This is a genomic window from Pseudomonas sp. P4_C8 (genome assembly GCF_056401975.1).
The window spans coordinates 56,854-111,904 of the sequence record NZ_JBFUIH010000011.1; the positions used below are offsets into that span (position 1 = coordinate 56,854).

55 protein-coding genes and 2 pseudogenes (2 of these 57 running past the window's edge) are annotated in these 55,051 nt (G+C 58.4%); 21 read left to right on the forward strand and 36 right to left on the reverse strand.

Features of this window, described 5'->3' with window-relative positions; all coding sequences use genetic code 11:
- The 3 genes from AC1DWM_RS09280 to AC1DWM_RS09290 all read right to left on the reverse strand — a co-directional run.
- Window positions 1–1,032, reverse strand: the 5' portion of a protein-coding gene (locus AC1DWM_RS09280) for a proline--tRNA ligase (RefSeq protein WP_477795068.1). Its footprint begins 684 nt before the window's first position; the window shows 1,032 of its 1,716 coding nt (coding positions 1–1,032); its start codon is at window positions 1,030–1,032; its stop codon lies off the left edge, out of view.
- 106 nt (window positions 1,033–1,138) lie between these two features.
- Entirely contained in the window at window positions 1,139–2,722 is a 1,584-nt protein-coding gene (locus tag AC1DWM_RS09285; protein WP_223512293.1) for an AmpG family muropeptide MFS transporter, read from the reverse strand.
- 44 nt (window positions 2,723–2,766) lie between these two features.
- Window positions 2,767–3,120, reverse strand: coding sequence for an MGMT family protein (locus tag AC1DWM_RS09290; protein WP_223512291.1), 354 nt, complete (start codon window positions 3,118–3,120; stop codon window positions 2,767–2,769).
- Window positions 3,121–3,284: 164 nt separating this feature from the next.
- Between AC1DWM_RS09290 and AC1DWM_RS09295 the strand changes: the two genes are divergently transcribed.
- Entirely contained in the window at window positions 3,285–4,292 is a 1,008-nt protein-coding gene (locus tag AC1DWM_RS09295; RefSeq protein WP_477795069.1) for a DUF481 domain-containing protein, read from the forward strand.
- A 108-nt stretch (window positions 4,293–4,400) separates the two neighbouring features.
- Here the strand turns inward: AC1DWM_RS09295 and AC1DWM_RS09300 are convergent, their stop codons facing one another.
- Window positions 4,401–4,610 carry a cold-shock protein gene (locus AC1DWM_RS09300; protein WP_002554837.1) on the reverse strand — a complete coding sequence of 70 codons (210 nt, stop codon included), beginning with the start codon at window positions 4,608–4,610 and terminating at the stop codon, window positions 4,401–4,403.
- A 354-nt stretch (window positions 4,611–4,964) separates the two neighbouring features.
- On the opposite strand from AC1DWM_RS09300, the gene dcd reads away from it, so the two are divergent.
- Window positions 4,965–5,531 carry a dCTP deaminase gene (dcd, locus tag AC1DWM_RS09305; protein WP_007904652.1) on the forward strand — a complete coding sequence of 189 codons (567 nt, stop codon included), beginning with the start codon at window positions 4,965–4,967 and terminating at the stop codon, window positions 5,529–5,531.
- A 106-nt stretch (window positions 5,532–5,637) separates the two neighbouring features.
- Window positions 5,638–5,847, forward strand: a complete 210-nt coding sequence (locus AC1DWM_RS09310; RefSeq protein ID WP_223512287.1) for a hypothetical protein — start codon at window positions 5,638–5,640, stop codon at window positions 5,845–5,847.
- A 663-nt stretch (window positions 5,848–6,510) separates the two neighbouring features.
- On the opposite strand, the pseudogene AC1DWM_RS09315 reads toward AC1DWM_RS09310, so the two are convergent.
- Window positions 6,511–6,651 (reverse strand): annotated as a pseudogene (locus AC1DWM_RS09315) (histidine/lysine/arginine/ornithine ABC transporter ATP-binding protein); the annotation flags it as partial.
- A gap of 188 nt (window positions 6,652–6,839) precedes the next feature.
- Between AC1DWM_RS09315 and AC1DWM_RS09320 the strand changes: the two are divergent.
- Window positions 6,840–7,229, forward strand: a complete 390-nt coding sequence (locus AC1DWM_RS09320) for a hypothetical protein (protein WP_477795070.1) — start codon at window positions 6,840–6,842, stop codon at window positions 7,227–7,229.
- Window positions 7,230–7,283: 54 nt separating this feature from the next.
- Here AC1DWM_RS09320 and AC1DWM_RS09325 read toward each other — a convergent pair whose 3' ends face one another.
- From AC1DWM_RS09325 to AC1DWM_RS09355, 7 genes and pseudogenes are all read right to left on the reverse strand, one after another.
- A complete protein-coding gene (locus AC1DWM_RS09325; protein WP_477795071.1) occupies window positions 7,284–8,048 on the reverse strand; it encodes an ABC transporter ATP-binding protein in 765 nt (254 codons plus the stop codon).
- 13 nt (window positions 8,049–8,061) lie between these two features.
- Window positions 8,062–9,180, reverse strand: a complete 1,119-nt coding sequence (locus AC1DWM_RS09330; protein ID WP_477795072.1) for a succinylglutamate desuccinylase/aspartoacylase family protein — start codon at window positions 9,178–9,180, stop codon at window positions 8,062–8,064.
- Window positions 9,181–9,204: 24 nt separating this feature from the next.
- Entirely contained in the window at window positions 9,205–9,915 is a 711-nt protein-coding gene (locus AC1DWM_RS09335; RefSeq protein ID WP_223512284.1) for an ABC transporter permease, read from the reverse strand.
- Window positions 9,912–10,640, reverse strand: coding sequence for an ABC transporter permease (locus AC1DWM_RS09340; RefSeq protein ID WP_046029301.1), 729 nt, complete (start codon window positions 10,638–10,640; stop codon window positions 9,912–9,914). Before AC1DWM_RS09340 ends, AC1DWM_RS09335 begins: the two co-directional genes overlap by 4 nt.
- A gap of 56 nt (window positions 10,641–10,696) precedes the next feature.
- On the reverse strand, window positions 10,697–11,479 hold the full coding sequence (locus tag AC1DWM_RS09345) for a transporter substrate-binding domain-containing protein (RefSeq protein WP_223512283.1): 783 nt from the start codon (window positions 11,477–11,479) through the stop codon (window positions 10,697–10,699).
- Between the two features lie 312 nt (window positions 11,480–11,791).
- A pseudogene (locus AC1DWM_RS09350) lies at window positions 11,792–12,490 on the reverse strand (ATP dependent DNA ligase); the annotation flags it as partial.
- A 525-nt stretch (window positions 12,491–13,015) separates the two neighbouring features.
- Window positions 13,016–15,466, reverse strand: a complete 2,451-nt coding sequence (locus tag AC1DWM_RS09355; protein WP_477795073.1) for a penicillin acylase family protein — start codon at window positions 15,464–15,466, stop codon at window positions 13,016–13,018.
- Between the two features lie 216 nt (window positions 15,467–15,682).
- On the opposite strand from AC1DWM_RS09355, the gene AC1DWM_RS09360 reads away from it, so the two are divergent.
- The gene (locus AC1DWM_RS09360; RefSeq protein ID WP_223512278.1) at window positions 15,683–16,237 is read left to right on the forward strand and encodes a cysteine hydrolase family protein; all 555 of its coding nucleotides are present in this window, start codon (window positions 15,683–15,685) and stop codon (window positions 16,235–16,237) included.
- A gap of 115 nt (window positions 16,238–16,352) precedes the next feature.
- Here the strand turns inward: AC1DWM_RS09360 and AC1DWM_RS09365 are convergent, their stop codons facing one another.
- The 4 genes from AC1DWM_RS09365 to AC1DWM_RS09380 are packed head-to-tail and all read right to left on the reverse strand — an operon-like array spanning window position 16,353 to window position 18,071.
- Window positions 16,353–16,562: an SEC-C metal-binding domain-containing protein gene (locus AC1DWM_RS09365; protein WP_150780435.1), complete on the reverse strand. Its 210-nt coding sequence runs from the start codon at window positions 16,560–16,562 to the stop codon at window positions 16,353–16,355.
- A complete protein-coding gene (locus tag AC1DWM_RS09370) occupies window positions 16,559–17,053 on the reverse strand; it encodes an LEA/WHy family protein (RefSeq protein ID WP_477795074.1) in 495 nt (164 codons plus the stop codon). Before AC1DWM_RS09370 ends, AC1DWM_RS09365 begins: the two co-directional genes overlap by 4 nt.
- A 39-nt stretch (window positions 17,054–17,092) precedes the next feature.
- A complete protein-coding gene (locus AC1DWM_RS09375; RefSeq protein ID WP_223512276.1) occupies window positions 17,093–17,569 on the reverse strand; it encodes a YchJ family protein in 477 nt (158 codons plus the stop codon).
- Between the two features lie 4 nt (window positions 17,570–17,573).
- Window positions 17,574–18,071 carry a DUF6231 family protein gene (locus tag AC1DWM_RS09380; RefSeq protein WP_046029312.1) on the reverse strand — a complete coding sequence of 166 codons (498 nt, stop codon included), beginning with the start codon at window positions 18,069–18,071 and terminating at the stop codon, window positions 17,574–17,576.
- A 188-nt stretch (window positions 18,072–18,259) separates the two neighbouring features.
- On the opposite strand from AC1DWM_RS09380, the gene AC1DWM_RS09385 reads away from it, so the two are divergent.
- The 4 genes from AC1DWM_RS09385 (at window position 18,260) to AC1DWM_RS09400 (ending at window position 20,934) form a co-directional block, all read left to right on the forward strand.
- The gene (locus tag AC1DWM_RS09385) at window positions 18,260–18,949 is read left to right on the forward strand and encodes a PA1041 family peptidoglycan-binding anchor lipoprotein (protein ID WP_223512275.1); all 690 of its coding nucleotides are present in this window, start codon (window positions 18,260–18,262) and stop codon (window positions 18,947–18,949) included.
- An 89-nt stretch (window positions 18,950–19,038) separates the two neighbouring features.
- On the forward strand, window positions 19,039–19,758 hold the full coding sequence (locus AC1DWM_RS09390) for a PA1041 family peptidoglycan-binding anchor lipoprotein (RefSeq protein ID WP_223512274.1): 720 nt from the start codon (window positions 19,039–19,041) through the stop codon (window positions 19,756–19,758).
- A 146-nt stretch (window positions 19,759–19,904) separates the two neighbouring features.
- Complete coding sequence (locus tag AC1DWM_RS09395; protein ID WP_477795075.1) at window positions 19,905–20,183, forward strand: DUF1145 domain-containing protein; 279 nt, start codon at window positions 19,905–19,907, stop codon at window positions 20,181–20,183.
- Window positions 20,176–20,934 carry a collagen-like protein gene (locus tag AC1DWM_RS09400; RefSeq protein WP_223512272.1) on the forward strand — a complete coding sequence of 253 codons (759 nt, stop codon included), beginning with the start codon at window positions 20,176–20,178 and terminating at the stop codon, window positions 20,932–20,934. The genes AC1DWM_RS09395 and AC1DWM_RS09400 overlap by 8 nt, the downstream gene beginning before the upstream one ends.
- A 123-nt stretch (window positions 20,935–21,057) precedes the next feature.
- On the opposite strand, the gene AC1DWM_RS09405 is transcribed toward AC1DWM_RS09400, so the two are convergent.
- Window positions 21,058–21,522, reverse strand: a complete 465-nt coding sequence (locus AC1DWM_RS09405; protein WP_452625179.1) for a CopD family protein — start codon at window positions 21,520–21,522, stop codon at window positions 21,058–21,060.
- Window positions 21,523–21,889: 367 nt separating this feature from the next.
- Between AC1DWM_RS09405 and dinG the strand changes: the two genes are divergently transcribed.
- From dinG to pdxH, 5 genes are all read left to right on the forward strand, one after another.
- Window positions 21,890–24,034, forward strand: coding sequence for an ATP-dependent DNA helicase DinG (gene dinG / locus AC1DWM_RS09410; RefSeq protein WP_223512269.1), 2,145 nt, complete (start codon window positions 21,890–21,892; stop codon window positions 24,032–24,034).
- Window positions 24,035–24,129: 95 nt separating this feature from the next.
- The gene (locus AC1DWM_RS09415; RefSeq protein ID WP_477795076.1) at window positions 24,130–26,640 is read left to right on the forward strand and encodes a beta-galactosidase; all 2,511 of its coding nucleotides are present in this window, start codon (window positions 24,130–24,132) and stop codon (window positions 26,638–26,640) included.
- A gap of 252 nt (window positions 26,641–26,892) precedes the next feature.
- Window positions 26,893–28,038 (forward strand): serine hydrolase domain-containing protein, encoded by a 1,146-nt coding sequence (locus AC1DWM_RS09420; protein WP_223512365.1) that lies wholly within the window; start codon window positions 26,893–26,895, stop codon window positions 28,036–28,038.
- Window positions 28,039–28,151: 113 nt separating this feature from the next.
- Entirely contained in the window at window positions 28,152–29,144 is a 993-nt protein-coding gene (locus AC1DWM_RS09425) for an OmpA family protein (protein ID WP_223512265.1), read from the forward strand.
- A 24-nt stretch (window positions 29,145–29,168) separates the two neighbouring features.
- Complete coding sequence (pdxH, locus tag AC1DWM_RS09430; RefSeq protein ID WP_223512263.1) at window positions 29,169–29,816, forward strand: pyridoxamine 5'-phosphate oxidase; 648 nt, start codon at window positions 29,169–29,171, stop codon at window positions 29,814–29,816.
- A 5-nt stretch (window positions 29,817–29,821) separates the two neighbouring features.
- On the opposite strand, the gene AC1DWM_RS09435 is transcribed toward pdxH, so the two are convergent.
- Complete coding sequence (locus AC1DWM_RS09435; protein WP_223512261.1) at window positions 29,822–30,058, reverse strand: hypothetical protein; 237 nt, start codon at window positions 30,056–30,058, stop codon at window positions 29,822–29,824.
- A 165-nt stretch (window positions 30,059–30,223) separates the two neighbouring features.
- Between AC1DWM_RS09435 and AC1DWM_RS09440 the strand changes: the two genes are divergently transcribed.
- Window positions 30,224–30,688 carry an outer membrane lipoprotein gene (locus tag AC1DWM_RS09440; RefSeq protein WP_223512259.1) on the forward strand — a complete coding sequence of 155 codons (465 nt, stop codon included), beginning with the start codon at window positions 30,224–30,226 and terminating at the stop codon, window positions 30,686–30,688.
- Between the two features lie 87 nt (window positions 30,689–30,775).
- Here the strand turns inward: AC1DWM_RS09440 and AC1DWM_RS09445 are convergent, their stop codons facing one another.
- From AC1DWM_RS09445 to nhaA, 3 genes are all read right to left on the reverse strand, one after another.
- Window positions 30,776–31,024, reverse strand: a complete 249-nt coding sequence (locus AC1DWM_RS09445) for a pyocin S6 family toxin immunity protein (RefSeq protein ID WP_477795077.1) — start codon at window positions 31,022–31,024, stop codon at window positions 30,776–30,778.
- 15 nt (window positions 31,025–31,039) lie between these two features.
- A complete protein-coding gene (locus AC1DWM_RS09450) occupies window positions 31,040–32,212 on the reverse strand; it encodes an S-type pyocin domain-containing protein (protein ID WP_477795078.1) in 1,173 nt (390 codons plus the stop codon).
- Between the two features lie 120 nt (window positions 32,213–32,332).
- On the reverse strand, window positions 32,333–33,520 hold the full coding sequence (gene nhaA / locus AC1DWM_RS09455) for a Na+/H+ antiporter NhaA (protein ID WP_223512255.1): 1,188 nt from the start codon (window positions 33,518–33,520) through the stop codon (window positions 32,333–32,335).
- Between the two features lie 236 nt (window positions 33,521–33,756).
- Here nhaA and AC1DWM_RS09460 point away from each other — a divergent pair, with 236 nt between their 5' ends.
- Entirely contained in the window at window positions 33,757–34,854 is a 1,098-nt protein-coding gene (locus AC1DWM_RS09460) for a PLP-dependent cysteine synthase family protein (protein WP_452629042.1), read from the forward strand.
- Window positions 34,855–34,970: 116 nt separating this feature from the next.
- Here AC1DWM_RS09460 and AC1DWM_RS09465 read toward each other — a convergent pair whose 3' ends face one another.
- Complete coding sequence (locus tag AC1DWM_RS09465) at window positions 34,971–36,584, reverse strand: NAD(P)/FAD-dependent oxidoreductase (RefSeq protein WP_223512253.1); 1,614 nt, start codon at window positions 36,582–36,584, stop codon at window positions 34,971–34,973.
- 95 nt (window positions 36,585–36,679) lie between these two features.
- Window positions 36,680–37,333, reverse strand: a complete 654-nt coding sequence (locus AC1DWM_RS09470) for a COG3650 family protein (protein WP_223512251.1) — start codon at window positions 37,331–37,333, stop codon at window positions 36,680–36,682.
- A gap of 134 nt (window positions 37,334–37,467) precedes the next feature.
- Here AC1DWM_RS09470 and AC1DWM_RS09475 point away from each other — a divergent pair, with 134 nt between their 5' ends.
- The gene (locus tag AC1DWM_RS09475) at window positions 37,468–38,568 is read left to right on the forward strand and encodes an acyltransferase family protein (RefSeq protein ID WP_477795079.1); all 1,101 of its coding nucleotides are present in this window, start codon (window positions 37,468–37,470) and stop codon (window positions 38,566–38,568) included.
- A 21-nt stretch (window positions 38,569–38,589) separates the two neighbouring features.
- Here the strand turns inward: AC1DWM_RS09475 and AC1DWM_RS09480 are convergent, their stop codons facing one another.
- Window positions 38,590–39,189: a short chain dehydrogenase gene (locus AC1DWM_RS09480; RefSeq protein ID WP_223512247.1), complete on the reverse strand. Its 600-nt coding sequence runs from the start codon at window positions 39,187–39,189 to the stop codon at window positions 38,590–38,592.
- 104 nt (window positions 39,190–39,293) lie between these two features.
- Between AC1DWM_RS09480 and AC1DWM_RS09485 the strand changes: the two genes are divergently transcribed.
- Window positions 39,294–40,208, forward strand: a complete 915-nt coding sequence (locus AC1DWM_RS09485) for a LysR family transcriptional regulator (protein ID WP_223512245.1) — start codon at window positions 39,294–39,296, stop codon at window positions 40,206–40,208.
- A 156-nt stretch (window positions 40,209–40,364) separates the two neighbouring features.
- On the opposite strand, the gene AC1DWM_RS09490 is transcribed toward AC1DWM_RS09485, so the two are convergent.
- From AC1DWM_RS09490 to AC1DWM_RS09530, 9 genes are all read right to left on the reverse strand, one after another.
- Entirely contained in the window at window positions 40,365–40,847 is a 483-nt protein-coding gene (locus tag AC1DWM_RS09490) for a DoxX family protein (protein WP_477795080.1), read from the reverse strand.
- A complete protein-coding gene (locus AC1DWM_RS09495) occupies window positions 40,844–41,605 on the reverse strand; it encodes an HvfC/BufC family peptide modification chaperone (RefSeq protein ID WP_477795081.1) in 762 nt (253 codons plus the stop codon). Before AC1DWM_RS09495 ends, AC1DWM_RS09490 begins: the two co-directional genes overlap by 4 nt.
- Window positions 41,602–42,456 (reverse strand): MNIO family bufferin maturase, encoded by an 855-nt coding sequence (gene bufB / locus AC1DWM_RS09500; RefSeq protein WP_477795082.1) that lies wholly within the window; start codon window positions 42,454–42,456, stop codon window positions 41,602–41,604. The genes AC1DWM_RS09495 and bufB overlap by 4 nt, the downstream gene beginning before the upstream one ends.
- 25 nt (window positions 42,457–42,481) lie before the next feature.
- Window positions 42,482–42,784, reverse strand: coding sequence for a BufA1 family periplasmic bufferin-type metallophore (locus tag AC1DWM_RS09505; protein WP_223512238.1), 303 nt, complete (start codon window positions 42,782–42,784; stop codon window positions 42,482–42,484).
- 303 nt (window positions 42,785–43,087) lie between these two features.
- Entirely contained in the window at window positions 43,088–43,789 is a 702-nt protein-coding gene (locus AC1DWM_RS09510; protein WP_123433777.1) for an ABC transporter ATP-binding protein, read from the reverse strand.
- Complete coding sequence (gene livG / locus AC1DWM_RS09515) at window positions 43,790–44,557, reverse strand: high-affinity branched-chain amino acid ABC transporter ATP-binding protein LivG (protein WP_223512237.1); 768 nt, start codon at window positions 44,555–44,557, stop codon at window positions 43,790–43,792.
- Window positions 44,554–45,810, reverse strand: a complete 1,257-nt coding sequence (locus AC1DWM_RS09520; protein WP_223512236.1) for a high-affinity branched-chain amino acid ABC transporter permease LivM — start codon at window positions 45,808–45,810, stop codon at window positions 44,554–44,556. Before AC1DWM_RS09520 ends, livG begins: the two co-directional genes overlap by 4 nt.
- Window positions 45,807–46,730: a high-affinity branched-chain amino acid ABC transporter permease LivH gene (livH, locus tag AC1DWM_RS09525; RefSeq protein WP_477795083.1), complete on the reverse strand. Its 924-nt coding sequence runs from the start codon at window positions 46,728–46,730 to the stop codon at window positions 45,807–45,809. The genes AC1DWM_RS09520 and livH overlap by 4 nt, the downstream gene beginning before the upstream one ends.
- A 232-nt stretch (window positions 46,731–46,962) precedes the next feature.
- The gene (locus AC1DWM_RS09530; protein ID WP_477795084.1) at window positions 46,963–48,090 is read right to left on the reverse strand and encodes a branched-chain amino acid ABC transporter substrate-binding protein; all 1,128 of its coding nucleotides are present in this window, start codon (window positions 48,088–48,090) and stop codon (window positions 46,963–46,965) included.
- A 350-nt stretch (window positions 48,091–48,440) separates the two neighbouring features.
- Here AC1DWM_RS09530 and AC1DWM_RS09535 point away from each other — a divergent pair, with 350 nt between their 5' ends.
- Window positions 48,441–48,746 (forward strand): DUF2288 domain-containing protein, encoded by a 306-nt coding sequence (locus tag AC1DWM_RS09535; RefSeq protein WP_140666187.1) that lies wholly within the window; start codon window positions 48,441–48,443, stop codon window positions 48,744–48,746.
- Between the two features lie 320 nt (window positions 48,747–49,066).
- Here the strand turns inward: AC1DWM_RS09535 and AC1DWM_RS09540 are convergent, their stop codons facing one another.
- Window positions 49,067–51,262 carry a hypothetical protein gene (locus AC1DWM_RS09540; RefSeq protein ID WP_477795085.1) on the reverse strand — a complete coding sequence of 732 codons (2,196 nt, stop codon included), beginning with the start codon at window positions 51,260–51,262 and terminating at the stop codon, window positions 49,067–49,069.
- Between the two features lie 197 nt (window positions 51,263–51,459).
- Here AC1DWM_RS09540 and AC1DWM_RS09545 point away from each other — a divergent pair, with 197 nt between their 5' ends.
- On the forward strand, window positions 51,460–52,347 hold the full coding sequence (locus tag AC1DWM_RS09545) for an NAD(P)-dependent oxidoreductase (RefSeq protein WP_223512230.1): 888 nt from the start codon (window positions 51,460–51,462) through the stop codon (window positions 52,345–52,347).
- 3 nt (window positions 52,348–52,350) lie between these two features.
- Here the strand turns inward: AC1DWM_RS09545 and AC1DWM_RS09550 are convergent, their stop codons facing one another.
- Window positions 52,351–52,716, reverse strand: coding sequence for a YkgJ family cysteine cluster protein (locus tag AC1DWM_RS09550; protein ID WP_223512228.1), 366 nt, complete (start codon window positions 52,714–52,716; stop codon window positions 52,351–52,353).
- 291 nt (window positions 52,717–53,007) lie between these two features.
- On the opposite strand from AC1DWM_RS09550, the gene AC1DWM_RS09555 reads away from it, so the two are divergent.
- Entirely contained in the window at window positions 53,008–54,357 is a 1,350-nt protein-coding gene (locus AC1DWM_RS09555; RefSeq protein WP_223512226.1) for a spinster family MFS transporter, read from the forward strand.
- 552 nt (window positions 54,358–54,909) lie between these two features.
- On the opposite strand, the gene AC1DWM_RS09560 is transcribed toward AC1DWM_RS09555, so the two are convergent.
- Window positions 54,910–55,051 carry the final stretch of a lipid II-degrading bacteriocin gene (locus AC1DWM_RS09560; RefSeq protein ID WP_223512224.1) on the reverse strand. Its footprint extends 686 nt past the window's final position, so the window shows 142 of its 828 coding nt (coding positions 687–828); its start codon lies off the right edge, out of view; it ends in the stop codon at window positions 54,910–54,912.

The following is a 55,051-nucleotide window of genomic DNA, read 5'->3' on the forward strand; positions in this document are numbered from 1 at the left end:
CGGCAGTGGCAGGTTCAACGGGCCCAGAGAGCCGGCGCCGGCGCCAATGGCGTCGCGCAGTTCGCTTTCGGACGCCATGACCAGCGGGCTGGCAACGCCTGGCTGGTTGGCCGCCTTGATTTCGTTCAGTTCGTGGTCACCACGGATGATCAGGGCAATCAGCTTGCCTGGCTCTTCAGCGTGAACCACCAGGGTCTTGATGGTCTTTTCGATCGGCAGGTTGAAGCCTTCGACCAGTTGCGCAATGGTCTTGGCGTTCGGGGTGTCGACCAGGCACAGCTCTTCGGCAGGCAGCGCGCGCGAGGTTTCGCGTGGTACCGCTTCGGCTTTTTCGATGTTCGCCGCGTAGTCGGAGCCGTTGCTGAAGACGATGTCGTCTTCGCCGGATTCGGCCAGTACGTGGAACTCGTGGGAGCCGGCACCGCCGATGGAACCGTTGTCGGCTTCTACAGGGCGGAACTTCAGGCCCAGACGGGTGAACACGTTGCAGTAAGCCTGGTGCATGCGGTCGTAGGTGACTTGCAGCGAAGGCTGGTCAGCGTGGAACGAATAGGCGTCCTTCATGATGAATTCACGACCGCGCATCAAACCGAAGCGTGGGCGGATTTCATCGCGGAATTTGGTCTGGATCTGGTACAGGTTGATCGGCAGCTGTTTGTAGCTGCTCAACTCATTGCGCATCAGATCGGTGATCACTTCTTCGTGGGTCGGGCCCGCGCAGAAATCACGACCATGGCGATCCTTGAAGCGCAGCAATTCAGGGCCGTACTCTTCCCAACGACCGGATTCCTGCCACAGCTCAGCCGGTTGTGTGCTCGGCATCAACACTTCAAGAGAGCCTGCGGCGTTCATTTCTTCACGAACGACGGCTTCGACCTTGCGCATCACTCGCAAGCCCATCGGCAGCCAGGTGTAGAGGCCCGAGGCGAGTTTGCGGATCATGCCGGCGCGCAGCATCAGCTGATGGCTGATCACGACCGCGTCGGAAGGCGTTTCTTTCTGTGTGGCGAGCAAAAATTGACTGGTGCGCATGGTTGGCCGTTGTCGGTTGCTGATGACGGGAAATGACGGAGCATTGTACGGGCGAGATCCGCTGGCGTACAGGCATGCGGTCGGTGGTGTGGCAGGAGGGCGGGAATCACACCGCCCTTTGCGATGATTCCTGCGATTCTTCCACGATTTGGGGCGGAGCGGGCTCTGGCGTCGGTGTCGGACCTGCGCGACGGCTCTCCTGGAACCAGTGGAGGGCGATCAACAGCAGTGTCGGAACGCCGAGCAGGGCGGTGATCAAGAAGAAATTGTGATAGCCGAACTTCTCGACCATGACCCCCGAGTAGCCGCCGATCAGGCGTGGCAGCAGCAGCATGATCGAGCTGAGCAGGGCGTACTGGGTGGCGGAAAACTTGAGGTTGGTCAGGCTCGACAGGTAGGCGACGAACGCCGATGTCGCCAGGCCCGAGCTGAAGTTGTCCAGGGAAATGGTGAGGATCAGCATGTTCAGGTTGGCGCCCATGTCGGCGAGCATCAGGAACAGCAGGTTAGTGCCGGCCGACGCAATGCCGCCGATCAGCAGAATCGGCAGAATGCCGAAGCGCACAATCAGCAGGCCGCCCATGCCGGCGCCGACCAGGGTCATGATCAAGCCAAAGATTTTGCTGACGCTGGCGATTTGATCCTTGGTGAAACCCTGGTCAATGTAGAACACGTTGGCCATCACGCCCATGACCGTATCGGACATCCGGTACGTGGCGATCAGCCCCAGCAGCAGGAAGGCTTGCCAGCGGTAACGCAGAATGAAGTCGTTGACCGGCGTCAGCACCGGCGCCAGTCCGCGGCGGCCCATGCTCGACAGGCACAGGGCGGTCAGCGTGATGTAGAGGATCGCCCGCAGAAGCGCCCGGTCTTCGAGTACCAGGTCGAGCAGGCTCACGCCTTCGAACAGGACGCTGGCGAAGTCGGTGTAGTAGAGCTGAGTGAACATGGCGGGCACGGACACCAGCAACACGATCAGCACAAACACTGACGCCAGTTGATGCACAAAGCTGTAACGGCCGGCCTGAAGCTGTGTGCGCAGTGGCACGGGTGGTTCGCGCATGAACACCGAGGTGATCAATGCTGGAACCATCAGGGCGCCGAACAGCACGTAGGTACCCGCCCAGGCCGAATGCTGATAATTGAAACCGGTGGAGCCGAAGCCCTCGGCGAAGAACAGCGCGCCGGCAGTCGCAAGCAGCGCGGCGATCCGATAACCCGACATGTAGCTGGCGGCGAGTGCCGCCTGGCGACTGTCTTCGGCGATTTCCAGGCGATAGGCATCGACCGCAATGTCCTGCGTCGCCGAGGCGAAGGCGACCACCACCGCGATGGCGATCAGCCAGGACAAATGCTTTTGTGGGTCGCAAAAACCCATGCCTACCAGGCCGAGGATCACCAGCGCCTGCGATAGCACCAGCCACGAGCGTCGTCGCCCCAGCTTGCCGAGAAATGGCAGGCGCCATTGATCGAGCAGGGGGGACCAGACCCATTTAAAGGCGTAGGCCAAGCCAATGAGACTTGCATAACCAATGGTTTCGCGAGCTACACCTGCCTCGCGAAGCCAGACGGAAAGCGTCGAAAACACCAGCATGTAGGGCAGGCCGGCGGCGAAACCAAGCAGCAACAACACAAGCGTCGAGGGGCTGGCATAGGCGGCGAGCGCGGCGCGCCAGGTTTTACGGGGCATGGGCTGGAGTCTGCCTCAAGAATTACGGAAACAAAGCGCGCACTCTAACCGCTGTGCTCTACCGGGCGCCAGCCATGGCGCTGAATATCAACACGATTATTCTGGATGCTGACACCTTCCGAGCGCAATCGCGCGCGCTGCTCATCCCCCGAAGGGCTGCCCACAGGCAGGCTGATCCGACCGCCGGCACCGAGAACCCGATGCCAGGGCAGTTTGGTGTCGCCCGGCAATTGGCTCAACGTGCGTCCGACCCAGCGGGCAGCGCGACCGAGTCCGGCCAGCTCCGCGAGTTGACCATAGCTCACCACTTTGCCTTCAGGCACTTGGGCCAGGGTCAGGTAGAGCGCCGTGCGTCGGATTTGCGCCGCATTGTCGGATTCAGAGGTTGGTTCGGTCACGTCCGCAATTCCTGAAAAAAGGTCGCATTGCCGTTTGTAGAGTAAATCCCGGATCACTGTTTGAGAAATGAACTCAATAGAAATAGTCGAGTCAGTCCTTGCTAGGGTCTTATTCCAGAGGATAATGCCGACTTTTTATCGCAAACTTGAGTCTGTTTTTGCTTATGTTGTCCAGAACCCTGCTTTGCCTCGCAGTCCTGAGTGCTGCCACACCCTTGCTCGCCGATACCGTCTGGTTGAAGAACGGTGACAAGTTGAGCGGCAAGATCACGTTGTTCGATGGCGGCAAGTTGGTGATCCAGACGGAGTACGCCGGCGCGGTCCCGATCGACTGGAAACAGGTCAAAACCCTGGAAAGCGATCAGGAGTTGCTGGTCAAGCAGGATGCGTACACGGGCGAGAAGGCCAAGTCACTGCATGCTGCCGGCGACGGCAAGGTGACGCTGGAAAATGGCGAGGCTCCCAAGACGGTGGAACTGGCCAGTATTCAGCAGATTCTAAAGCCCAAGCCGGTGGTCGAAGATCTGGTGTGGAAGGGGAACATCGACGCAGCGCTGGATTACCAGCGGGCGGAAAACGATACAGATGACTACGGCATCAACTTCAAGACGACTGCGCGCCATGGTAAATGGCGGCACACAGCGGAAGGCGAGTACAACCGCGAATTCCAGGATGGCGTCGTTACGACTGACAACTGGCGGGCTGAATACTCGCTCGACCGCTTCTTGACCGAGAAATGGTTCTGGCAAGGCCGGGCAGTCTATAAGCGCGACAAAGTCGAAAACCTTTCCCGTCAGCGCACCTTGGGTACCGGTCCGGGTCACCAGTTCTGGGACGACGAATTGGGCGCATTCTCCCTGGGCTCGCTGGTCAATCGTACGGACTATGAGTTCACGGACGGCAACAAGGACAACTTCTATGCCCTGGCGATGACTTGGGATTACAACCGCTACCTGATTGGCAAGAAGGTGGAGTTCTTCACCAATGGTGAAGTGGCCAAGCCGTTGTCAGACGTGGCCAATTACGCACTCGATACTGAAATGGGCTTGCGCTACAAGGTGACCGAATGGGCGTCGCTGAACCTGAAGGCCGAGCGCGACGTCGTCAGCGGTACCGAAGACGCTGATTTGGACCAGACCCGCTACACCGCCGGGTTTGGCGTAGCCTGGTAAGGCATAAAAATCGCAGCCCTGGGCTGCGATTTTTTTTGCCCGCAAAACAGTCGGGCACAAAAAAGCCCCGCTTTTAAGGGCGGGGCTTTTTACTAAAGCAAGTACAAGTTAGATAACTTGAACTTCTTCAGCTTGCATGCCTTTCTGACCGCGGGTAGCGATGAAAGAAACCTGTTGGCCTTCTTTCAGGCTTTTGAAGCCGTCGGATTGGATAGCTTTGAAGTGAACGAACAGGTCGTCACCGGATTGTGGAGTGATGAAGCCGAAGCCTTTTTCATCGTTGAACCACTTAACGGTACCGGTTTGGCGATTAGACATGGTGTAACTCCTTGAACAAAGATAACTGCGACTCAGGAAGAACCCTGGCCGAGACTGAGTGCAAAGAGCAGGAAAAATTCTTGTAGATGGTTGGATCGAAATTCAACATATCGTGTAGAGATTCTCAGTGACACAAGCAGCACAGTGGCGCCACCTTAACCCTTTTTCCCGAACGTGCCAATGCTTCTTGCGAAGGTTTCTCTGAATTCAGGACTGACGGTCAATCGAATTTGGGGAAAGGCCCTGAATTCAGGGGGGATCCGCGAGAATTGCGCCCCAGACTTTGAACCCGGAGCGCGCGCCCGGTAAGATGCCGGACAGAATTTTTCCACCTCGCTATTCAGGACACCCGCCATGAGCATCAAATCGGACAAGTGGATTCGCCGCATGGCGCAAGAGCACGGCATGATCGAACCCTTCGTTGAGCGCCAGGTGCGTGGCAGCGACGATAGCCGTGTGATCTCCTATGGCGTGTCGAGCTACGGCTACGATGTACGTTGCACTAATCATTTCAAGGTGTTCACCAACATCAATTCGGCCATCGTCGACCCGAAAAACTTCGATGCCGGCAGTTTCGTCGACATCCACAGCGACGTGTGCATCATCCCGCCAAACTCTTTCGCCCTGGCCAGCACCGTCGAATACTTCCGTATTCCGCGCAATGTATTGACCATCTGTCTGGGTAAAAGCACTTACGCGCGCTGCGGCATTATCGTCAACGTCACGCCGCTCGAGCCTGAGTGGGAAGGTCACGTGACCCTGGAGTTTTCCAACACCACCAATCTGCCGGCGAAAATCTACGCCAACGAAGGCGTGGCACAGATGCTGTTCCTTGAGTCTGACGAAGAATGTGAAGTGTCTTACAAGGACCGTGGCGGCAAGTATCAGGGCCAGCGTGGCGTAACCCTGCCGCGCACCTGAGTCAGCCGTCTGACAAACCGTGGGAATTCCTGAGCGAGCGTACACTCTATGGAGTGTACGTTCCGATTCGCGCAAGGCGGGTCGGGCCATCGCCCAGGAGTGCTTTATGAAGATCGATCCGCGAATAAGTGCCGAACTGGCAAGGCTTGAGCCCAATCAGGTTGGCGTTTTGGCCTGGTCCTTGTTGGCACATCCGCCCGTCAACATGGCGGGGGGCATTCCCGGTCAACCAGACCCCGATACCCCGAACGAACAACCGACAGAACCTGGCGAACCCACCTTGCCGGATGAGCCGCCTCCGGCGCCTGTTGTCTGACGCAGAGTCGTGAAAGGCCGGTCAGCTGATGTCCTTGAAGACGTCAACTGACTAGCCATATCTGGTTATAGTCAATGATAAAGAGCTGCAGCTTTCGTCACGCTGGACGAGAGAGCTACCCCGTCGAAGCGCCTTTCATACTCGGAAATAACTGTGTTTGTCGTTGAAACCTATTGGCTGAACAGCCGTGGTTTTATCGCTGCGCTGTTAGCGCTGCGACTTTTTACCGGCAGTAAGCAGTTGTCCATGAATATGAAAAGGAAAATTCAGATGAAATCAATTCGTGCGGGGCATCTGCGCGCCGATATGATTACGGCGAGTGGCCCCCAGGCATTTCGAGCATCGCCAACGCTAGTTCGAGCAGCCTGGCCTGCACTGCCTCGACGCGAGTAATGGTCTGGACAAGGCATTTTACGTCTATCTGCCGCTGGGTATCGAGAGTGGCAAGTTTCATCTGGGGCTGAGTGAGCGCTCTCCCATGATCATTCATGTGACTGGCAGCTCGGAAGCGGAACTGTATCGAGGCTCGCTTGAGTTGACGGTGGGGCGAAGCACAGTTTGCCGGAAGTTTTTGTGGCTTGGACGCCTAAGGTATCGAGTGGAGAACGGCAGCTTCAGGCTTGAACATGAAGCGGGAATCTAATCCTGTAGGAGAGGGGTGTATTACTTCAGGTTGCCGCTGAGGAACTGTTTAAGACGCTCGCTCTTCGGGTTGCCCAGTACGTCATCCGGCGCGCCTTGTTCCACCAAGCCCTGATGCAGAAACAGAGTCTGACTCGAAACTTTGCGCGTGAAGCCCATTTTTTGGGTAAGTCTCTCAATGCATGGATGTAATAAGTCATCGGTGCCAATAACTGCTTTTCGTATTGTGTCAACTGTCAGGGTTGACAGTGTCGGGTCGATTGTTTGTGTGTTTATCTATGTTTGAGCTGGTGGGCAGAATTCACTGGTTACTTTGAAGTGCTAACCTGGTTTTCTAGAGGAATAAGAGTATGGGTAAGTTGATCGAAACGGCAGAGCACAAAGTTGGGATTTTTAAGGTCGATATTATTCAAGATAAGTGGGACCTTGACGGGGTGATGCATGACGTCAATCACGAAATCAAAAAGCAATTTGTTGCTGTAACTCACGCGCATGGTACTAGAATGAATGTGGGGATTCCATTAGAGCCAGTAGCAGGTGATCACGACATTGGTGATTTGTATACTGTGTCAGGTGTAAAAGATGGCCAGCTTTACAATATGCAAGAAGGTACCATGACAATTAGGTTAGATGATCGTTATGATATGTTTGGTTCTTTTAATGGGAGATTTAAGGTTGGCGACACTATTTATGATGTGAAGGGGCACGAATTTAGAGTTGATAAAGTACTTGATAAGTAAATGGGGATTTGAATAGCGGATCAGTCCATTGATCCGTTATTCAATACACATTGGTTATTTTAAATTGCCGCTTAGAAATTGCTTCAACCGCTCACTCTTCGGATTGCCCAGCACGTCTTGCGGCGCGCCTTCTTCTTCCACCAGCCCTTTGTGCAGGAACAGTACCTGGCTGGAGACTTTGCGGGCGAAGCTCATTTCGTGCGTCACCATGATCATGGTCCGGCCTTCTTCGGCCAGGCCCTGGATCACTCGCAATACTTCACCTACCAGTTCCGGGTCGAGCGCCGACGTCGGTTCGTCAAACAGCATGACTTCCGGTTCCATGGCCAGCGCCCGGGCAATGGCTACCCGCTGTTGCTGGCCACCGGACAGGAACGCCGGGTACTGATCGGCAACGCGCGGGGCCAGGCCGACCTTGTCCAGATAACGTCGGGCGCGGTCTTCGGCCTCTTCCTTGCTGCAACCCAACACCCGGCGCGGGGCCATGGTGATGTTTTCCAGCACGGTCATGTGGCTCCACAGGTTGAAATGCTGGAACACCATGGCCAGGCGGGTGCGGATCCGTTGCAGCTCATTGGCATCGGCCACGTGCATGCCGTGACGATCCTTGATCATGCGGATGTTCTGCCCGTCGAGGCTCATGGCGCCGTCGTTGGGTTGTTCAAGAAAGTTGATGCAGCGCAGGAACGTACTTTTGCCCGAGCCGCTGGCGCCGATCAGGCTGATGACGTCACCGGTGTTGGCCTTGAGCGAAACGCCTTTGAGGACTTCATGATCGCCATAGCTTTTATGCAGGCCTTCGATGGTCAGTTTGTACATGTGGCATGCATCCTCAAGGCGAAAGTAGGTAGCCGCTGCGATAGGCTTCGGCGCCCGCGACGTGCGCGATCACCATGCCGGCAGTGGCCATGCGTCGCAGCGAGCGGGCGTACATCAGCCCGGCGGCGGTGCAATGAACGGGGGTGACGCGATCATTGATCGGGTCAATGATTTCGGCGATCAGTTGCCCGGCTTCCAGGTACTCCCCCGGCAGCGCGGTGAACACCAGCAAGCCACCGACAGGAGTGGCTACAGGTTCCACTCCCGCCAGCGGCGTGGCCGGGTAGGGCAGCTCAGGCAGTGGCGCCGGTTCGCCGGCAATGGCACCGAAGTGAATCAGGTAATCGATCAGCGCCTGGCAATCGAGGCTGGCCAGCGGATGATTGACGTCACCCTGGCCGCGCAATTCGACCGTCACCGATAAACTGCCCAGCGGAAAGTCGAAGCGATCGCCGAAGCGCTCCCTCAACTGCCACCAGAGCAGGGTGAAACATTCATCGAACGATTGGCCGCCGGAATCGGTGGCCAGCAAGCTCGCCTCGGCACCGATGTATCGCGCCAAGGGCTCGACGTGCGACCAGGCTTCCGGTGTGGTGTAAAGGTGCGTGACGGCTTCGAAATCGCAATGCAGGTCCAGCACCATGTCCGCATCGCAGGCCAGGCGTTGCAGGGTCAGGCGCTGGGATTGCAGTTGGGTGCTGGCGGTTTGCTTGGCCAGGGCGTTGCGCAAACTGTCGCGGATCAGCCCGAGGTTACGCTGTGGATCGTCACCGAGTTGGCCTTCGATCTCATTGCCGACCGCTTCGCTCACATCGACGAACCAGCGATTGAAGTTCTGACCGCTTTCGAGTTCGAAGCGCCCCAGCGGAACCTCCAACAACACTTGTTCCAGACCGATCGGATTGGCCACGGGGACCAACACGATTTCGCTGCGCAGCCGGCCGGCGGCTTCGAGTTCGGCCAAGCGTTGCTTGAGGTGCCAGGCCACCAACATGCCAGGCATCTCATCGGCATGCAGTGACGACTGAATGTAGATCTTGCCTTTGGCCGACGTGGGGCCGTAATGAAAACTGTGAATCTGTCGTGCGGTCCCCGGCACCGGGGCCAGCAGGTCATGAATCTGGTGGCGCATGTCTCTTTATTCCTAAAGCGGGTCCTAGTGGCTCGGCCCGAGGAAGGCCAGCCATCGCCGTTCGGCGAGACGGAACAGGCCAACCAGCGCAAAGGTCACGGTCAGGTAGATCAGTGCGGCAATGCCGAACGACTGAAAGGTCAGGAAGGTCGCCGAGTTGGCGTCCCGAGCGACTTTCAATACGTCCGGAATGGTCGCGGTGAACGCCACAGTCGTCGAGTGCAGCATCAGGATCACTTCGTTGCTGTAATAAGGCAACGAGCGACGCAGGGCCGACGGCATGATCACGTAGGCATACAGCTTCCAGCCGGTCAGACCATACGCTTTGGCGGCTTCGACTTCACCGTGGTTCATGCTGCGAATCGCCCCGGCGAAAATCTCCGTGGTGTAGGCACAGGTGTTCAGGGCGAAGGCCAGGATGGTGCAGTTCATCGCATCGCGAAAGAACGCATCCAGCACCGGTTGGGCGCGAATGGCAGCCAGACTGTAAATCCCGGTGTAGCAAATCAGTAGCTGAATATAGAGCGGCGTACCCCGAAACAAATAGGTGTAGAACTGCACCGGCCAACGGATGTAGAAATGCGGCGATACCCGGGCGATGGACAGCGGGATCGACACCAGAAAACCGATGAAGATCGAGGCGCTGAGCAGCCACATCGTCATGGCCAGGCCGGTGATGTTGTTGCCGTCGCTATAGAGGAAAGGTTTCCAGTATTCCTGCAGAAGTTCGATCATCGTACGGCCTCCCGGGTACCGGCGGAGTAACGACGTTCAAGCCAGCGCAGAATGAAGTTGGACGCACTGGTGATTACCAGATAGATCAGCGCGGCAAGTACCAGGAAGTAAAATAGCTGATAGCTGCTTTTACCGGCGTCCTGCGCAGCCTTGACCAGATCGGCAAGGCCGATGATCGACACCAGCGCGGTGGCCTTGAGCATCACCATCCAGTTGTTACCGATACCCGGTAGGGCATAACGCATCATCTGCGGGAACACCACGATCCAGAAACGCTGGCCGCGCTTGAGGCCATAAGCGGTGGCCGCTTCGACCTGGCCCCGTGGGACGGCGAGAATCGCACCACGGAAGGTTTCGGTGAAATACGCGCCATAGATGAAGCCAAGGGTGATGACCCCGGCGCTGAATGGGTTGATCTCGATGTATTCCCATTCCATGTAATCGGTCAGCGACGTCAGCCAGGTTTGCAGACTGTAGAAAATCAGCAGCATCAGGACCAGGTCCGGAACGCCGCGAATAAGTGTGGTGTAAAGCTGGGCAGGCACGCGCATCAGTTTGACTTTTGACAGCTTGGCACTGGCGCCGAGTAGCCCGAGCAACACGGCTACCAATAGCGATAATGCCGACAACTTGATCGTCATCCAGGTGCCTTGCATCAGCAACGGACCGAAGCCCTTGAGGCTGAAGGCAGAGAGCCCCAGATTTTGTAATAGGTTTTCGAACATAAATCAGCAACCTGATCGGATGAAAAAAGCGCCCATCGCGAGATGGGCGCCGGGCATTATTTGCCGCTGAACAGATTCAGATCGCCAAAGTGTTTCTTCTGAATGGTGGCGTAGGTGCCATCATCGTGTAACGCTTTGATACCTTTATCCAAAAGTGCTTTCAGCTCGGTGTTACCTTTCTTAATGCCGACGGCAGTTTTGGCTGGTAGCAGTTCGTTGTCGACTGGCTTGCTGACATCATAGTCGGCGCCCTGTGGCGACTTCAGGAAGCCCAGTTCGGCTTGCAGCATGTCCTGAATCCCTGCATCGAGACGACCGGAAGTCAAGTCGGCATAGACCTGGTCCTGGTTGGCATAGGCCTGGGTTTTCACGCCGGCCTTGTCCAGAACGGCTTTGGCATAGGCTTCCTGAATGGTGCCTTGTTCGTAGCCGACGGTTTTGCCCTTGAGCGAAGCGACGTCCGCCGTCACACCAGAACCTTTCTTGAACACGTAGGCGGTTGGGCCGGAGAACAACTCGCTGGAGAAGTCGATGACTTTTTCGCGGGCCGGGGTGACGGTCATCGAAGAGATCACACCGTCGAATTTATTGGCCTTGAGGCCCGGAATCATGCCGTCGAAATCGCTTTCGACCCATTTGCACTTGACCTTCAGCTCGGCGCAGATCGCGTTCCCCAGATCGATGTCGAAGCCGACCAGGCTACCGTCGGCCGCTTTGGACTCGAACGGTGCGTAGGAAGGGTCAACGCCAAAACGCAATTCTTTGTATTCCTTGGCCAGCGCGGAGCCCGCAGCCATGCACAACGCCAGTGCAGAAAAGGTCAGCAATGCTTTTTTCATTATTCAATCCCTTAAGAACCAATATGAGCGCTTGTGGCGCAGAATTATTGTTACTGGAAAGCGTAAGACCTGATGAAAGTAGCAATTTCCGAACCAGAGTCCCGAACAAGCGTTTTAAAAGGTCATACAAGAAATGACTGCGCAGCAATTGTGCACGAAAACGGGCGCCATGAAAGCGCTGCACCAAGTTGTTTCAGGATGGCACAAATCCCTGTAGGAGCGAGCTTGCTCGCGAAGAGGGAGTGTCAGCCACAACCATCTCGACTGATGCGCCCTCTTCGCGAGCAAGCTCGCTCCCACAAAGAGATCAGGTCAGCTCAGTAAATTCTGTAATGTGCCGAGGTCGTCAGCCTCTTCAACCGTCTTGTCCTGACGCCAGCGCAGCATCCTCGGAAAACGCACGGCGATCCCGCTCTTGTGTCTTTTTGACCGGGCAATGCCTTCGAACCCCAACTCAAAGACAAGGCTCGGTTTCACGCTGCTGACCGGGCCGAATTTCTCGACGGTGGTTTTGCGCACAATGTTGTCGACCTGACGGATCTCTTCATCCGTCAGCCCGGAATAGGCCTTGGCGAAGGGCACCAGGTTGCGTTCGCTGGCATCGGGCGGCGCGTCCCACACCGCGAAGGTGTAATCGCTGTAGAGACTGGCCCGTCTGCCGTGGCCGCGTTGCGCATAGATCAGCACCGCGTCGACGCTGAACGGGTCGACTTTCCATTTCCACCACACACCCATGTCTTTGGTTCGGCCGACGCCGTACAGCGCATCCCGCGCCTTGAGCATCATGCCTTCGACGCCGAGACGGCGCGAGGCTTCCCGTTGGCGAGCGAGGTCGAACCAGTTTTCGCCGGTGAGTATCGGTGAGGCGAGTAACGCCGGGCTGTTGCAGGTGGCGACGACCGTTTCCAGCTGAGTGCGACGCGTGGCCTGCGGTCGATTGCGCCAGTCGGCGCCTTGCCATTCCAGCAGGTCGTAAGCGAGGACCACCACGGGTACATCTGCTTCGGTCTTGTAATCCCCCGAGGCGACCCAGACTTCGCCACCATATTCCAGTCGCACTTGGGCCGAACCGAGCACATGGCCGGCGGGGTGAAAACTCAGGGTGACGCCATGATGTTTGAGGGGCTGACCGTACGGCAGGGTTTGCAGGTTGATGTCTGCACCGAGGCGGGCACGGAGGATGCCTTCGCCGGCTGATGCCGCCAGGTAATGTTGATTGCCGCTACGGGCATGGTCGCTGTGAGCGTGGGTGATGACCGAGCGCTCGACAGACCGCCACGGGTCGATATAGAAATCCCCGGCCGGGCAATACAGACCTTCAGGACGCGCGATAACAAGATCCATGTCGTTGCCAAGATGGAGGGGCTTGTTAGCTATGAGGTTGGCGTGAAGCCAGAAGTTCTATCGAGATGTCATTGAACAATCACACTCCCCTGTGGGAGCGAGCCTGCTCGCGATAGCGGTGAATCAGTCTCCAAAAATGGTGGCTGATATGGCCTCATCGCGAGCAGGCTCGCTCCCACAGGATTTGCGGGGTTATTTGCCGGGTGTCAGGGTCAATTGCGTCTTGCCGTACACCTTGTCAAAGTTCTGTGGCTGCATCGGCAGGCTCATGTATTGCCCTTTGAGCCAAGGCTCGATGCTGTTGAGATAGTTAGGGCTGGCAGGGTTGCCCGATTGACCGGTGCTGTTCTGGCCCATCAGCGGCTCGGCCTGGCCGAAGTCGACGATAAAGCGCATGGCCGGCGCCAGCGTGGTATTGAAGTCCTGACCCCAAGCGAAGGCCGCCGTGTTCAGCGTGGTGTGGTCACCGCCCGCCGCGACCGGCCCGCGAACGGTCTGGCCGTTGGCGTTTTTCCATTCGTAGCGGTGCAGTTTGCCCCACTGCCAGGCTTTGTGATCGCCGCCCAACTGACTGTCACCGGTGCTGATCGCCGCTGCCAGACTGCGTGCGAGAATCGCAGGCTTGTCTTCTTTTTGCGGCGTGCGCGCGTCATCCCAGAACGGGCTGTCTTCGCGCCCCAGCAGATGATCGGCTTGAGCGGCGTAGGACAACTTGCCGTTGGCCACGAAGGCTTTCCACGCCGGGCTGCTTTGCGGGCCGAGTTCGTCGAGGAAGATTTGTTTCATGCTTTCCTGCAGGAACAATTCATACATCGCTGCATCGGCGGAGGTCGCGGCGAGCTTGCCGTCGAACGCTATCAGGCGCGTATACGCTTCGTGAGCCTTGGCTCGATCGGCAACCGGCAACGCTTCAATCGCCTGCTTGAGTGGCTGGGCCATGCCCGGGGCTTCAAACATTTTCTTCAGTTTGGCGGCGAAAGTGGTGGTCTGGTCATACTGCATCGCGATCACGCTACGCGTGTCGTGTTTGCCCGCGCCCGCCAGTTCGGCCAGGCGTTCGCCACGCTCCGGTGCCGCCCAGGAATTGGACAATTGCATGCCGTAGCCATGGGGAATGACGCGCTGGTTGGCGGTGCCGAGCCAGCCTTGGGCCGGGTCCTGGTCGTAGGGATGCAGCATCGGGTCGGCGTAACCGTCCCAATCGTAGCGACCTTCCCAACCCGGCGACGGCAGCAGGCCTTCGCCTTCGCGGCGGTTCGGGTAGCGGCCGGTGACTTGCCAGGCGATGTTGCTGGCGTCGGCGAAGACCAGGTTCAGTGCGATGGCGCGGATTTCGCGGCTGGCATCCGACGCTTTCTCGACGGTCTGGGCCCGGGACAGGTCGAAAAAAGCGTCCAGGGTTTTGTCGTCGGTGAAGTTCGGCATTTGCAGGGCCAGGCCGAAACCGTTCGCCAGTGTCGTGCCTTGGGCACTGTTGAGCAGCGGACCGTGACGGGTTTCGTACACTGCTTCGCGAACTGGCCGCTGGCCTTTGACAAAGTAGGTTTCGTTGCGCACGACTGCGGGTTGCCATTTGCCGGCCACTTCGTACGTGAGGCCGTTGCCTTGGCGTTTGATTTTTTCCAGGAACAGGTCCTGGTTGTCGCCCATGACCGCGGTCATGCTCCAGGCCACTTTGCCGTTGAAACCTCCGAGCACCATTGGCAATCCGGCAATGGTCACGCCCGAGGCCTGATATTTCGGCGCGCGGATCTGCACGTAACTGAACAATGACGGCACACCGAGCGAACCATCACTGTCGCTGGCCAGCAGGCTTTTGCCACTGCGGCTGCGTTGCGGGCCGATCGCCCAGTTGTTTGACGAGCCGGCGCCCAACAGATTCAGGTCGGACAGTTGGCCCGTGGCTTTATTGATCTCGGCCAACCCAGGGATGGCCCCATTGAGCTTGATGCCTTGCAGTTTTTCGGCTTCAGCCAGCGGCAGCTTTTCATCGGGCGCGGACGGCGTCAGCCAGGCAAGTTTGTCGGTGGTGACGGTCTGAGCCAGCATCAACGAGGAAATTTCTTCCGGCAAGTTGGCTGATTGGCTGAAGTTCAGCAGGCAGAAAATCAGCGCCGAATCTTCCGGTTTCCAGTATTCCGGCTTGTAACCGGTGGCCGCGAGGTCCGCCGGCAGCTTGTCGCGGTAGCGGAACAGGTAGGCGTTGACGCCGCGAGCATAGACTTCGAAGAAGCGTTTGAGGCGTGGCGAAGAAGCTTTATACAGCTCGCCGGCATTTTTTTTCAGGTTGACCGCGCGCATATATCGGTCGGCATCCAGCAAGTCAGCGCCGGACATTTGCGCCAGACGACCTTCGGCCAACAGGCGCAACGTCACCATTTGCGTAATGCGATCGCTGGCATGGACGTAACCCAAGGCGAACAACGCGTCGTGGTAGCTGTTGCTTTCGATCAGCGGCATTCCCATGGCATTGCGACGTACCGAAACGTTCTGCGCCAAGCCCTTGAGCGGCTGCACACCGGAGGTCGGCGGAAGGGTGTCCTGAGCGTTCATGGTCTGACAACCGGTCAGGCTCAAAACACTGGCTACTGCTGCGGCAACGCCGAACCGGGGAAGAAAATGTGTAAGGGCTGGCGAGGCCATGGCAAAGCTCCTGCGGGGGTAGAGGCGCAATAAAGGCGCTACGTTAGTGAGCAGGAGGAGGGCGCGCAAGCGGCGGGCGGGGTTATTTCAGGATTTGTCTGATTGAACTGTCGCAATACGGTCGGGAAGTCCTCCAGTGTTCAATGACTTGCCTGTTAGAGGAGGTGATGCTGAAGTGCGTGAAATTCAATGATCCCCCGCATGAGAGAAACCGGCATGGAGCTCAAGACCCACGCAGCGCTGATCATCATTGATCAACAAAAAGGCATTCTGCATCCGCGACTCGGTCGCCGAAATAATCCACAGGCCGAGGAACGAATCCTTGATTTGTTGGCGTTTTGGCGTCGAACCGGGCGACCGGTGATTCATGTGCAGCACCTGTCGCGCTCGCCGGACTCAGTGTTCTGGCCGCAGCAATCAGGCGTGGAATTTCAGCAACGGTTTGAGCCAATGACTGGCGAACAGCTGATCCAGAAACAGGTGCCGGATGCTTTTTGTGCAACGGGGCTGGAGGCACGTTTGCGCGAGGCGGGAATTGATCAATTGGTGATTGTTGGCGTCGCAACCAACAACTCGGTGGAGTCCACTGCGCGAACAGCCGGGAATCTGGGGTTTGAAACGTGGGTGGCGGAGGATGCGTGTTTTACCTTCGATAAGGCGGATTATTTTGGTAATGCCCGATCAGCCGAAGACGTGCATGCGATGTCGCTGGGGAATTTGCACGGGGAATATGCGACGGTCGTCAGCACTGCGCAGATCCTGAAGGGGTGACTTCAAGTCAGTCATCGCGAGCAGGCTCGCTCCCACAGGGAAACGCGGTCCAGTGTGGGAGCGAGCCTGCTCGCGAAGGCGATTCAACAGGCGAAAAATATCTTCGCCCGAAGCATCAAGCGCCGTGGCACTTCTTGAATTTCTTGCCGTTGCCGCATGGGCAAGGGTCGTTGCGGCCGACGTCTTTAAGGGCGTTGCGCACCGGTTCCTGGGGGGCGTGGCCACAGTTCGGGCCGTGAACATGGCCATGGTCGTGATCATGGTGGTCGTGATGGTCATGATCGTGGTTGCAGTCAGGGCCATGGACGTGGGGTTGCTGGGTCATCGGGGTTGCTCCGGAATTAAATCGGCGGCGATTATCACGCCATTGCGCGCCAGGTGCACGTCATGAGGGATGAAAAAACCGGTTTTCAGTTCACCTTCCAGACGATAGGGAATGGGTTGGTCGGGTTTTTTCAGCATTTTCACCAGGTCTCGTACCTTGGGCCACAGGTTGGTGCGGATCGGCACTTTTACGTAGGCGCTGTGTTTGGGGCCGATCGTGAACCAGTTGTCGTACTCGCCTTCGGTCAGCAGGATGTCGCCCAAGTGAATGCGGTATTCGAGGCTGCGCACGATCAAGTCGTTGTCGTTGGGGTTGTCGATACGAAAGTGCAGGAGAAATTGCTGTTCCAGCAGTTTTGCCCGCACGACTTCAACTTTGACCAGATGTACCTCGGGGTCCGGCTCATCATCTTCGAACCAGGACGCACAGCCGGTGAGCCCCAAAAACAGAAGCAGGCTGAGCAGATAAAGTGCGTGTCGCCGGGTGATCATGGTCGTGTATCTCCCTTCAACCTGCTACAGGGCGTCACCTCAATTGTTGAAATAACCCGCACAACACTTCTTGAATTTTTGCCCGCTGGCGCATGGGCAAGCGTCATTGCGCCCGGCCTTGAGTTGCACGGTGGGGTCGATGAAGTACCAGTGGCCGGCGTTCTGCACGAATGACGAGCGCTCGCGGTGGCTGTGTTCGCCGCTGCCATCGTGCCAGCGCGCGGTAAAGGTCACGAAGGCGTGTTCCGGCTGGCCGCCAAAGACTTCGGAGCTTTCGACTTCCAGGCCCAGCCAGGTGCTTTGCGCACTCCAGTCGCTGATGGACTGACGATTCAGGCCGGCCTGTTGCGCCGGCAGGGTGGTCGCCACCAGGTAGTCGATCAGCCCCAACACGTAGGCGCTGTAGCGTGAACGCATCAAGGCTTCGGCGCACGGCGCCGGATGCCCGGCATGGTAATGACCGCAACAGGCATCGAGCAGGGTGCCGCTGCCACAAGGGCAAATGGATGTACTCATTGCATTACCACCAATATTTCCCGAAGTTTTCCGGATTGGCCCAAAAACGTGAGTTGAGCCAGTCGGGTACTTGCTTGTATTCAAGCAGATCGTAGGTGAACAGGGTCAACACTTGCTCGTCACGCTGGAAGCGCTCGCTCGCTTGCAGGGCCAGGGAGAAGAAATCCGTCTCCTGCCAACCGCTGGCCGACAGGTCCGCCAGCACGGCAATGCGGCTGGCGTTGAGGTTGCGGATCCCGCCGAGCAGGTTCAGGCCATCGCGCTTGGGCAGATGTTCCAGGCAATCGACCGCCAGCGCCAGGTCAAACCGGCGCGCCGCCAGTTCCTCCGGCAACGGCCCCGGTGCCGCATGGGCCACACACGTATCCGGGTGGGCAAGCTTGAATGCCTCCAGCGCGGGGAACTCACTGGCGCCGATCAACAAGAGTTGCGCGGGGGCGTAACGGTCCAGCAAAGCAGCCAACGCCTGCTGCGGCGTGCGCGAAGAAATACCTGCAATCATCAAAGATCCTCAATCAGAGCGCCAAGACTAGCCTGCCTGAACGTGCGGGCCTAGCGCAGGTTTACAGCAAATACGCCAATCCGTGGTGAACACCTTTAAAACAGCCATGGCCTGTTGCTGGCGCAGATTAATACTCGGGTCTTTACTACCAGAATCGGTTCTAAGCCGATCCCTCAGGAGAAAACTAGATGAGCATAGTTCGGACAGCATTACCCTTGGTTCTGCTAACCAGTGTGTTGACTGGTTGCGCAGGTTTGCAGAAAACCGACTGGCCGACCTGTGCGTTGGTTGGTGGTGTCGTGGGTGCGGGTATCGGCGCGACCGAGAGCTCGGCATGGGCAGGCTATGGTGCGCTGCTTGTCGGCGGCACGGCAGCGGCCTATTGCTGGGTGCACGGTGACGGCGACGAAGATGGCGATGGTGTACCGGACAGCCGCGACAAGTGCCCAGGCACACCTCACGGCGTGAAAGTCGATGCCAACGGTTGCCCTCCACCTGCGCCAGTGGTCGAAGAGGCCGTTGTGGTCAAGGAAGAAACGATCGTCATCCGCGATGTTCACTTCCAGTTTGACAAAGCTACGCTCACCGCATCTGACAAAGAGGTACTCAACAAGATTGCCACTCGCTTGAAAGCGGAAGCACCTACTGCTCAATTGACTGTTACCGGTTATACCGACAGCGTGGGCAGCGATGCCTACAACCAGAAACTGTCGGATAAACGCGCTCACTCGGTGGTTGAATACCTCATCGAGGAAGGCGTGCCACGCAGCAGCTTCGTGTCTGTGGTCGGTGCGGGTGAAAGCAATCCGGTCGCCGATAACAAAACTGCTGACGGCCGCGCGATGAACCGTCGCACGGAAATCCATATCACTCGCTAAGCCCCTCCGCTCCGCGGCTTGTGCAGTCGCGGATGCGGGTCTTTACTCCTGTGTAACCGGTATAAACCGGTAACACAGGAGCTTTCAATATGAGCGTTCTCACAAGGACCGTCCTGCCGGTTCTGCTGCTTGGCAGCCTGTTGACCGGTTGCGCAACTCACAGTGATGGCACTGCCCCTCTCAATCAAGAAAACTGGCCGATCTGCAGCGTCATTGGCGGTCTTGTGGGCGGAGGTTTGGGCGCCATCGAAAGTGGTGCATGGGCGGCCGGAGGCGCAGCGCTCGGAATCTTGACCGGCGGCTTGATCTGTTACGCCCAGGATGGCGACCAAGATGGCGATGGTGTCTTCGATCGACGTGATCGTTGCCCCGATACTCCTGCCAATACGCCCGTCGAACAACATGGTTGTCCGCAGCCGCAATACCCCGGCGGCGTGAAAGAACCTGTTGTGCAATCGGAAGTCATCACCCTCAGCGATGCGGGCGATGTGCTGTTTGCCACCAACCAATCTGACCTGACCCCCGCAGCGAAGAGTCAGCTGGATGCCTTGATGTCCAGGTTGCAAGGCGCCGATGTGTTGAGTATCAAGGTGGTCGGCCATACCGACAACGTCGGCTCCGATGCCTACAATCAGGCGCTTTCGGAACGTCGCGCCGCCAGCGTGGCGGACTACCTGCTGAGTCAGGGCGTGGCGCCGAACAAAGTTACCAGTGAAGGCAAGGGCGAAAGTGAGCCTGTAGCTGATAACGATACAGAAGAAGGGCGCGCGAAAAACCGCCGCGTGGATTTGCACATCAATTTGACCTGAGCCACGAAATACAGCCGTCGACCACCCGTGCGGCGGGACGACGGCCATTGGGCGGTCTGCATCAAGATTTTTCTGTTGTCCTCTGGCGTATTCCTCGTGGAAGCCGTTACTGTGCTCGCAAAGAATAATGATCAGCGGGGGAGCGTATGAAGGTGTTTTGGGGGCTGGGGAAGTTATTGACCCTGCTGTTCTGGTTGGTGGTGCTGGTCAATCTGCTCACGCCATTTATCTATCCGCTGCACTCGTTGGTCGATCTGGCCGGTGGCGTGCTGGCACTGTTCCATCTTCTGGAACTGGTGTTCTGCAACCGCAGCCTCAAAGGCCGCGCCCATCCTTGGCTTGATCGCCTTCAGATTGCCATTTTCGGCGTGTTTCACCTGCAAACCCTCCCGGCTCCCTCCGCATCGAAGGCTTCCCATGCGTAATCTCTGTCTGCTCGCCGCATTTATCAGTCCACTGGCTTGCGCTCAGGTTGTCAGTGTCGAAACCAACTCGCTGATGCGCCTGCCCAACACGGCTAGCACCTTGCAACTTGAACGGCTGGTAGTCGCCGATTACGGCACATTGCTTATCCCTTCGAATGTGACCGAAGTGACGGTGGGCGAGTTGCATCTGGGGCGTGAGGCGCGAATTGCCATCGTGCCGAGTGAGCAGGCGCTGGAATTGAAAGTCCTGCGCGCCGAGTTGTCGGAAGGCAGTCAGATTACCGCGAGGGGCGCGCCAGGCAGCTTCCAGAAAGCGGCACGGTCGGGGCGTAACCTGAACTTGCAGATCAAGGCACTGAAAGCACCGCAACTGTCGGTAGATGCTCGCGGCGGCGCGGGCGCACCGGGTTTTTTTGGACTTGATGGCGGCAATGGCCAGGCACCGGGTTGCACCTGGGGGCAGGCTGGTCGCGGTGCCGATGGCAACGATGGCAGTGATGGTCAGCCGGGTGCTTCCGGTGCGCAGGTAAGGCTGGAAGTGCCGCGCGAATACCCGGCGGATAAAATCAAGGTGCAGGTGGCGGGAGGTGCCGGTGGACTTGCAGGTCCTGGCGGTAAACCAGGGGCCGGTGGCAAGGCCAAGGGCTGTCTCGTGTACACCACCGAGGGTGGCAAGAGTGGCCGGCCGGGTGCTGATGGTCAGCCAGGCCCTACCGGTGCGGCGGGTTCGGTGACGGTTCAGCGGTTGTAAGTAGTTCCGAAAGGTTTGCCGACTGAACGATACCCATCGCGAGCAGGCTCGCTCCCACAGGGATCACACTCTCCATGTGGGAGCGAGCCTGCTCGCGATGGCATTCGATCAGACAATACTTTTTTAAAAGATAGGTCGCGCCGCAGCAATCGCCACCAGCAACAAACCCACCAGCAGATTAATCCCCACCAACCGCCGAATTCTCCCTAGCACCGCCGCCCCTGCCGGCCAATCCTGTGCCGTCACCGCCGTGCGCAACTCCGGCAACATCAGCGCCTGAATCCGGATAAACAGCGCGGTCATCACCACGTATAACCCCATCATCACCTGCACATAGCGCGGCGCGGTCTCGAACCCGATGTGTTGCAGATGAATCATCCCGACCCCGCTGATCGGCAACAGCACCACCGCAACCCAGACCCAGCGGAAAAACCCTTGAAACACTTCTACCCACAGCTTCAACCGGGCAGGGCCCTCCAGCGCCTTCACTGCGGCGGGGCGCAAGACCATCCAAGCGAAAAACATGCCGCCCACCCACACCAGGGCGGACAGGACATGCAGGGTATAAACGATGCCAAAAGGTGTCATTGGGGTACTCCGTTCTGCGCGGGATTAATTAGCGGGGTATGATAGCTGCCCATTCGGGGGGCGTTCTCAGTTAGTTTCCGCGCCGCGCCGGGTCTGTTGTTGTGCAGGGCAAGGCGCGAGAAGCGTGGTTTGGTCATTCCAAATAAGCTTCGAGCAACGCAGCCCTGCACAACAGCAGACCCGGCCCTTCGGGTTGTGCCTTAAAGCGGGCCAGCCTGCGTTGCAGGCCTTGGAAAGGGAACAACCATTACCAGCGGCCTGCGCCTTGCCTGGCCCGCTTTAAGGCGACAACGCGGCGTGGAAACTAATTGAGAACGCCCCCCAAACCACTGAAAATTTATCCAGCGTTTTTTGCGCCCGACAATCCATGATCAGCACCGAACTCAAAACCACGATCCAGGGCGCCTACTCGCGTTTTCTCGAAGCCAAGAGCCTCAAGCCGCGCTACGGCCAACGCCTGATGATCGCCGAAATCGCCAAAGTCCTCGGTGACATCGACACCGACGACGAAGGCCGGCGCAGTGGCGACCCCGCGATTGTTGCGGTGGAAGCCGGCACCGGTACCGGTAAAACCGTGGCCTACAGCCTGGCGGCGATCCCGACCGCCAAGGCTGCCGGCAAACGCCTGGTGATTGCCACGGCCACCGTGGCCCTGCAAGAGCAGATCGTCTACAAGGATTTGCCTGACCTGATGCGCAACAGCGGGCTGAATTTCAGCTTCGCGTTGGCCAAGGGACGTGGGCGTTACATGTGCCTGTCCAAGCTCGACATGCTGCTGCAGGAAGGCCACGCACAAACCGCTACCGCGCAGTTGTTCGAAGAAGAAGGCTTCAAGATCGAGGTCGACGAGGCCAGTCAGAAGCTGTTCACCAGCATGATCGAAAAACTCGCCGGCAATAAATGGGACGGCGACCGCGACAGTTGGTCCACGGCCCTGGAAGACGCCGACTGGGCGCGTCTGACCACCGATCACAGCCAATGCACCAACCGTCATTGTCCGAACTTCGGCCAGTGCGCCTTCTATAAGGCCCGCGAAGGCATGGGCAAGGTCGACGTCATTGTCACCAACCACGACATGGTGCTGGCCGACCTGGCCTTGGGCGGCGGTGCCGTTCTGCCGGACCCGCGCGATACCATCTACGTTTTCGACGAAGGCCACCACCTGCCGGACAAGGCCATCGGCCACTTCGCCCATTACACGCGCCTGCGTTCCACCGCCGACTGGCTGGAAACCACCGCGAAAAACCTCACCAAATTGCTCGCCCAGCACCCGCTGCCCGGCGACTTGGGCAAGCTGATCGAGCAAGTGCCGGAACTGGCCCGCGAGATCAAGACCCAGCAGCAATTCATGTTCACCGCCTGTGAACAGGCCGCCGATTTCAAACCCGGCGAAGACGTCGAAGGTCGCGAGCGGCCGCGTCACCGATTCGTTGGCGGGGTGATTCCCGAGCACATGCGCGAGATGGGCATCGAGTTGAAGAAGGGCTTTGCCCGTCTGACCGACCTGTTCACCCGGCTCACCGAGTTGCTCAAGGAAGGCATGGACGGCGAGGTCAACATCGGCATCGCCAGCAATCAGGCCGAAGAGTGGTATCCGCTGTTTGGCAGCCTGTTGTCCCGTTCCTCGGGCAATTGGGAATTGTGGGTGGCGTTCACCGCTGAAGACCCGGAAGACAACCCGCCCATGGCCCGTTGGCTGACGTTGGCCGAAAGCGGTTCGCTGTTCGACATCGAAGTTAACGCCAGCCCGATCCTCGCGGCGGAAATGCTCCGGCGTAATCTGTGGAACGTGGCTTACGGTGCCTTGGTGACCTCGGCAACGCTGACGGCCCTCGGCACCTTCGACCGTTTCCGCATGCGCGCCGGCCTGCCGAAAAAAGCCGTGACCGCCGTGGTTCCAAGCCCGTTCCACCACGCCGATGCCGGCGTGCTGCGAGTACCGGATCTGAAAGCTGATCCGCGGGATGCACCGGCCCACACGGCCGCGATCATTCGTGATCTGCCGCAACTGGTTGAGGGCTCGCGGGGTACGCTGGTGTTGTTCTCTTCCCGCAAGCAAATGCAGGACGTGTTCGACGGCCTCGACCGCGACTGGCGCAAGCAAGTGTTCATTCAAGGCAACCTGTCGAAGCAGGAAACATTGAACAAGCACAAGGCACGCGTCGATGGCGGGGACTCCAGTGTGCTGTTCGGCCTCGCGAGTTTCGCCGAAGGGGTCGACTTGCCGGGCGCGTACTGTGAGCACGTGGTGATTGCGAAGATCCCGTTCTCGGTGCCGGACGATCCCGTCGAAGCGGCTCTGGCGGAATGGATCGAAGCCCGAGGCGGCAATCCGTTCATGGAAATCTCCGTGCCCGATGCCTCGCTGAAACTGGTCCAGGCCTGCGGTCGCTTGCTGCGCACCGAAGAAGACCGCGGCACCATCACCTTGCTGGATCGACGTCTGGTCACCCAGCGCTACGGCAAAGCCATCCTCAATGCGTTGCCGCCATTCCGTCGCGAAATTTCCTGATACACCGGTGGGCACATTTGCCCACCGCGTTGTCTATCTCTCTACCATCGCTTTTCCACTGACCATTGAAGGTCGTTAGGGAGATCCACGTTCCTATGATTCGCCGTTCGTTGCCCGCTGTATTTGCCCTGATGTTCGCAGCCCCTTTGCTGGCGGCCCCCGCCGGCCAACAGACGCTGTTCAACTTTGTACGCCCTGCCGATGTGGTCCAGGTGACGACTCAGGATGCCAGCCTGCCGCAATCCAATGCGGAGCAAACAGCCGAAGGCGAAGTCTTGCGTCGTGTCACTTTCAACCCGGTGGCCCAGCCGAGTTTGCGACTGACGCCGCAAAGCGGTGCCTGGGACTGGTCGCAGTCGGGCGTCATGAGCCTGCGGATTCAGAGTGCGATGGACTGGGCCGTGACCCTTTACGTAAAAATCCAGAGCAATGACGGCAAGACACTGTTCAGTCGTGTCGATTTACCGGCCGGCCCTGCGCAAACCTTGCTGGTGCCGCTGGTGGCAAGCTCACCCTTGAGCCAAGGCATGAAAGCCGGGCCCCCCATGCCGATGACGGTCGACGGGCAGCGCATTTTGCTGGCCAGCAGCGCCGGGCAACTGGATCGTGGTCAGGTGGTGTCGGTGACCTTGTCGATGGATCAACCGAAAGTCGCCCAGAACATTTTGCTGGAACGTTTTGGCGTACAGGACGGCGAGGCCGTGATCCAGGCTGTTTATGGTGGATTGGTGGATGCTTACGGTCAGTCGACCCGGGCCAAATGGCCGGAAAAGGTCAGCAGCGATGAACAACTCAAAAACGCCGCAGCCAAGGAACAGCAACAACTGAAAACCTGGCTGACCGAGCGCGAAAAATCATCCCTGGACACCTTCGGTGGCTGGACCAAAGGCCCGACGTTCAAGGCCAGCGGTTTCTTCCGCACCGAAAAGCGCGACGGTCGCTGGTATCTGGTGACCCCGCAAGGGCATCCGTTCTATTCGCTTGGGGTCAACACTGTGACCCCGGACGTTAACCAGACTTACGTCGCCGGTCGCGAGTGGATGTTCGAGTCCCTGCCGAAACCCGACGAAGCGCTGACCAATCATTTTGGTGAAGGTAGCAACCGCGGGGGCAATGGTGCCGATCAGGGCCGTAGCTACGACGCCGGTCGCTGGTACGACTTTTACGGCGCCAACTTGCAACGTCTGTATGGCGAACCCTGTGCATTGGGAAGCGACACCAAGGCTGGCGTCGCCGCAGCGGCCAAGGCTGACGCGGTCGAAGCGACGGTCGAGAAGGCCGCCGAGCCAGCTGTGATCCCGTCGACCGCCGAAGCCGGTGTTGCCGAAGCCGCCAAGACTGGCGCCGTCGACGCGACTGAGGCGAAAGCGGCGGAGAACAAACCGGCCGAACCCTGCAAAGCGGTGGTGGATGAACAACGCTGGACCGGCCACACCCTGGATCGCCTGCAAGCCTGGGGGTTCAACACCATTGGCAATTGGAGCGCTGCGGCGCTAGGCAATGCTGATCGAGTGCCCTACACCTTGCCGCTGTCGATCGTCGGCGATTACGCGAGCATCAGCACCGGCACCGACTGGTGGGGCGGCATGCCCGACCCGTTCGATCCGCGTTTCGCCATGGCCACCGAACGTGCCGTGGCCATTGCCGCCCGCGACCACCGCGACGATCCGTGGCTGATCGGCTACTACGCCGACAACGAATTGGCCTGGGCCGGTCCCGGTGATGACCCGAAAGCCCGTTACGCCTTGGCTTACGGCACCTTGAAAATGACCACCGACGTGCCGGCCAAACGTGCGTTTCTCAAGCAACTGCGGGACAAATATCGCAATCAGGCGGGGCTGTCCAAAGCGTGGGGCATTGACTTGCCGGCGTGGGAATTGATGGAAGACCCGGGCTTCGTGCCGCCGCTGCCCAGCGCTGAACACCCGGAAATCGAGGCCGACTTCAAATACTTCCAGAAGGTCTTCGCCGACACCTATTTCAAAACCATCTCCGATTCGCTCAAGTGGCATGCGCCGAACCAGCTGTTGCTGGGCGGCCGCTTCGCCATCAGCACCCCGGAAGCCGTGGACTCCTGCGCCCAGTATTGCGACGTGTTGAGCTTTAACATGTACACCCTGAAACCGCAGGACGGTTACGACTTCGCCAAGTTACGCAGCCTCGACAAACCGGTGCTGATCACCGAATTCAACTTCGGCTCGACGGATCGCGGCCCGTTCTGGGGCGGTGTGACACAACTGGCGAAGGAAGAAGACCGTGGGCCGGCCTACGCGAACTTCCTTAAACAAGCGCTGAGCGAACCTTCGATTGTCGGTGTGCACTGGTTCCAGTACCTGGACCAACCCGTGACCGGGCGTTTGCTGGATGGTGAGAATGGTCACTTTGGTCTGGTGGGCATCACCGATCTGCCGTTCCAGGGGTTTGTCGAGTCTGTGCGCAAGAGCAACCTGGCGACTGTCGACCAGTTGGGCAAAGCAGCCGAGAAAGCGGCGGCCGAGGCCGACAAAGCCAGCCACGATGCCGAAGGTGGCAGAAAGGCCGAGGCCGGCAAAGGCCCGGGGAAGGGCGTCGGGCATGCGGGTGGGCATTCGGGTAATGGTCATTAAGAACTGAAACCGAGTCATCGTTCATCGCGAGCAGGCTCGCTCCCACAGGGGGGGCTTTGGTGTGACTGAGATCCAGTGTGGGAGCGACGGTGCGACGATTCGACCTGCTCGCGATGACGTCCGCCAAGTCGCCAAACACTTCTGATCCAATCCATGGTCAACCGACCGCCCGGCCCAGCCCTGTTCCCAAAACCCTCAAGGGCTGGAACAATGCGGGCCACTTTGTATAGCGATTATCCGGGAGCAATGCGGGTGCAGATTCAGGGTCATTACGAGCTTAAGTTCGAAGCGGTGCGCGAAGCTTTCGCGGCGCTGTTCGACGATCCTCAGGAACGTGGCGCAGCCTTGTGCATCCAGATCGGTGGCGAAACCGTCCTCGACCTCTGGTCCGGCACCTGCGACAAGGACGGCAGCGAAGCCTGGCACAGCGACACCATCGCCAACCTGTTCTCCTGCACCAAGACGTTCACCGCCGTTACGGCCCTGCAATTGGTCGCTGAAGGCAAGTTGCAACTGGACGCACCGGTTGCCCGCTACTGGCCCGAATTTGCCGCGGCTGGCAAAGAATCCGTGACCCTGCGTCAGTTGCTCTGCCATCAGGCAGGCTTGCCGGCGTTGCGCGAATTGCTGGCGCCGGAAGCGCTTTACGATTGGCAAACCATGGTCGATGCCCTGGCGGCCGAAGCACCGTGGTGGACGCCGGGTCAAGGCCACGGCTATGCCGCGATCACATACGGCTGGCTGGTGGGCGAGTTGCTGCGCCGCGCCGACGGTCGTGGGCCGGGCGAGTCCATCGTGGCGCGGATTGCGAAGCCATTGGGGCTGGATTTTCACGTCGGCCTGGCCGATGAAGAGTTCCATCGCGTGGCGCACATCGCTCGTGGCAAGGGTAACGTCGGCGATGCCGCCGCCCAGCGCTTGTTGCAAGTGACCATGCGCGAGCCAACTGCAATGACCACTCGCGCCTTTACCAATCCGCCGTCGATCATGACCAGCACCAACAAACCCGAGTGGCGGCGCATGCAGCAACCTGCCGCCAACGGCCATGGCAATGCGCGCAGCCTGGCAGGTTTCTACGCCGGCCTGCTCGATGGCAGCCTGCTGGAAAGCGAAATGCTCGATGAGCTGACCCGCGAACACAGTCTCGGCGACGACAAGACTTTATTGACCCGGACCCGATTCGGTCTGGGTTGCATGCTCGATCAACCGGACGTACCTAACGCCACTTACGGCCTCGGCCCACGTGCGTTCGGTCATCCGGGCGCTGGCGGCTCCATCGGTTTTGCTGACCCGGAACGCGATGTGGCCTTCGGTTTTGTGACAAATACCCTGGGGCCGTACGTCTTGATGGATCCACGCGCGCAAAACCTTGCGCGAGTACTGGCCACTTGTCTGTAAAACCGGCTGCCGGGTTCCAGAACGGAACCCGGCAGCCTTTTCTGTTTCAAAGCGTCAGTTTGTGCGGGCCGATCTGGTCTGACTTTTCATTACTTCAACTTTGTGGATATCCAATGTCATCCAAACCAACTCTCGCCCTGGCCCTGTGCTTCGCAATCACCGGTTGCGCACAGACCCCACAAAGTGATTCCGATGGCGGCAGCTGGTGGCCGTTCGGCTCCTCCGACAAAGTCGCCGCTAAAGAACCCACCCCGGCCCCGGTCCCACTGAAGCCTGCTGCTACTGCCCCGGTTGCAAAAACCGAAAGCACCAGCCCTTGGTATTGGCCGTTCGGCGGCAGCGAGAAGAGCGCCGCCAAAGCCGTGCCGATGCCAGACCCAAAAGTCACCCAGGCCTGGCTCGATGAGTACGAGCCGCGCCTGCGCGAAGCGATCAAGGACAGCAACCTGAAACTTGAGCGCCGTGAAAACGTATTGGTGGTCATCGCGCCGGTAGAAGGCTCGTTCAACCCGGATCGTCCGGCCATGCTGCTGCCGGTCACCCTCGGCCCGTTCACCCGTGTTGCGAAAATCCTCGAAGTCGACCCGAAAACGGCCGTTCTGGTCCTGGGCCACAGTGATACGTCGGGCGCCGCACCGGCCAACGTGAAACTGAGCCAGGAACGTGCTCAAGCAGTGGCCGCGATTTTCCGCCTCAGCGGTTTGCAGCGTGATCGCCTGATGCTCCGCGGCATGGGCGGTGACGCCCCGCGTGCGGCTAACGACAGTGTCGAAGGTCGTGCCTTGAACCGTCGCGTGGAATTGCTGGTGACTCCGCAAAACACCATGGTGGCGCTGCTAGCCAAGTACAACATGCCGGCCCCGGCGCCAGTGTCCACGGTCGCTGCCAAGGACATCAAGCCAGTGGCCACCCCGGCCAAACCGGTCACCCCGGCGCCTGCCGCGAAGAAAGCGGCTGTACCTGCCACGAAAAAGGCCCCGGCCAGCAAAGCCACCGCCAAGAAAGCGCCGGCTAAAACCGCAACGCCGGCGAAGAAAACGACTCCGGCCAAAGCGGCTGCCGACACCAAGAAAGCCGACGTCGCCGCTGACGCCACCAAAAAGTGATTCGTTAACCAAAAGGAATGCGCCATGACCCAGCGCCTGGCTGATATGCGTCGTGACTACACCCGTGATGGCCTGACCGAGGCTCAAGCCCCGGCTGAGCCGTTCGGGCTGTTCCACCAGTGGTTTGCCGATGCGGTGAAAACCGAGCAAGCGCCGGTGGAGGCTAACGCCATGACCTTGGCGACGGTCGATCAGGATGGTCGGCCACATTGCCGCATTCTGTTGCTCAAAGGTTTGGACGCGCAGGGCTTTACGTTCTTCACCAATTACGAAAGTGCCAAGGGACAGCATCTGGCGGCGAATCCGTTCGCAGCCATGACCTTTTTCTGGCCGGCCCTGGAGCGCCAAGTGCGCATCGAAGGTCGGGTGGTGAAGGTCACGCCTGAAGAGTCCGACGCCTATTTCCAGGTTCGTCCGTTGGGCAGCCGACTTGGTGCCTGGGCTTCACCGCAGAGCCAGGTGATTGCGGATCGTGCGGAACTGGAAGCTCTGCTCAAGAACACCGAACAACGTTTCAGCGACACTGCGCCACACTGCCCAGATCACTGGGGCGGTTACCGCTTGCTGCCGGAGCGCATCGAATTCTGGCAAGGTCGCGCGAGCCGCCTGCATGATCGCCTCAACTACCGCTTACAGGGCGCCGACTGGATTCTTGAACGTCTGGCACCTTAGGCAGTCTACCGTTCGGGATACCGTGCAGCAGCGGCGTCAAGCCACTGCTGCAGGTCCCGACGCTTGATTTTCTGTGCTTGAGCGTTTGCCAGTTGCTGGAGCATGAACGCTTTTTTCTGCTCGTCTTCCCCAGCCAGGGCCAACGCCAGGTCGCGATCCATCCAGCGTTTTATCCGCAGGTACAGCCACCCGTGGAAGTACAGACCCGCGACAGTCGTGACGACAATGATGAAGTAGTCCATGAAAATCCTTGGGGCGGCGTGGATTGCGGAAATTGCCGCTAACCGGTTGGTGAGTTTTCGGGACGCCTGTACCGGTCCTGAATCAAACCACTTTTATCCGGGCGATGCCGTGACACACGTCAAGCTGCGGGGTTTAATGAACACCTGTCCTTTGGAGTTGATGCTATGCGTAAGTCTGTTTTGTTGGTTGCTTCCTTTTCCACGATGGCGATGTTGCTCACTGGCTGCCAATCGAGCCTGACCGGTGACTCCTACTCCCGTGATGAAGCGCGTCGTGTACAAACGATTCGCATGGGCACCATCGAAGCGCTGCGCCCGGTGAAAATCGAAGGCACCAAAACCCCAATCGGCAGCGCCGCTGGCGCAGTCGTGGGTGGTGTAGGCGGTAGTTCCATTGGTGGCGGCAAAGGCAGCATTGTCGCGGCTGTCATCGGCGCAGTCGCCGGCGGCCTGGTGGGCTCTGCGGCCGAAGAAGGCCTGACCCGCACCCAAGGCGTAGAAATCACCGTTCGCGAAGACGACGGCAGCATGCGCGCCTATGTTCAGCAGGTTCAGGAGAATGAAGTATTCCGCGTTGGCGAGCGGGTGCGGATTGCTACTGTTGATGGGACTAGCCGCGTTTCGCACTAAGCGGGAATGGGTAAAGGAAAACCCTGATCAGGTGACTGGTCGGGGTTTTTTGTGTCTGGTGTCGTCAGCTATGTCAGATTCAATATCTTAGTCGTTGCTACAGAGTCCCATGTAGTACATCAGATCTTCTCTGATGGGGTCGCCGACCAAGTCCATAATCACACTGGCTTGGTTCGGAGAGAGTGTGTGCTCACCCATAGGTACATCCCACAAGGTTGACCAGCCCATGACTTTTAACACTGCCGTCTCCAAGGCTTGTGGCACATCCTTTTCATATTGCAATGAATTATCGGGATTCGGCTCCGGGTAAAATCCGGTGATTGAGATAAATATCATTCTTTTCCCTCATCATTACTTTGTAGATGTCCGTCTTTCTGGTTTTGCATTTCCGGTCTGTTCGCCAGTTTTTGCATCAAATTCCCCTAAATGATCGCCCGCCCAGTTGTACACTTCGACAGCTCCATGTTGGTAATCCCACTCATAAATGCGCTTCTTACTTTCCCAGCGTTTTCGATTTCCTTTTGTCTGAACAGGGATCGCATCAGGGAATGCCGGTAGAATCTTTGGCGGAGGATGATAACTGTGGTCACCACTGATAGGCCTCGCCACTACCACGTATAAAGGCTTCACCCCAGAGTCCGCCGGAAACACAAGAATGAAATCCTTGTACTCAGGCGGATACACCGGGTTCACGATAATGCTGTCCGCCGCCGGCATCGGCGGATACACCCAGATATGCGGCGCTTGCGGTGCCGCCTCCAGTGCTGGAATGCCGAGGATGTCCGAGCCATCCACAGCCGGTGTCCAGATCAGTTCAACACCCTCTCCCAGATCCGCCACCTGCTGACTGCCGCGCAGTGTGAACTGCACGACATCCACCATTTCCCAATCGCGATTCTTGCCGGTGTAAAAGCCGTAGCCCTTGAGACTGCCATCCGCCTGTTGCTCGACCTGCAAACGAACGCGCGTTCTGGCCTGCTTGAGGGCGCGCAATTGGTCTTCGGTATAGAGCGCGCTGTCGGCGAGACTCGGCGTCCAGAACAAGGCGACGACACCGGCCAGCGCAGCAGCTCCCGCAGCGCCAAGCGACAAGGCCGGAGCAGCGAGCGTCGGGGCACTAAGCGCAAGCCGGCCAATACCGAGCGAGACGGTACTGCCACTTATGGTTTCAAGATTCAGCAGCCCGGCGTCATCTGCTTTGCGAGCACCGAGCCAGGCGATTTCGCCATAGTGCTTGAGACTGTCAGTCGGAACGACGCCTGAAGGATTCGAGTAATCAATGATGGCGTCGGGAAGTTTGCAGGACTTGGCGAAGACGCATCCCGCGCGAGCGATTTCGGCCTTTTTCGCCGAGACCTGAAGACGATCTTCAAAAGCCTGCTGCCGGGCGAGCATGGCGTCGTAAGCGCTTTGTCGCGCCTCGCGCTCGGCCAGTTCGGTAGCGGTCATGAAGCGGTGGGTGACGTGATGACCGTCACCGGAGGGTGGGTTTTTAACCCGAGGAACGTCCTTGTTGCCAGCCACTGATCTTCCTTGCGTTCGTCCGTCGACAGCTCCCGAAGAGGAGCTATGCGACGTTCACGAACGAGGTTAATCGTGGCTGTAGGACGAATCCTGAATGCTGCTAAGAGACTTCTCTATCGCTCAGGATTTCAGCACGGCGCCTTTGCGACTGGCCATTGCCGTCACTGCGTAACCGAGCAGCGCCGCGATAATCGAACCGGTCAAGATCCCCATCCGGTCCATTCCGGCGTAGTCGCTGACACCTGGCTCGAAAGCCAGGGAGCCGACAAACAGGCTCATGGTGAAGCCAATCCCGCAGAGGATCGATACACCCAGCACATGGCCCCAGTTGGCGCCTTGGGGCAGGGCGGCGATGCCGATTTTCACGGCCAGCCAGGTCAGGCCGAACACACCAACGGTTTTACCCAGCAACAGGCCAGTCGCAATGCCCATCGGTACGTGATGGGTGAAGCTTTCAACGGTGACACCGCTCAGGGACAGACCAGCGTTGGCGAAGGCGAACAGCGGCAGGATGCCGTAAGCCACCCACGGGTGCAGGGCGTGTTCAAGGGTCAGCAGTGGCGAGGTCTCGGCGTTTTTGGTGCGCAGCGGTATGCAGAAGGCCAACGTCACACCGGCGAGGGTCGCGTGGACGCCGCTCTTGAGCACACACACCCAGAGGATCAAGCCAATGATCATGTACGGCCCGAGCTTCACCACGCCGAGCCGGTTCATGGCAATCAGCGCGATGATGCAGGCGGCCGCCAGTGCCAGCGACAGCGTCGACAACGTCCCGGAATAGAAAACGGCGATGACGATGATCGCGCCCAGGTCGTCAATGATCGCCAAAGTCATCAGAAACAGCTTCAGCGACACCGGCACCCGTTTGCCCAGCAAGGCGAGTACGCCGAGGGCAAAGGCAATGTCGGTGGCCATCGGGATGGCCCAGCCACCCAGGGCTGCCGGGTCGTCTCGGTTCAAAAACCAGTAGACCAGCGCCGGCACGACCATGCCGCCAATCGCCGCGGCGCCGGGCAGGACGATTTGCGAGGGTTTCGACAATTGGCCGTCGAGGACTTCGCGCTTCACTTCCAGGCCGATCAGCAGGAAGAACATCGCCATCAGGCCGTCGTTGATCCACAGCAGCAACGGCTTGGCGATTTTCAGCGCGCCRATCTGAGCGACGACAGGGGTGTCCAGCAGCCCGCTATAGAGCCACGACAGGGAAGAGTTGTTGATGATTAAAGCCAGGGCTGCAGCGGCGATCAATAACAGACCGCTGGCAGCTTCCAACTGAAAGAAACGCGTGAAAGTGCTACGCAGAGGCAAGGTCGCTCTCCATCGATAATTCAAAAGGTGGCACACCCTAACCCGTACCGTTAGTTGTTAAAACAAAAGTTATATTCTTTTTTGTTATATACCGTAACAACGTGAAGGACGGGGCCGGGTTTGAGCCTAGCAGTTGCCGGCCGTATTGAGCGTCAGCTGTACCTGTGCGTGCTGTAGGTTTTTTCCTAAGCTTGATACCTGAGCCTTGCAATTAAGGCCGACTCAACGAGAAAACCATCATGAGCGACAACCGACAGTGGGCCCGCGAAGCCATCCGGATCATCGAAGCGGACTTCCAGCGTAGCGCCGATACCCACCTGATCCCCTTGCCGCTGCCGGGTTTTCCGGGCATCGAGTTGTATTTCAAGGATGAATCCAGTCACCCCACCGGCAGCCTGAAGCACCGCCTGGCGCGCTCCTTGTTCCTCTACGCCTTGTGTAATGGATGGTTGAAACCCGGTGCTCCAGTGATCGAGGCGTCCAGCGGTTCGACGGCGATTTCCGAGGCGTACTTCGCCAGCTTGCTGGGTTTGCCGTTTATTGCGGTGATGCCGGCAACCACCTCCAAAGAGAAGATCGCGCAAATTGCGTTCTATGGCGGCAAGAGCCATCTGGTCGATGACCCGACCCAGATCTACGCCGAGTCCGAACGGCTGACGCGCGAGCATGATGGTCATTTCATCGACCAGTTCACCTACGCCGAACGCGCCACGGACTGGCGGGCGAACAACAACATCGCCGAATCGATCTTCCATCAAATGCGTTTCGAGCAGCACCCGGAGCCGAGCTGGTTGATCTCCAGCCCCGGCACTGGCGGCACCACCGCGACGCTGGGCCGTTACGTGCGTTATCGCCAGCATCGCACCCGTGTGCTGTGCGCCGATGCCGAACGTTCGGTGTTTTTCGATTACTACCAGACCGGCGATGCCAGCCTGCGCCTGGACTATGGATCGAGGATTGAAGGCATCGGTCGGCCACGGGTGGAAGCGTCGTTCCTGCCCAAGGTGATTGATGCCATGGTCAAAGTGCCGGACGCGTTGTCTCTGGCGGCCATGCACTACTTGGCACAGCGCCTGGGACGACGGGTTGGCGGATCGAGCGGGACCAACCTGATCGGCGCCTTGATGGCGGCTCAGCAGATGGCGGCGGCGGGGGAGTCGGGGTCGATCGTGGCGATTCTGTGTGATGGCGGCGAACGTTATGCCGCCACCTATTACGATCAGGATTGGCTCAAGGACCAGGGGTATGAGTTGAGTGGTCTGATGGATGCCGTGGCGGCGAGTGTCGAGCGCGGTGAGGCGCTTCCGGCCAGCGTGCTGCGCGCTAATATCTAATACCAAACTTCGCCCCCCGTAGGAGCGAGGCTTGCCCGCGAAGAACGATAATGCGGTCTTTCAGAAAGACAGCGTCAATTTCTTCGCGGGCAAGCCTCGCTCCTACAGGATCTCGGTCAGGCTTCCAGGCCCAGGATGTCGCGGGCCACGGCTTCGGCAATCCGAATACCATCCACACCCGCCGACAAAATCCCGCCCGCATAACCCGCGCCTTCACCCGCCGGGAACAAGCCTTTCACGTTCAGGCTTTGCATCGACTCGTTACGGGTAATGCGCAGCGGTGACGAGGTGCGTGTCTCGATCCCGGTCAACACGGCGTCATGCAGCGAGTAACCGCGAATCTGCTTCTCGAACGCTGGCAACGCTTCACGAATCGCTTCGATGGCGAACGCCGGCAAGGCCAACGCCAGATCACCCAATGCAACGCCTGGTTTGTAGGACGGTTCAACGCTGCCCAGTTCAGTCGACGGCTTGCCGGCAATGAAGTCGCCGACCAGTTGCGCCGGTGCTTCGTAGTTGCTGCCGCCCAGCACAAAGGCATGGGATTCCAGGCGTTCCTGCAATTCGATACCGGCCAGCGGGCCGCCCGGGTAATCGACTTCCGGGGTGATGCCGACGACGATCCCGGAGTTGGCGTTGCGCTCGTTACGCGAGTACTGGCTCATGCCGTTGGTGACCACGCGGTTCGGCTCTGACGTCGCCGCGACCACGGTGCCACCCGGGCACATGCAGAAGCTGTAGACCGAACGACCGTTCTTGGCGTGGTGCACCAGTTTGTAGTCGGCAGCCCCGAGTTTCGGGTGGCCGGCGTACTTGCCCAACCGCGCGCGGTCGATCAGCGACTGCGGGTGTTCAATGCGGAAACCCACGGAAAACGGCTTGGCTTCCATGAAAACGCCACGACCGTGGAGCATGCGGAAGGTGTCCCGGGCGCTGTGGCCGAGGGCCAGAATCACATGTTTAGAATGGATCTGCTCGCCGCCATTGAGTTCTACGCCAACCAGTTGGCCGTCCTCGATCAGCACATCGGTGACGCGTTGCTGGAAGCGTACTTCGCCACCCAAGGCGCGAATCTGTTCACGCATGTTTTCCACCACACCGGTCAGACGGAACGTACCGATGTGGGGCTTGCTGACATAGAGGATTTCATCCGGGGCACCGGCTTTGACGAACTCGTGCAGGACTTTGCGGCCGATGAATTTCGGGTCCTTGATCTGGCTGTAGAGCTTGCCGTCGGAGAATGTCCCCGCGCCGCCTTCCCCGAACTGCACGTTGGATTCGGGGTTGAGCACGCTTTTGCGCCACAGGCCCCAGGTGTCCTTGGTGCGCTGGCGCACTTCGGTGCCGCGCTCGAGGATGATGGGCTTGAAGCCCATTTGCGCGAGCAGCAATCCGGCGAAAATCCCGCACGGCCCGAAACCTACAACTACAGGACGTTGCTGCAGGTCGGCCGGCGCGTGGCCGACCACTTTGTAGCTGACATCCGGCGCCACGTTGACGTTACGGTCATCGGCGAATGTGTGCAGCAACGCGACCTCGTCCTTGGCGGTGAGGTCGATGGTGTAGATGAAGCACAGTTCGGAGGACTTTTTGCGCGCATCGTAGCTGCGCTTGAACAAGGTGAAATCGAGCAGGTCATCGCTGGCGATGCCCAGGCGCTGCACGATGGCAGGGCGCAGGTCTTCTTCGGGATGGTCGATCGGCAACTTGAGTTCAGTGATTCGTAACATGGCAGGACCCGGTTCGCGGGGCGCACAACTGCGCCAAGGCGTTTGAAACCGGCGATTATAAGCCCCAAAAGAGGATTCCCGTGAGGCTTAAACGATCAGTCGTCACGCGAACCGCCGAAATACCCGCAACCGCGTTGTACCTGGCCATTGATGCGCAGTTCGGCGCTCATGTGCTGGACGCTGCCGGTGGTGCTGTCGACGCAACGTTGCGGCGTGACCCACAGTTCGATGTGCTGGTTATTGGCTTCGGTGCCGAGGTTGAAACGGCCATCGCCCAGTTGCTCTTCCACGTAAGGCAGGGCCAGAGGCGGTTGACCGGCGCGATCAATCACCATGCCTTTGCCGGTGACCTTGACGTTCCACTCAGGCGAGTGACCGGCCGCGCGCAGAGTCTGCAGTTTGAAATTGGGATCGTCGCATGCCGTGCCCGAGCGCTCGACGCGGTACAGCTGCTCAAGATCGAGACGGCTGTCGACGATGCGCCCGCGCACGTCGGCGAACAACTTGCCCTTGGTATCGGCCAGTGACGCGGCCTGTTGCAGCACGCTGGTGTTGCCGGTGTCGTTGACCACAAAGCTGCGTGTTTCATTGCACGGCTGGAACTGCAATTTGCCGTCCACCGCCGTCAACTGGCCTTGCATGCGGGTCTGGCCCACGTGGGAGGCGTTTTCACGCTGGCCATCGAACAACTGACAGGCGGCAAAAAGCGGCAGCAAGGTAACAACGACTAAGGAACGGGCAACACGCATCTTTGGCTCTCCAGACAAGTGCTGCCACGTTACTCAGGCAAGCCTGCGATCACAAGGCTTGTGTGCCAGGGATTGAGTTGCCGGGTGCGTCCCAGCATAGTGGCGCACTTGTCCAGGATCGGGCCCACTTCGGCATGAACCAACACCAGTCTGTTTTCCCCAAACGGTTGTACGCATTGGATGCGCTGCGCGGTATCGCTGCGTTGGCGGTGGTGTTCTGGCATTGGCAGCACTTCTTTTTTCAAGGGGCGTTGCCGGGCCCGCTGCAAACCGAACAGCAACCTTTCTACAGCGTGTTTGCATTGTTTTATCGACACGGTGGCGATGCGGTCGCGTTGTTCTTCAGCTTGTCCGGGTTCATCTTTTTCTGGTTGTTCGGTCAAGCCGTGGCGCGAGGGGATCTGACTGGAAAACAGTTTTTCATCGAGCGTTTCAGCCGCATCTATCCATTGCATCTGGCAACCTTCGCCGCTGTTGCGCTGTTACAGATGGTCTACTCCCGGTATACGGGGAACGCTTTTGTTTATCCGTTCAATGATATCTATCACGGCGTGTTGAACGTTTTTCTCGCCCCTGCGTGGGGATTGGAACAGGGCTGGTCTTTCAATGGCCCGGCCTGGTCGATCTCTGTTGAAGTGCTGCTCTACGCAGCGTTTTTCCTGCTGTGGCGCTATTCGCCTTTTCCAACGCTGATCAGTATTTTTTTGATCACTGTGGCTGCGTGTGTCTTTCCAGCGCAGTACAAAATCACTCTTGGTGTGTTCAGTTTTTTCTGCGGTGGTGTTGGCTATATCCTGGTGGCGTGGCTGCTGCAGCGGGCGCCGGCACGTTGGGTGAGGATGGGTTTGACGATAGGTTGTGCGGCGGGTTGGTGGCTGCTCGGCGCTGATCAGCCGTTGATCAAGTTTGCGCTGTTGTTTCCGCTGACGATCATGGCCATTGCGGCGTGTCATCAGTTGCTGGAACCGCTCGCCCGGCACCTGGCGTGGCTGGGTGATATCAGCTACGCCTCCTATTTGCTGCACTTCCCGCTGCAAATTTTCGCCGCGCTGCTGGCGGATAAATTCTTCCCGGGGCGTAGCGTCTTTTATCAGCCGTGGACGTTGCTGCTGTTCTTTGTTGTGTTGATCGGTGTCAGCCTGATTTGCCATCGCAGGTTCGAACGGCCGATGCAGCAGTGGCTGCGGCAGTTCGGGCGCGAGCGCCTGGCGAGCGGCGTGATCGCTCGCCAGTAACACGCCTGCCAGAAAGGGCGGTCAGCCGACGTGAAAGGTCTGACCGGTTTGCAAGCCTTCAACACTTTTGGCGTAGGCCAATGCCACATCGGCTGCCAGAACCGGTTTGAAACCACGGAAGTAAGGCGCGTATTTGCCCATGGCTTCCACCAGCACATTCGGGCTGATCGAGTTCACGCGCAGGCCGCGAGGCAGTTCGATGGCGGCGGCGCGCACGAAACTGTCCAGTGCACCATTGACCAGCGCTGCCGAGGCGCCACTGCGAATCGGGTCATGGCTGAGCACGCCCGTGGTGAAGGTGAACGAGGCGCCGTCGTTGGCGAACTCGCGGCCGATCAGCAGCAAGTTGACCTGGCCCATCAGCTTATCTTTCAGACCCAGCGCGAAGCTGGCTTCGGTCATTTCATCCAGTGGCGCGAAAGTCACGTTACCCGCCGCGCAGATCAGCGCATCGAACTTGCCGGTCTGTTCGAACAGCTTGCGGATCGAGGCGCTGTCGCTGATATCCACCTGAAAGTCGCCACTGTTGCGGCCGATGCGGATGATGTCGTGACGCTGGGACAGCTCCTTGTCGACCGCCGAACCGATGGTGCCGCCTGCGCCTATCAATAGAATTTTCATCGTGCTGTTCCTCGAGTGGTTGAATGAGGTCTCAGTCTAGAGTGGTTTTTTCTGCTGATAAGCGCACTAATAGGCAACCTTTGGTTTTCAAATGGAAACAATCCATGAGCGAGATGGATGACCTGGCGGCGTTTGCGGTATTGATCGAAGCGGGGAGTTTTACCTTGGCAGCGCAGCAACTGGGTTGCAGCAAGGGGCAGCTATCCAAGCGCATCAGCTTGCTGGAGACGCGGTTTTCCGTGGTCCTGCTGCAACGCACTACCCGCCGTTTAAGTCTGACGGCGGCAGGTGCAGCGCTGTTGCCCCAAGCTCAGGCGCTGGTAGTGCAAGTCGAGAGAGCGCGTCAGGCATTGGCGCGGTTGAAGGACGACATGGCCGGGCCGGTGCGCATGACAGTGCCGGTGTCGCTGGGGGAAACTTTCTTCGACGGTTTGTTGCTGGAGTTTTCCGGCAAATACCCTGAGGTACAGATCGAACTCGACCTCAACAACCAGTTTCACGACCTGTCACGGGATGGCTTCGATCTGGCGATTCGCTCCGAGGTGGGCAAGGACGAGCGTCTGGTGGCGCGACCATTGCTGGCTTGGCACGAAATGACCTGCGCCAGTCCTGCGTATCTTGAACGGTTCGGCGAACCGCTGACGCCCCAGGCGTTGGCTGAACACCGTTGCTTGCTCAACAGCCATTACAGTGGTCGCGAAGAATGGCTCTATCACCAGCAACACGAGTTGCTACGGGTGCGGGTGTCGGGGCCGTTTGCCAGCAATCACTACAGCTTGCTGAAAAAAGCCGCATTGGCGGGTGCCGGTATCGCCCGTTTACCGTCGTACCTGCTGCAAGCGGAATTGGCGGATGGACGCTTGCGCTGGCTCCTGCGCGATTATCAGACGCGGCGCATGCCGATGTACCTGGTTCATCCTTATCAGGGCGGCCTGCCGAAACGCACGCAAGTGTTGGCGGATTACCTGATCGGCTGGTTCAAGCGCAGCGGTGAGGCGCTGGATCGCCTTCAGCGCTAGATTTTGAATGCACACCACAAACCTAATGTGGGAGCGAGCCTGCTCGCGAAAGCGATAGATCAGTCAACATCTTTGTTGAATGTTGATCCGTCATCGCCGGCAAGCCGGTCTCGCTCCCGCATTGGTTCTTCATCGCCTGAAGTTTTGGAGATGGTATTAATTGGAGTAACGCCGGGCGATCAGGTGATCAATCGACAATTTCCCCGGCCCGGTCGCCATCAAATACAGCAACACCGCCGCCCAAGTGCCGTGGGTTGGATAAGCATCGGGGTACACGAACAGTTGAATGGTCAGGGTCATGCCCAGCAAGGCCAGCGCCGAAAAACGCGTGGCAAAGCCTATCAGGATCAGCACCGGGAAAAAGTGTTCGGCGAACGCCGCCATGTGTGCAGCGATCTCTGGTTGCAGCAACGGCACGGGGTACTCACTCTTGAATAGCGGGATGGTTGAGTCGGCCAGGTGTGGCCAGCCGAACTCGAACGTGCCCTCGATCAGGTCGATGGCGAGGCCTTCGACTTTGGTTTGCCCGGACTTCCAGAACACCGCCGCGATGGAGACCCGCGCAATAAAAGCGATCAGGCTCAGTGGAATCAACGCCAGCAGCGCGATGGCACGGCTGATCGGGTTCTGTGTGTTCATGGCGATACCTTGTTGTGGTGTAAGTGAGTTATGGCGTTGTAGCCGATCAATAGGGCCAGGGTCTGGCTGAGATCGAACGCGGGTGCGGTTTCTGCTGCCTGAATCAGCGGCTGGCCGCTTTGCAGGTTGTGGATGAAGGCGCTGGCGCCGGGCTCGATGACGAAGACTTCAACGTCCAGGCCATTGCGCAGGATCAGTGCGTGTTGCCCGTGGTGCAGGTCAATCCCGGCCAACGTTGCGTCTTGCTGATGGGCCGCCCAGATCGAGACCATGGCGAAGGCAGAGGTCAGCAGGTTGAGGGAGGGGTGAAGTTCGACGGTCAGCTCGCTCAGGGTTTGCGGATCAGCGAGCGCTGCGCCGATCTGTTCATGGCTCAACGGCTGGGCGTCGGCCGCGTGATAAGCGGTGGTGCGCAACTGTTCAAGTCTGGCGACATCGGCCAGATACGGCACGCTGCTCGCCGGTTCGAAGCCGTCGATGAACTGCGCAAAATGGTTGCCGTAATCTTTGATCAGCGGGCTCTGGGGCGCGTTGCTGAGCAAATAAATTCCGGCCATGGCACGGAAGAACTCATCACCGACCAATTGCATCACCACGGGGTAACTGTGCGCCAAGGCGTTGATCAACGAGCTCTGCACATTGTTGCGATACACCGCGAAACGGCTGGCGGGGTCGGCGCCATTGGCACTGAACAAGCCCTCGGGGCAACTCAGTCGGGAATCAAGCAGGGCGGCGGCAAAAGCGGCTTGTGTGCTCAAGGCTGACCTCCCGGGAACAGCAACAATTCATCAGCCTGACGCGCCTCGGCCAGCAAGACACTGAAGGCCGGTAACTGGTTGTCGCGTTCGATCAGGGTGGCTATCGGGCCTGTCCGCTCCAGCACGTGCTGGTACAACGACCAGACCGCTTTATCGATGGGGGCGCCGTGATCATCAATCAGCAGACGGTCGCCGAGGCTGTCGGTGTCTTCGGCAAAGCCTGCCAGATGAATCTCGCCGACGGCATGAAGGGGCAGGGCGTCGATGTAGGCCACTGGATCGCGACGATGATTGATGCACGATACGTAGACGTTGTTCACATCAAGCAGCAGCCCGCAGCCCGTGCGGTGGATGACTTCGCTGATGAAGCCTGCTTCATCAATTGTCGAGCGCTCGAACGCCAGGTAGGTGGCCGGGTTCTCCAGTAACATCGGGCGTTTGAGGGTGCTTTGTACCTGGTCTATGTGTTCGCAAACGCGGTTCAGCGTTGCGTTGTCATAGGCCAGAGGCAACAAGTCATTCAGGAACACCGGGCCGTGGCTGGACCAGGCCAGGTGTTCGGAAAAGGCGTGGGGTTGATAGCGCTCGATGAGTGCGGCGAGGCGTTTGAGGTGCTGAGTGTCCAGCGGACCTTCGGCACCAATCGACAAGCCCACGCCATGCAGCGACAGCGGATACTGCTCGCGAATCAACCCCAGGTAATGATGAAACGGGCCGCCGGCCACCATGTAGTTTTCGGCGTGGACTTCAAAAAAGCCGATGTCCGGTGGTGAACCGAGCACTTCACGAAAGTGCTCGGTCTTGAGCCCGAGCCCGGCGCGGGGCGGGAGCCCGAACGGTGAATGGTTCATGGTCGACACTCGGGCGGGGTCCGGATCAGGCTTTGGCTTTGAAGGCTTCCATCTGACCGAAACCGGTCGACGAGGTCTTGCTTTCGGTGGTGGCGCAGGTGCCTTTAGGGACAGACTTCCAAGCATTAGTCTGGAAGTCTGTTTTCGAGGTGCCGGCGCAAGTGGTGCCGGCGCCAGCTGCGCAATCGTTGTGACCTTTCATGGCCACGCCGAAGCATTTTTCCATGTCGTCGGCCGCGTGGACGGTGGAGACAGCGGCCATACTCAGTGCAGAACCGAGGGCCAGAACCAGGGCGGTGGCGGACAGGGTGCGGGTGGTAGCAGTCATGATGTTTCTCCGGTTTTTGAGGTTGGGTAAGAAAGCGTTTGTGCTTGCTTACCGCTCTAGAGAAAGGTCATGGCGATGCGTTACAGCCCATCCCAAAATTTTTCTACAAAACTTCAAGTCACCACCAATCCCTTGTAGGAGCCGAGCTTGCTCGCGATAGCGGTTTGTCATTCGACATCATTGTTGTCTGATCCACCGCTATCGCGAGCAAGCTCGGCTCCTACAGGGGATCTCCGTTGTCTGGAAGGTTTGTGGCAGGCACAAAAAAACGGCCCGAAGGCCGTTTTTGTTTACCGCAAAGACTCAACCACCCAGATACGCTTCACGCACTTTCGGATCAGTCAGCAGTGCTTCACCGGTGCCTTGCATCACCACCCGGCCGTTCTCCAGAACGTACGCGCGGTCAGCAATTTTCAGTGCCTGGTTGGCGTTCTGCTCAACCAGAAACACGGTCACGCCATCCTTGCGCAGTTGTTCGATGATGTCGAAGATCTGCTGGATGATGATCGGCGCCAGGCCCAACGAAGGTTCGTCGAGCAGCAGCAGCTTGGGCTTGCTCATCAGCGCACGGCCGATGGCGAGCATTTGCTGTTCGCCGCCGGACATGGTGCCGCCGCGTTGGGCGAATCGTTCTTTCAGGCGTGGGAAAAGTTCGAGAACCTTGTCCATCTGTTCCTGATAGTCGCCCTTGTCGGTGAAGAAGCCGCCCATGGCGAGGTTTTCTTCCACGGTCAGGCGCGAGAACACTCGACGACCTTCCGGGACCACGGCGATGCTTTTGCGCATGATCTGCGACGAGCTCTGGCCGACCAGTTCCTCACCCATGTAGCGGATGCTGCCGCTGTGGGCTTGCGGCGAACCGCAGAGCGTCATCAGCAGGGTCGACTTGCCGGCACCGTTGGCGCCGATCAGGGTCACGATTTCGCCCTGGCGGACTTCCACGTTGACGCTGTGCAGGGCCTGGATCTTGCCGTAGAAGGTGGAAACGTTTTCGAATTGCAGCATTTACGCTTCCCCCAGGTAGGCTTTGATCACTTCGGGATTGTCGCGGATCTGTTCCGGCGTACCGTTGGCCAGAGGCGTGCCCTGGTTGATCACGACGATGTGGTCGGAAATGCTCATGACCAGTTTCATGTCGTGTTCGATCAGCAGCACGGTAACGTTGTGCTCTTCACGCAACACGCTGATCAGCGCCTTGAGGTCTTCGGTTTCCTTCGGGTTCAGACCGGCAGCCGGTTCGTCGAGCATAAGGATCCGCGGGCGGGTCATCATGCAACGAGCGATTTCCAGGCGACGTTGCTGACCGTAGGCCAGGGTGCCGGCCGGACGGTTGGCGAACTGCGTGAGGTTGACCTTGTCCAGCCAGTACGCGGCGAACTCCATGGCTTCGCGTTCGCTTTTGCGAAAGCCCGGGGTCTTGAACAGCCCGGCCAGGAAGTTGGTGTTCAGGTGACGGTGCTGGGCGATCAAGAGGTTCTCGACCGCGGTCATGTCCTTGAACAATCGTACGTTCTGGAAGGTGCGCACCACGCCTTTGAGGGCGATCTTGTGGCCCGGCAGGCCTTCGATGGGCTCGCCGTCCAGCAGGATGCTGCCGCCGCTCGGCTTGTAGAAACCGGTCAGGCAGTTGAACACCGTGGTCTTGCCGGCGCCGTTGGGGCCGATCAATGCCACGACCTGTTTTTCCTTCACGGACAGGGCGACGCCGTTGACCGCCAGCAAGCCGCCGAAGCGCATGCTCAGATTTTCTACTTTAAGGATCTCGCGGCTCATTTGCGCAGCTCCATGTGAGGACGTTGCATGGGCAGCAGGCCTTGAGGGCGCCAGATCATCATCAGCACCATCAAGGCGCCGAACATCAACATGCGGTATTCACTGAACTCACGCATCATTTCCGGCAACAGGATCATCACCGTGGCCGCCAGCACGACGCCCAGTTGCGAACCCATGCCGCCCAGCACCACGATGGCAAGGATGGTCGCCGACTCGATGAAGGTGAAGGACTCCGGTGTCACCAGGCCCTGACGCGCGGCGAAGAAGCTACCGGCGAAACCGGCGAAGCACGCACCCAGGGTGAAGGCCGAAAGCTTGATGATGGTCGGGTTCAGACCCAGCGCACGGCAGGCGATTTCATCTTCACGCAGCGCTTCCCAGGCACGGCCCAGAGGCATGCGCAGCAAGCGGTTGATGACGAACAGGGCGAACAGCGACAACAACACCGCGATCAGGTAAAGGAAGATCACCTTGTTGATCGAGTTGTACTCCAGGCCGAAGTACTCGTGGAACGTCTGCAGTCCCTCTGCGGCCGTTTTATCGAAGGTCAGTCCGAAAAGCGTTGGCTTGGGAATGTTGCTGATGCCGTTCGGGCCACCGGTGAGGTCGGTCAGGTTACGCAGGAACAGACGGATGATTTCACCGAAGCCCAGGGTCACGATCGCCAAGTAGTCACCGCGCAAACGCAATACCGGGAAGCCCAGCAAGAAGCCGAACGTCGCCGCCATCATGCCGGCGATTGGCAGGCAGATCCAGAAGCTCAGACCGTAGTAATGCGACAGCAACGCATAACTGTAGGCGCCGACGGCATAGAAACCGACATAACCGAGGTCGAGCAGGCCGGCCAGACCGACCACGATGTTCAGGCCAAGGCCCAACATCACGTAGATCAGCACCAGAGTGGCGATGTCTACCGCGCCGCGCGAGCCGAAGAACGGCCAGACCAGCGCACCGATGATCAGCGCAATGATGATCCAGCGCTGGGTGCTCGGCAGGGTCAGGAAGTTACTGGCCTTGGCCGGCATTACCGGCATGTTCGGCGAGGCTTTCCAGGCTGCGCTGATTTGGTGGTCGAACAACACCCGCAGGAACATCAGCACCGAGCACACGGCGATGGTGATCAGCGTTGCGTTGCTGGTGCCATGGACTTCGAGGTTGATGCCGACAATGGTCAGTTTCAGACCGAGTACCGGGTAGGCAACGGCCCACACCAGCAAGGCGCTGAACAACGCCTGTTTAAGATTCCTAGTCATACTTTTTCAACCTCCGGACGGCCCAACAGGCCGGTTGGCCGGAACAACAACACCAGAACCAATAGACCGAAAGCCACGACGTCCTTGTACTGGTCGCCGAAAATATCGGCACCAAAGGCTTCCGCTACCCCCAGCACGATCCCGCCGAGCATGGCGCCGGGGATGCTGCCGATACCGCCCAGTACTGCTGCGGTGAAGGCCTTGAGGCCGACGAGGAAACCGGCGTTCGGGTTGATCACGCCATATTGCATGCTCAACAGCACAGCCGCGATGGCCGCCAGAGCAGCACCGATGACAAAGGTCAGGGCGATGATGTTGTTGGTGTTGATACCCAGCAGGTTGGCCATCTTGATGTCTTCGGCACAGGCACGGCAGGCGCGACCCAGGCGAGAGCGGGAGATGAACAGCGTCAGGCCGAGCATGGCGACGAAGGTCACCACGAACACCACGATTTGCATGTAGGAAATCAGCACTTCATGTGCACCACCTGGTCCGAAGGCAAAGTTGCCCGGAATCAGGTTGGGGATGGATTTGTCCTTGGAGTCTTGCGCCAGCAGAACCGTATTCTGCAGGAAGATCGACATGCCGATGGCGGAAATCAGCGGGATCAGACGGTTGCTGCCGCGCAGGGGGCGGTAGGCGATCCGTTCGATGCTGTAACCGTAGGCACTGGTCACGACAATGGTCGCGAGGAAAGCGGCGGTCATCAACAGCGGAACACTGTCGAGTCCCAGCATGGCCAGCCCGGCGATGGCGATGAACGCCACGTATGAGCCGATCATGTACACCTCGCCGTGGGCGAAGTTGATCATTCCAATGATGCCGTAAACCATCGTATAGCCGATGGCGATCAGGGCATACGTGCTGCCAATGGTCAGACCATTAACCAGCTGTTGGAAAAAGTGATAGATGTCAGGCATTACAGCGCTCCTAAAAACCTGATACGCATTTCACTGGTGGAGTCATTTTCCCGCTCGAGCCCCGTGGATCTGCATCCACTTCGAATTCGAGGTTTGCCAGCGAACCGCTGATGACGGTTTTGAGATTTTCAGGTGGGGAGACTGGCGGATCACGCCAGCGCGGCCCAAAACGTTCGTAAAACAAAGCCCACGGCACGCCGTGGGCTTTATTGGCAGTCAGTATGGCAAAGCCTTACTGAGGCGAAGCTTCAGTTTTTGGTTTGCCGAAGTGCCACTCGTAAACCACAAATTTGAAGTCTTTCAGGTCGCCCTTGTCGTCGAAAGCCAAGTCGCCGGTCGGGGTCTTGAACGTGCCTTTGTGGATAGCTTCAGCCACTTTGGCAGTGTCTTCGGACTTGGCAGCGGTGATGCCGTCAGCGATCACTTCTACAGCCGAGTAGGCCGGGAATACGAACGGACCGCTCGGGTCTTCTTTCTTCGCCTTGAACGCGTCAGCCAGGGCAACGTTGGCCGGATCCTGGTCGAAGGATTTCGGCAGGGTTACCAGCAGACCTTCGGAAGCGTCTTTGGCGATCTGCGAAATGGAGTCGTTACCCACGCCTTCCGGACCCATGAACTTGGCTTTCAGGCCTTTTTCCTGGGATTGACGCAGGATCAGACCCAGCTCTGGGTGGTAGCCGCCGTAGTAGACGAAGTCGACGTTGGCTTGCTTGAGCTTGGCGATCATCGACGAGAAGTCTTTGTCGCCGGCGTTGACGCCTTCGAACACGGCAACCTTGACGCCTTTGCCTTCCAGGGTTTTCTTCACGGCGGTGGCAATGCCTTCACCGTATTGCTGTTTGTCGTGCAGCACAGCAACGATTTTCGGTTTCACGTGATCGGCAATGTAGTTACCGGCGGCAGGGCCCTGGGCGCTGTCCAGACCGATGGTGCGGAACACCATTTTGTAACCACGAGAGGTGATGTCCGGGCTGGTGGCAGCCGGGGTGATCATGATCACGCCTTCGTCTTCGTAAATGTCCGAAGCCGGTTGAGTGGAGCTGGAGCACAGGTGGCCAACCACGAACTTGACGCCGTCGTTGACGACTTTGTTCGCGACCGCGACCGCTTGTTTCGGATCACAGGCGTCATCGTATTCAACGGCTACGAGTTTCTTGCCGTTGACGCCGCCCTTGGCGTTGATCTGTTCGATGGCCATTTTGGCGCCACTGAACTGCATGTCGCCGTATTGGGCTACAGGGCCGGTTTTAGGGCCAGCGATGCCGATCTTGATGGTGTCAGCTGCGAACGAATGGCTGGCAACCCCGGCCAGAACCATAGCGGCAAACAGTTTGGAAATCTGCTTAGTAGCCTTAGTCATAGTGCTCCACTCTTACTGTTGTAGTTTTTATAGTCCTGGCGCCGAAGCAGCAGAACCGGGTCAGATATCTTCGATACCTTCCGGAAAATGCCCCCGACAACTGTACCGGTACAGTGTAGAGCGCCAATTGTTAGCCTGGGAAGCTGGCGCAAGGGGGCAAATTCTGCGGGTGTCGCTTTTTTGAAAGAAAAAGACAGAATCACGGCGGATGTTAGCTGGCTAATTGCTTGATTCAGCAGCATTCCTTGGCTTTCCTGCGTTTATTCAATCGGTGACTAAATTGCATCCGGGTTTTTCTGACGGACCACCAACGTTATCATTCGCGTCGATTTCTTTTCCGGACAGGACCCATGACTCAAGAACCTAGCACCCTCTATGCCAAGCTGCTTGGTGAAACCGCATCTATTACCTGGAAAGAGCTGGAGCCGTTCTTTGCCAGGGGTGCCCTATTGTGGGTCGACCCTGGTCTGGATTTGATCGCCGCCGCCGAGGCAGTCGCTACTGACGAAGGCGAGAAAGTGGCTGCCTGGCTGGCCGCCGACCAAGTCGCCAAGCTGTCTGAAACGCGGGCGCTGGATCTTTTTGAACGCGATCCGCAGCTGTGGGCCGTGGTGGTTTCGCCGTGGATTCTGATCCAGGAAAGGGCGACGAGCTGAGTCTGCGCACTTCATTGATGCGCCCTGTTGGCGGCCAAAAGTGTGTAGGTGAGTAGCGAGATGGCATGTTGCCGTGGAGAAAGGCCACAAGTGGGCCAGCATCACGGTGACGTAAACGTAACGGGAACAGTTCGGTGAGCAGCCGAAGGGCTGCTTAATTGTTTCTTGATTGTGGATTTGTGGTGGATCTGATGCCGCCAATCGCGAGCAAGCTCGGCTCCTGCAGGGGGCGGTGGCGTTCACAAATTTTGTGATCGACWTCGTCCCTGCAGGAGCCGAGCTTGCTCGCGATTGGCCACGACGCGGTATTGCGCCGAGTCTTAGGCGGTCTTGCCAGTATGGTTATTGAGGGAAATAACCTTGGTCTTGCCAATCCGGTGACGGTAAATCTCACGCAGGTACTTGATCGCCTTCTTCACGCAATCGCGTGACAAGCGAATGTCGTTGATCGAGACAAACTTGTCCTTGTCGTTGATCAGTTCGCGGTACTTCTTCTCGTACATCGGTTTGATCGCGTACCAGTTGGTATCGAGGATCTTCGCCGGGTTCTCGAATTCATTGAGCAACTCGTCGATCCGGTCTTCGTCGAACTCTTCATTAATGATGAAGTCGAGGATCGAGTTATCCAGTGTCTCGTCGAAGCGGTACGGGTTTTTCGCAAAGCAGCGTTTGATGAACGCCACGATCAGCGTCAGGAAGTCGTCCGACAGGCACGGGCTTTTGGCGATCAGGGTGGTCAGCGACAAGTTGGCCGATGCGCCGATTACCAGTGCGTAACGCTTGAGCGTGGTGTTCGGGAACAGGCTGTTGAGGTGGGTCTTCAACCGGTTCAGGTCCATGTAGGACAGCTTGTAGTCTTTCGGCAAGGACACAATCGACACCACCGACGAGCAGTTCTTGAAGAAGTGCAGGTCGTGCAACGCCGCCGCGTCGTAACCGGAATTTTTGTATTGCTCCAGCGAGGCGCGATAGCGCTTGGACTCGATCGGCAGCAGGCTGATGCCTTCGATCGCCTGGGTCACTTTGTTGAAGTGCGGCAGGTCGATGGAGCGGAAGAACAAATCGTCGATGTTCAGGCGCTGTGGTTCTTTCTCGAAGACCTTGAACTTGTCGCTGCTTGGCGGCGGAGTTTCCGGCACCACGGACTCGGCGTAGGCAATCGCCACCGGGCCGGCCAGGCTCATGAACAAGTCGTTGGCGTCGAGGCGAATGGTTTCGCCGATGTCGATGCCGGCGCGGCGGAAATAGTTCTGGTCGTAGTCCGTCGTGACCGCTTGTGCTGTCAGGATGTTGAAGATCTGCTGCGAGATGTATTGGTTGGCGTGTTTTTCCATCGCATTGACGTCAATGTTCTGGATGTTGCCGTCATCGCTTTCTTCGGCATAACGCATGATGTCGTTGGAGATCAGCATCATGGCGTTCCATGGGCGGATACGCCCCATGACGCTGGCTTCGCTGCTGTCTTCGTTGGCGAAGTTGTAGGAGAAGTCCCACTCTTCCGATAGATACTTACACAGCAGGCGGCCGGCGTTGATGTGCAGCGCCTCGGACATTTCGCTGCGGTGATCGGAAATGTTCGGCAGTACGCAAATACCGCTGGTGAAGATCGGCTCGAAGACGAAGGAATGACCGCTCTTGCCGTCATGCTCGTCCATCGGTTTGGTGTCGAACGTTTTGTTCATGTATGAGTGCTGCTGGGCCAGGCCGAATTCGGAAGCCATGCCCGAACCGGTACCGCCGCCGGCGCTGAAAATCGAGAAATACAGGCGCGACTGGTTGGCCTTGATCCCGCAGCTGTCGATCAGGTACGAGTGAATCATCTTCCAGTCCGGGCTGGAGAAACGCTGGGTGTCCTTGTTCAGGATGATCTTGGCCAGGTACTGACCGAGAATCGGCGCGTTACCGGCACCACCGGCGTGGACCTCCGACAAGTCCATGATTTTCATTTTGCTGTAGTCGCGCAGGAAGCCGCTTTTTTCGCCCTTGCGCGAGAAACGGATGCGACCGGCAATGTCTTTGTCGAGGTCGCCGAGCATGACCAGCGGTTCCACCAGGAACACCGGTTTGGCGCCCTTGTTGGTACCCAGGCGCAGGTTGTTACGAATCCATTGTGCCGGGCTGTAGCCTTTTTCCGCATAGCGTTTGTCCGGCGACAGGCGGTCTTCGTTATTGAATTCGTTGAGATAAAACTTGCGGGCGTTGTACACCAGTTCCGCAACGTCCAGGGCGATGTTCGAGCCGCAGCGGCCCAGACCAATCAGGCACACCGACGGGAATTCCTGGTCGCTGTGCTGCTCGCTGGCGCCTTCCAGATGGGGCGGGCGCGGGAACACCATGTCGCGCAGACCGTCGAGGTTATCGAGGATGCGGTCGGTATTGGTTTCGGTGAAATACAGGTATTGCTGAGTGGCCAGCGGGCGCGCCGGGGTCAATGGCTTCAACGGTGAGGGGCTGTTCGCCGCAGGGCTCAGAAGCAGATCGGAGACCGCAGTGGCCGGGTTATTTTTGGAAGTCATTGTGCGCCGTCTACCTGGACTTGTTGGTTGAGCGACAACTGTCGTCAAACCATTCACGGAATGGGGGGCTCGCGTCTTTTTTTTGCGCGTATTTGGCCCAAGTCTCAGGGACTTGCCTGAGCAACAGTGGGGGAATCCTTTCCTTAATCATGATGAATCGGCCAATATTCGGCGTTCTTTAATCAAAGGGAGGCTAAATGATGTCAACGCTACCTTCGTTGGGGTTCGCCGGGATCGGTCTGATGGGCCTGCCCATGTGCCGGCGCCTGTTGGCGGCGGGCTATCCGTTGACCGTGTGGAATCGCAATCCGGCCAAGTGCGTGCCGCTGGTTGAAGCCGGTGCCCGACAAGTGGCAACACCCGCTGAACTGTGTCAGCACGCCGACATTGTCATGCTGTGTCTGGCGGACACCGCAGTGGTGCGTGAGGTGGTTTTTGGCCCGGCCGGGGTGGCTGTGGGGGCGAAAAGCGGTCAGCTACTGGTGGATTTTTCCAGCCTGGAGCCCAGCGCCACACGAGAAATGGCCAAACAGTTGATCGACACCACTGGGATGAGTTGGCTGGATGCTCCGGTGTCCGGCGGCGTGGTCGGCGCCGAGGGCGGCAGCCTGGCGATCATGGTGGGTGGCGAGGCCGGGGATCTGCAGCGAGTGCGTCCGCTTTTGCTGACACTGGGCCAGCGTGTCACCCACATGGGCGGAGTCGGGGCCGGGCAGGTGACCAAGGCGTGCAATCAGATGATCGTGGCGTGTAATGCGCTGGTCATCGCCGAAGTGGTGGCGCTGGCCGAGTGTTCCGGGGTTGATGCTCGACTGATCGCCGAGGCTCTCGCCGGTGGTTTTGCCGATTCAAAACCGTTGCAGATCCTCGCTCCGCAAATGGCCCACAGCCAATTTGAACCGGTGAAATGGCATGTGCGCACGCTGCTCAAGGACCTCGACAGCGCCGTGAAGTTTTCCCGCGAACAGGGTTCGGCCACACCGCTCAGTGGATTGGCTGCACAGTTGATGCGATTGCATGGGAGCCAGGGTTACCTGGAAAAAGATCCATCGACATTAGTGCAAATGTACCGCGAGCCAGACTAAGCCTCAGGCGCTTTGTTCATAGGGTATGTCGAATTCCGGTTGCAAGGCCGGAAGGCCGAACGCTGCTCGGGCTGCGTCGCAATCCACGTTAGCCTCGCCATTTTCCCAGGAGGCCTCGAACTCACGGCAGGTGCTGGAACGTTCATTGTAAATCGAGCATTTGACCTCGCTGCCGACTTCTCCCACCAGGCTGACACATCGGGTGGGTTTGCAGTCGGTGCCGAGCATCGCCACCCGACTGGGGCTAATCGACGCGACCAGGTCGTCAGGCACCGTTCCACCGGCCGAGGTGCATTCACCCCAGAAAAAAGACACACGGAAATGAGAACAGCAGGCACCGCAATTCAGGCATGGACTGATTTCGGACATGGGCGTTTATCTAAGGAGGAGTGGGCGCGCAGGGGAGCGGGCAGGGTCGCTATTCTAGGCTTCGCAACGGGCTTTGGAAGGGGGGGCGAAAGGTATTTTTCAACGACGGGCGGCACCGTGAAAACACCGGCCGGATACCCGTGAAACCTGGGTTTGGCGGTCAGCAGGTCTGCTTGAATGCCATGGACTGATATCAGCCTTGCGAATGATGACAGACAGTGTTGGCGGGCCTGTCTAGATTGACGGTTCCGGGGACAGTGAGACCCCAATAACAATAAAAGAGACGGACCCATGCAGAACTCGACCCAAGCGGCGAATGCCTGGCGCATTCTGTTCCTGTTGTTTCTGGCCAACTTGTTCAACTTCTTCGATCGCACCATCCCCGCCATCATTATCGAGCCGATCCGCATGGAATGGCACCTCAGCGACTTTCAGTTGGGGATCGTCGGCACCGCTTTCACCCTCGTTTATGCAATAGCCGGCCTGCCTCTGGGGCGGATGGCCGATACCGGTTCGCGAAGCAAATTGATGGGTTGGGGCCTGGCGGTCTGGAGCGGGTTGACGGCGGTCAACGGGCTGGTGGGCAGCTTCTGGAGTTTCCTGATCGTGCGCATGGGCGTCGGTATCGGTGAAGCCAGTTATGCCCCCGCCGCCAACTCGCTGATCGGCGATTTGTTTCCGGCGCATCGCCGGGCGCGGGCGATGGGCATCTTTATGCTGGGCTTGCCGTTGGGGTTGCTGCTGGCATTCTTCACCATCGGCGCAATGGTCAAGGCGTTCGACAGCTGGCGCGCGCCGTTCTTTATCGCGGCGGTGCCGGGGCTGATCCTGGCGATCTTCATGTTCTTCATCAAGGAGCCGAAACGCGGCGCAGCAGAAGCGGTGCAGGTGTCCCAGGAACGCATAGACCGGCCGATCCGCCGGGTGCTGGCGGTGCCGACTTTTCTGTGGCTGGTGATGGCGGGGTTGTGTTTCAACTTTGCGACCTACGCCTGCAACTCATTTTTGGTGCCGATGCTGCAGCGCTACTTCCTGATGCCATTGCAGGAGGCTGCGGTAGCAACGGGTGTAATCGTCGGCGTCACCGGCCTGTTCGGTCTGACGCTCGGCGGTTGGGTCGCCGACAAGATTCATCAGCGGGTGGCCAACGGGCGGCTGTTGTTTGCAGGGTTCAGCCTGATTATCTCGACCCTGTGCACGGCGTGGGCGCTGCATTCCGGCCGAATCGAGATTGGTGTATTTGTGGCGGTCTTCAGTGTGGGCTGGTTGTTTGCCTATAACTTCTATACCTGCGTCTACACCGCGATTCAGGACGTGGTCGAGCCACGCCTGCGGGCCACGGCGATGGCGCTGTTCTTTGCCGGCCTGTATTTGCTGGGCGGTGGTTTGGGGCCGGTGGTGGTGGGTGGTTTGTCCGACCACTTTGCGCACACGGCGATGCTGTCGGCCGGTGCAGAGCAGATGACCGAGGCGTTCAAAGCGGTCGGGCTGCATGACGCGATGTACCTGATTCCGGTGGCGTTGTTCTTCACCATGGTGTTTCTGTTTATGGCATCGCGGTGTTTTGTGCGGGATGCGAAGCGGATGAAGGAAGGGTTGGTGGCGGTAGTTGAGCCTGGAGTTGCTGTGGCGACTGCCTAAAGGGGTTCACTTTTGGTTTTGTCTGCTACCCGCTTAGGGGTGGCAGACACTAGCAGCCCGATTACGCATAAATAAAGAATAATTCCCGCAATGCCAGCAATCGTATCGTATACGAATCCGGCGATCACCAGTATGCCCAGCAATGATGAGATAAATATCATTAAATTTGATGCCAGATAAACGAACAGCCTCAGGCCAAATGACCGGGGTCTGATAAATATTGAAGTAAGCATTCCTACAACTACGCAGGCGATTGCTAGGATTCCGATGCCTTGGAGTGCCACCGTAAGCATAATTGCCGCGGACAAACCTTCTTTGTCCGATAAATCGTTTATATTGGGGGGGACTTGGACCGCTACTGATAATAAGCAGATCCAAGCTCCTATAAATAGAGCGATAGCCGTCAGTAAGCGTTGATACGGGCGCATAAAGATCCTTGTTAAGAATGCGTTGCCGGTCGCGCAGCCTGCACGCGACCGATTTGAGTGAGTGTTGGTTTTTGATGCAGCTAAATGGTCGGAGGATCTATTTTGTAATTAAGTATTGTTGAAGCTAACGATCAATGGTGATTACGTGGGTTCCCTTGATGGCTATTTGGTACGGTTGTGCATTTAAGTATTTTTCAACTACAGCGAGCACGCTGGTAGAAGCTTCACCTATCAATGAGCGCCACGTACCTAAATTACCGTCAAAT

What these genes read in the sequence shown, in the direction of transcription:
- AC1DWM_RS09285 (WP_223512293.1), bottom strand. Translation starts at nt 2,722, where the DNA reads ATGCCCCGTAAAACCTGGCGCGCCGCGCTCGCCGCCTATGCCAGCCCC.
- AC1DWM_RS09295 (WP_477795069.1), top strand. Translation starts at nt 3,285, where the DNA reads ATGTTGTCCAGAACCCTGCTTTGCCTCGCAGTCCTGAGTGCTGCCACA.
- AC1DWM_RS09300 (WP_002554837.1), bottom strand. Translation starts at nt 4,610, where the DNA reads ATGTCTAATCGCCAAACCGGTACCGTTAAGTGGTTCAACGATGAAAAA.
- dcd (WP_007904652.1), top strand. Translation starts at nt 4,965, where the DNA reads ATGAGCATCAAATCGGACAAGTGGATTCGCCGCATGGCGCAAGAGCAC.
- AC1DWM_RS09310 (WP_223512287.1), top strand. Translation starts at nt 5,638, where the DNA reads ATGAAGATCGATCCGCGAATAAGTGCCGAACTGGCAAGGCTTGAGCCC.
- AC1DWM_RS09320 (WP_477795070.1), top strand. Translation starts at nt 6,840, where the DNA reads ATGGGTAAGTTGATCGAAACGGCAGAGCACAAAGTTGGGATTTTTAAG.
- AC1DWM_RS09325 (WP_477795071.1), bottom strand. Translation starts at nt 8,048, where the DNA reads ATGTACAAACTGACCATCGAAGGCCTGCATAAAAGCTATGGCGATCAT.
- AC1DWM_RS09330 (WP_477795072.1), bottom strand. Translation starts at nt 9,180, where the DNA reads ATGCGCCACCAGATTCATGACCTGCTGGCCCCGGTGCCGGGGACCGCA.
- AC1DWM_RS09335 (WP_223512284.1), bottom strand. Translation starts at nt 9,915, where the DNA reads ATGATCGAACTTCTGCAGGAATACTGGAAACCTTTCCTCTATAGCGAC.
- AC1DWM_RS09340 (WP_046029301.1), bottom strand. Translation starts at nt 10,640, where the DNA reads ATGTTCGAAAACCTATTACAAAATCTGGGGCTCTCTGCCTTCAGCCTC.
- AC1DWM_RS09345 (WP_223512283.1), bottom strand. Translation starts at nt 11,479, where the DNA reads ATGAAAAAAGCATTGCTGACCTTTTCTGCACTGGCGTTGTGCATGGCT.
- AC1DWM_RS09355 (WP_477795073.1), bottom strand. Translation starts at nt 15,466, where the DNA reads ATGGCCTCGCCAGCCCTTACACATTTTCTTCCCCGGTTCGGCGTTGCC.
- AC1DWM_RS09360 (WP_223512278.1), top strand. Translation starts at nt 15,683, where the DNA reads ATGGAGCTCAAGACCCACGCAGCGCTGATCATCATTGATCAACAAAAA.
- AC1DWM_RS09365 (WP_150780435.1), bottom strand. Translation starts at nt 16,562, where the DNA reads ATGACCCAGCAACCCCACGTCCATGGCCCTGACTGCAACCACGATCAT.
- AC1DWM_RS09370 (WP_477795074.1), bottom strand. Translation starts at nt 17,053, where the DNA reads ATGATCACCCGGCGACACGCACTTTATCTGCTCAGCCTGCTTCTGTTT.
- AC1DWM_RS09375 (WP_223512276.1), bottom strand. Translation starts at nt 17,569, where the DNA reads ATGAGTACATCCATTTGCCCTTGTGGCAGCGGCACCCTGCTCGATGCC.
- AC1DWM_RS09380 (WP_046029312.1), bottom strand. Translation starts at nt 18,071, where the DNA reads ATGATTGCAGGTATTTCTTCGCGCACGCCGCAGCAGGCGTTGGCTGCT.
- AC1DWM_RS09385 (WP_223512275.1), top strand. Translation starts at nt 18,260, where the DNA reads ATGAGCATAGTTCGGACAGCATTACCCTTGGTTCTGCTAACCAGTGTG.
- AC1DWM_RS09390 (WP_223512274.1), top strand. Translation starts at nt 19,039, where the DNA reads ATGAGCGTTCTCACAAGGACCGTCCTGCCGGTTCTGCTGCTTGGCAGC.
- AC1DWM_RS09395 (WP_477795075.1), top strand. Translation starts at nt 19,905, where the DNA reads ATGAAGGTGTTTTGGGGGCTGGGGAAGTTATTGACCCTGCTGTTCTGG.
- AC1DWM_RS09400 (WP_223512272.1), top strand. Translation starts at nt 20,176, where the DNA reads ATGCGTAATCTCTGTCTGCTCGCCGCATTTATCAGTCCACTGGCTTGC.
- AC1DWM_RS09405 (WP_452625179.1), bottom strand. Translation starts at nt 21,522, where the DNA reads ATGACACCTTTTGGCATCGTTTATACCCTGCATGTCCTGTCCGCCCTG.
- dinG (WP_223512269.1), top strand. Translation starts at nt 21,890, where the DNA reads ATGATCAGCACCGAACTCAAAACCACGATCCAGGGCGCCTACTCGCGT.
- AC1DWM_RS09415 (WP_477795076.1), top strand. Translation starts at nt 24,130, where the DNA reads ATGATTCGCCGTTCGTTGCCCGCTGTATTTGCCCTGATGTTCGCAGCC.
- AC1DWM_RS09425 (WP_223512265.1), top strand. Translation starts at nt 28,152, where the DNA reads ATGTCATCCAAACCAACTCTCGCCCTGGCCCTGTGCTTCGCAATCACC.
- pdxH (WP_223512263.1), top strand. Translation starts at nt 29,169, where the DNA reads ATGACCCAGCGCCTGGCTGATATGCGTCGTGACTACACCCGTGATGGC.
- AC1DWM_RS09435 (WP_223512261.1), bottom strand. Translation starts at nt 30,058, where the DNA reads ATGGACTACTTCATCATTGTCGTCACGACTGTCGCGGGTCTGTACTTC.
- AC1DWM_RS09440 (WP_223512259.1), top strand. Translation starts at nt 30,224, where the DNA reads ATGCGTAAGTCTGTTTTGTTGGTTGCTTCCTTTTCCACGATGGCGATG.
- AC1DWM_RS09445 (WP_477795077.1), bottom strand. Translation starts at nt 31,024, where the DNA reads ATGATATTTATCTCAATCACCGGATTTTACCCGGAGCCGAATCCCGAT.
- AC1DWM_RS09465 (WP_223512253.1), bottom strand. Translation starts at nt 36,584, where the DNA reads ATGTTACGAATCACTGAACTCAAGTTGCCGATCGACCATCCCGAAGAA.
- AC1DWM_RS09470 (WP_223512251.1), bottom strand. Translation starts at nt 37,333, where the DNA reads ATGCGTGTTGCCCGTTCCTTAGTCGTTGTTACCTTGCTGCCGCTTTTT.
- AC1DWM_RS09475 (WP_477795079.1), top strand. Translation starts at nt 37,468, where the DNA reads ATGAACCAACACCAGTCTGTTTTCCCCAAACGGTTGTACGCATTGGAT.
- AC1DWM_RS09480 (WP_223512247.1), bottom strand. Translation starts at nt 39,189, where the DNA reads ATGAAAATTCTATTGATAGGCGCAGGCGGCACCATCGGTTCGGCGGTC.
- AC1DWM_RS09485 (WP_223512245.1), top strand. Translation starts at nt 39,294, where the DNA reads ATGAGCGAGATGGATGACCTGGCGGCGTTTGCGGTATTGATCGAAGCG.
- AC1DWM_RS09490 (WP_477795080.1), bottom strand. Translation starts at nt 40,847, where the DNA reads ATGAACACACAGAACCCGATCAGCCGTGCCATCGCGCTGCTGGCGTTG.
- bufB (WP_477795082.1), bottom strand. Translation starts at nt 42,456, where the DNA reads ATGAACCATTCACCGTTCGGGCTCCCGCCCCGCGCCGGGCTCGGGCTC.
- AC1DWM_RS09505 (WP_223512238.1), bottom strand. Translation starts at nt 42,784, where the DNA reads ATGACTGCTACCACCCGCACCCTGTCCGCCACCGCCCTGGTTCTGGCC.
- AC1DWM_RS09510 (WP_123433777.1), bottom strand. Translation starts at nt 43,789, where the DNA reads ATGCTGCAATTCGAAAACGTTTCCACCTTCTACGGCAAGATCCAGGCC.
- livG (WP_223512237.1), bottom strand. Translation starts at nt 44,557, where the DNA reads ATGAGCCGCGAGATCCTTAAAGTAGAAAATCTGAGCATGCGCTTCGGC.
- AC1DWM_RS09520 (WP_223512236.1), bottom strand. Translation starts at nt 45,810, where the DNA reads ATGACTAGGAATCTTAAACAGGCGTTGTTCAGCGCCTTGCTGGTGTGG.
- livH (WP_477795083.1), bottom strand. Translation starts at nt 46,730, where the DNA reads ATGCCTGACATCTATCACTTTTTCCAACAGCTGGTTAATGGTCTGACC.
- AC1DWM_RS09530 (WP_477795084.1), bottom strand. Translation starts at nt 48,090, where the DNA reads ATGACTAAGGCTACTAAGCAGATTTCCAAACTGTTTGCCGCTATGGTT.
- AC1DWM_RS09535 (WP_140666187.1), top strand. Translation starts at nt 48,441, where the DNA reads ATGACTCAAGAACCTAGCACCCTCTATGCCAAGCTGCTTGGTGAAACC.
- AC1DWM_RS09540 (WP_477795085.1), bottom strand. Translation starts at nt 51,262, where the DNA reads ATGACTTCCAAAAATAACCCGGCCACTGCGGTCTCCGATCTGCTTCTG.
- AC1DWM_RS09545 (WP_223512230.1), top strand. Translation starts at nt 51,460, where the DNA reads ATGATGTCAACGCTACCTTCGTTGGGGTTCGCCGGGATCGGTCTGATG.
- AC1DWM_RS09550 (WP_223512228.1), bottom strand. Translation starts at nt 52,716, where the DNA reads ATGTCCGAAATCAGTCCATGCCTGAATTGCGGTGCCTGCTGTTCTCAT.
- AC1DWM_RS09555 (WP_223512226.1), top strand. Translation starts at nt 53,008, where the DNA reads ATGCAGAACTCGACCCAAGCGGCGAATGCCTGGCGCATTCTGTTCCTG.